This window comes from Paraburkholderia sp. PREW-6R, assembly GCF_039621805.1.
In the GTDB taxonomy this organism is placed as follows: Bacteria; Pseudomonadota; Gammaproteobacteria; order Burkholderiales; family Burkholderiaceae; genus Paraburkholderia.
Map to the genome: position 1 here is coordinate 3,330,688 of NZ_CP155073.1, position 57,671 is coordinate 3,388,358.

Below are 57,671 nucleotides of genomic sequence, written 5' to 3' on the forward strand. Positions count from 1 at the left end.
TGTCGACGCCGTCATGCTGCGGCAAATCGGTTACATGGTAGGAGAAGCCTGAATCCTGGTGGAATTCCAGCAGTTCCGGCGCTTCCCGATCGATCAGCCACGCCTCGTCGGCGAACAGATTGACGATCACGCGGCCATGCGTACCGACGATCTCCGGCTGAACCAGCCGCTGCACGATGGCGGGCGGCAGGTCGTCGGCATGGATGACGGTGTTGTCCGGCGCGTGAATGCGCGCACCGTTCGACGTAATCAGATACGGGCTGATTCCCAGCAGATCGCGAATGCCTGCGACGTCGCAATAATGCCGGCCCGTCGCAATGACGAATTTGAGGCCATCGCTTTCCAGTCTGCGCACCGTGGCGACCGTGAAAGGGTCGACCTGATGATCGGCGTTGAGCAAGGTGCCGTCGAGATCCGTGGCAATGACTTTGTACATGGTGTGTGGGTAGCCGGGCAGCGTCGAAAGCCGTTATTTTACAATTGACCACGCACTGCGACGGTGCGCCTCGGCACCTTACGCCTCTCAGCTAGCGAGCCGCCCGGCTTCGCGCCTCGCCAATTGCATCCCGCCGTGCGCCGAATCGGCCAGCGGTTCGCGCAAACGCGCCTGGAAAGCCTGTGGTACGAAGTCACGCAACGGCATGCCGAGACCACCGCACAGCGCAACTGGCAGCGTGCCGGATGGGTCGAGCGCTTCAATCATCTTGCCCACTTCCATGCCCGCGTTTCCGAGAAGACGCGCCGCAAATGGATGCTCGCGATGGGCGACGGCGATCGGCGCGAGCCTCGCATACGCCGTCTGGTCGGCTTCGCAAAGCCAGACAACGAGGCTGTCGCGATCCTGCGCGCCGGTATGGGCGAGCAGCGCCTGCGCGAGTTCGTCATGGGGGACGCGGCCGTCCAGTGCCTGTTGCGCGTGGACGATCACGCGCAACCCGAGCCAGGCTCCGCTTGCTTCATCGCCCGAGGGAAAGCCGTAGCCGCTGACGCTCCTGCATTCGCCGGCTTCATTCAGCACCGCGGCCACGCTGCCGGTGCCGAGTGCAACGATCACGCCCTGTTCGCCTCCATGCGCACCAAGCAGGGTGGTATAGGCGTCGCTTTCCACCGCGAGACCGGCAACCGCCGGGGCCTGCTCGAGAAAGGCGCTCAGCCAGTCACGGTTGTTCACGCCCGCCAATCCGCAGCCGAGCACGCAGCGCGACCAGTCGAGCACGACACCGGCGCGCTCGAACGCTTCGCCGCAGCCCGCAGCAATGGCTTGCCAGGCGCGCTCGACACCGAGGCCCAGCCCGGACGGGCCTGCAGCAGCCTGTGCAAGTTCACGGCCCTGGGCGTCACCGAGTACGACACGCGTGCCGCTGCCGCCGCCATCAATACCGATCAAAAAGAAGTCTGTGTTCATCGAGTGGATTGAGTCTGGATGGTGAATAGCGCCTAGCGTGGCAGGTCGGCTGCGATCCCGCAATTGGCCGAACGGCTAGCTTGCGGCGTCCGTGGCTTCGGCTATGCTGGCGGCGACACGACAACACAGGAGCGCAAAGTGACACAACGGTGCAACTGGGTATCGAGCGAAGCGCTCGCACATTATCACGACACAGAATGGGGCGTCCCGTCGCGCGACGACCAGCATCTGTTCGAGATGCTCGTGCTGGAAGGCGCGCAGGCGGGGCTGTCATGGTCAACCATTCTGAACAAGCGGGCCGGCTATCGCCGCGGGTTCGCGAATTTCGAGATCGACAAGGTCGCGCGATTCACGCAGAAGCACGTCGATGCGCTGGTCGCCGACGAAAGCATTGTGCGCCACCGCGGCAAGATCGAATCGGCCATCACCAATGCGCGGGCGGTGCAGCAGATCCAGGCCGAACACGGCTCGCTCGCCAACTTCGTGTGGTCGTTCGTGGACCAGACGCCGATTCAGAATGATTGGGAATCGTACAAGCAGGCGCCGGCGTCGACCGACATCTCGGACGCGCTCAGCAAAGGCCTGAAGCGCTATGGCTGCAAATTCGTCGGCTCGACCATCTGCTATGCGTTCATGCAGGCTATCGGGATGGTGAACGATCACGAGGCGAACTGTATGTGCCGTGCGCGCTGCGCGGCGTTGGGAAAAAAGGGGCGCAAGCGCAACGCGGCATGAAGAGCAGCGAGACTTGGGCGGTCGTCCACATAGCTCGACTATCCGGTAAAGCCCTGCTGTGTTTTCCGCGTGGTTCAGTCGTTATACCTAATAAGCGCTGCTGTCTTAGACGGCTGCCTGATCTCTTTCTACGGTAATCGGGCCAAAGGCAGGAATTGAAGCCGATTCATCGCGTTAGTCGAGCATTCGATAAATGACGCGGACCCGATACTTCAGTCATGCGCCGACAACGAATAACCGCTGCGGAACACGTGGGAGACCAACCATGAAGACTCTTAGCTTCCTGACCCATCAGGACATTTTCGACCGCGCCGTCAATCATCTGCTCGAACAGAAACGTGCCGCGCTGCTGCCGCGCGGCGGCGGCGCCTATCGTGGGTACTGCGGCGGATGCCCGGTCGGCAGTTTTATCAAACCGCGCGACTACCTGACCGCAATGGAAGGCGTGCCGGTACGCTACATCGGCAAAACCTCGACGGCGGTCCCCGCTTATATGGACGCCGGCGTGTCGGCGCTCAGGAAGGCGCTGCTACGGGCGCGCATCAATGTGTATGACGCGACGACTGTCGATCTGCTCAGTTGCCTGCAGAATGTGCACGACGTGTTCGGCACCTGGGAATGGCACGAGCGACTGAACTCGATTGCGCGGCAGTTCGAACTGTCCGCTGAGCGGCTGAAGAAAAGTGCGGCCTGAGGGATTGAAGCGGGTTGAAGCGGCTTGAAGCGGCGCGGCCGGCCCGAGGGCCGGGCGGCCTGAAGGTGGAAGGGCTTATTCGACCTGAGTGGTAACCGCGGGCAAGCGGCCACGCCCCGATAAGCCACCGATCGCGATGCGCGGCTGTTGGCAAAGCGGCCGCCATGCCACTACCGCAAAAACCACCTGCAAATCCACGACATCAGGCCAACAATACAACCGCTGAACGCAAAACGGCGGTGTCACTTCTTTCGAAGCCACACCGCCGTTTTGCTATGCGGGAAAAAGCGCGCTTAGTGCAGCTTTTTCGGCAGCATCTGGCTGCGCAGGCGCTTGTGCAGGCGCTTCACAGCAGCAGCCTTCTTACGCTTACGTGCCGTAGTCGGCTTTTCGTACGATTGACGCTCACGCAGTTCAGCGATCAGGCCATTCTTTTCGATTGCGCGACGAAAGCGGCGAATCGCCACTTCGAACGGCTCATTTTCTTTCAGAAGAATCGTCGTCATGTAATTCCTAACTCAATCACTTGATAGGGGTAAATTGCGTACGTTACCGCTATAGGTAACGATCACGCGCCGGCCCTCCGGTCGTTTCGATTCATGGCCAGTAACAGGCAAACGCGGGATAAACCCGGCCAAACCACGAAAGAAACGAGAGGCATAACGGCCACGGAGGCCGGAAAAGAGAGGTGGGGAGTTCACCGCGCAACGCGGACAGACGTGAAACAAAGCTGCGTCTGCTGCCGTTTCGCCAACCTTTCATCAACGTAAAACATCGACGAAACAGGCAAAGATCTCAATTCACTCCCGATAATATCAGGAAACTCTCCATCCTACCAGGGGTTTAGCGTTTGCACCAGGTCCGGCGTCAGTCACGCGCTGGCCTCGTCGAGTTTGCGAATGTCGGCGTCGGTCAGCGTAAGTTGCACCGCGGCCGCCAGGCCACGGAGTTGCTCAACAGACGTGGCGCTAGCAATTGGCGCCGTGACGCTTGGTCGCGCGATCAGCCACGCGAGTGCGACTGCGGCCGGCGTGCTGCCGTGCTGCTCGGCCACACGATCGAGCGCGTCGAGAATTCGCAAACCGCGTTCGTTCAGGTATTTTTCGACCCGGCTGCCGCGCGCCCGGTTCGCCAGATCTGCCTGCGACCGGTATTTACCGGAAAGAAACCCGCTTGCGAGACTGTAATACACCACTACGCCAAGCTTATTCGCGACGGCTACTGGCTCGATGTCGGTCTCGTATTGCGCGCGGTCATACAGATTGTACTCAGGCTGCAATACCTGATATTCCGGCAGACCATGCTTGCGCGACACCTCGAGCGCTTCTTCAACCCGCGCGCCGCTATAGTTGGACGCGCCAATCACCCGAACCTTGCCCGCCTCGATCAGCTTCTGGTAGGCGCCGAGGGTCTCCGCGAGCGGCGTACTGGTGTCGTCGTCGTGGGAAAAATATATGTCCAGATAATCGGTCTGCAGGCGCCGCAATGAATCTTCGACGGCCGCCTGAATATTCGCCGCGGACAAACCCTTGCGGCTCGCAAGCTTGGACACCTTGGTCGCGAGCACGATCTTGTCGCGCTTGCCGCTCTGCCGGAACCACTTGCCGATGATCGTCTCCGATTCGCCGCCCTGGTTGCCCGGCACCCACGCGGAATAAACGTCGGCCGTGTCGATGAAGTCGAGGCCGGCGTCGACGAACGCATCCAGAATCGAGAAGGACGTGGCTTCATCCGCCGTCCAGCCAAAAACATTGCCACCGAACATAAGCGGCGTCACTTCCAGTTCAGAGCGTCCAATCCTGCGTTTCTGCATGATGTCTCCGCGGTTTGTCACGACAGAAAACAGGATACGCCGCCTTTCCGACGTCTGCAGCGCAACGCGCCGCCCATGCCGCACGCGCTTTTGCCCGACTTTGCCGCGCTATCACGGAAGAAAAACGTTTGCTCACGTCTGAACAAACTTCCTCAAGTTTTTTTGGGTGGGGCCGTCAACCTTAACTGAGGCGGCCAGCAATGAACGAGTGCTTCCGCCGATGCCAACTTGGCGTACTGAGCTCAAGGCTTATTTAGGAGATTTTCCATGCTCGGAATCAATAGCAATATCAACTCGCTGGTTGCACAGCAAAACCTCAGTGGCTCGCAAAGCGCCCTCTCGCAAGCCATCACCCGCCTGTCGTCGGGTAAGCGCATCAACAGCGCAGCTGACGATGCAGCAGGTCTGGCAATCTCGACGCGTATGCAAACGCAGATCAACGGCCTCGACCAGGGTGTGTCGAACGCCAACGACGGCGTGTCGCTGATCCAGACCGCGTCGAGCGCATTGTCCTCGCTGACCTCCAGCCTGCAACGTATCCGCACGCTGGCCGTGCAAGCTTCGACCGGCACGATGTCGTCGTCGGACCAGGCCGCACTGCAGAAGGAAGTGGCAGCGCAGATTCAGGAAGTGAACCGTATCGCGTCGCAAACGACGTACAACGGCACCAACATTCTGGACGGCTCGGCAGGTATCGTCGGCTTCCAGGTTGGCGCGGAAGTTGGTCAGACGATCAACCTCGACCTGAGCCAGAGCATGTCGGCTTCCAAGCTCGGCAGTGGCTCGCTGTCGACCGGCCAGCTGGCAGGCACGATCAGCGGTCTGTCGATCAGCAGCTCGACTGGCGCGGCAACGACGTCGACGGGCAGCGGTGTCATCACGTCGATCAACGTGCTGTCGGACGGCCACGGCGGTTTCTCGTTCACCGACCAGAACGGTACGGCGATCAACGCAACCGTTGCTGGCTCGATCTTCTCGACGGGTACGGCGACCAACGCAACGACGGGCTCACCGGTCACCACGCTGACGATGTCCACGACCGCATACGACTCGACGAACGCGGCACTGGGCACGTCGATTACGGCAGCAACGGCGCAGATCGGCGCGGTCAACGCATCGAACACGACGGTGTCGAACCTCGACATCAGCACGGTCAGCGGCGCAAACGTGGCAATGGTCTCCATCGACAACGCACTGACGGCCGTCAACAACCTGCAGGCAAGTCTCGGCGCGGCACAAAACCGCTTCACCGCGATTGCAACGTCGCAGCAGGCTGACTCGACCGACCTGTCTTCCGCACAGTCGCAGATCACCGACGCGAACTTCGCGCAGGAAACGGCCAACCTGAGCAAGGCGCAGGTGCTGCAGCAAGCTGGTATCTCGGTTCTGGCCCAGGCTAACTCGCAGCCGCAGCAGGTTCTGAAGCTTCTCCAGTAATAGTTAGCGATGTTTGAGCGAACGCCGCGCAGCAAAGCGCGGCGTTCGCGTTGCAGTTGTACCTGTAGTTGCCGGACGGAGAGGCTCACTTTCCGTCTCGCATTTTTTGTTACGCTCTTCACGAAATTCACAGACGCACGGAGCAATGCGATGTCAACGGTTACGTCCTCTACTGCATCTAGCGCAGCAGCCAGCTCAGTCGCGGCCGACAAGGCAGCACTGCAGCAGGCCATGCAGTCCGTTATCAGCGGTGCGACAGGCAATTCGTCGATGGACGTCAATTCGCTCGTGACCGCGCTCGTGAATGCAAAAACTGCTGGCCAGGTCGCGCAACTCTCGACCGAGCAAAGCACCGACACCACCCAGATTTCCGCATACGGCACGCTTTCCGCCGCGCTCAGCGCGCTGCAAAGCGGGCTCACCACGCTGTCGAACGGCTCGCTTCAATCCACCTTTACCGCCACGATGACGGGCGGCACGGGGATTACCGCTTCCGCCGCCTCCGGCGCAGTGGCAGGCAGCTACAGCGTCGCGGTCTCGCAGATCGCGAAATCGCAGGCGCTCTCGTCGGCAAAATTCGACTCGACCCAACAGCTCGGCACCGGCACGTTGTCTATTACGCTTGGCAGCAACACGGCGTTCAACGTATCGGTCGACAGCTCGAACAACACCATTGCCGGCATCGCCGCCGCCATCAACGGCGCGAGCGGCAATCCCGGCGTCACCGCCACCGTCGTGAACGGCACGGACGGCGCCCACCTCGTGCTCGCGTCGTCTTCGAGCGGCGCGGCCAATACGATCAGCGTCGCCGTCAATAACCTGACCACCGACAACGGTCTGTCAAGCCTCGGCGTCACGTCCACCGCCAGCACCAATGGCGGCCAGTCGAGCATCTCGTCGGCTGTTTCCGCGAGCGCATGGTCGCAGAGCTCCGTGGCTCAGGACGCCGAGTTTTCGGTCAACGGCATCAACGCGTCGAGCTCCACCAACTCCGTCACGACCGCCATCTCCGGGGTGACGCTGAACCTGACGGCCGCCGCCGTCACCACGCCGGCCACCACGCAAACGCTTACGATCGCTGCGGACACCACCGCGCAGTCCACCGCGATCAACAACTTCGTCTCGCTGTACAACACGGTCGTGACCACGATGGGCACGCTCACGCAGTTCAACTCGAATTCCACGACGCAAGGTCCGCTGCTCGGCGACTCCACGCTCAACACGGTGAGCAATGCGCTGGCGTCGATCGTGTCGAGCGGTGTGAAGAGCGGCAACTCGTCGTTCAGCCTGGGCTCGATCGGCATTTCGCTGCAAGCCGACGGCACGCTTTCGGTCGACAGCACCACGCTCAGCAACGCATTGCAGAACAATTCGTCGACGGTCGCGTCGCTATTCAATGCGACCAACGGCATCGGCGCACAGTTGAACAGCAGCATCACGGGTTTCACGCAGACCGGCGGTATTATCGATCTGCGCACGACCGCGCTGAACACCGATCTGACCAGCATCACGACGCAGCAATCGAATCTGAACGACTACATCAGTCAGTTGACGAGCCAGTACAGCGCGCAATTCACCGCGCTCAACACGCTGATGGCCACGACGACCAACAACGCGAATTACCTCACGCAGCTCTTCGGCGGCACGAACAGCGCCGGTGCGCTGGCGACGAACAAGTAACGCAGGAGAACGCACGTGGAACAGAATGCAGTGATCGAACAGGTGCTGGCGCTCACGCGCGACATGGAACATGCGGCGTCACTGGCTGACTGGCCAGAGGCCGCGCGCCTCGCCGAGCTCCGCTCACCGCTGATCATGTCGCTCGACGCACAGCAGGCGCACGCTTCCGGCGACGCGCTGCGTTCGGTCCTCGCGCGCAACGCGGCAATGCTCGCGGACGCGCAGACCAGTCAGCGGGAACTGGAAGCCGAATACAGCGCGGCGATGAAACGCGTGAACGCCGTCGGCCAGTACCAGAAGACGGCCCTGCTGTAAGCGCCGTGGGCGGCTTCGCCCATAAGAACAAACAACAACATACGCGCCGTTGTCGAAGGTGCGCTCGTTTTACTCGTGCCCGCTTATCGCGGGCATTTTTTTGTTCGGGTGCGCCTGGAAAGAACCCCGGAAACGCCGTGCGCAGCCCGTCTGGCGGCCATTTCCGGCGTCTATGCATGATGGCGCCCGGGCAACGCGCTATCACCCGAATTGGCAGTCGTTTTGCCATCACTTCTAGCCTTAAGACAATGGATACCGACTTGATAATCCAACGTACAGCTTCTTCGTGCGAGCATCATGTCCATCCAATTCGAATTCCGGTCCGCCGATCCTTTCTCGCCTGAGCAGCAACGCGCTCAGGACATCGCGCTCGTCATGCGAAGCGCTATCGAGAACTACCACGCCGGTGACATCGACGACGCCGCGGCGCTGTTCGACGCCGTCATCGGCTCCGTGCCCGACCACCCGGACGCAAACTACAACCTCGGCGTCATCAAGGTCCAGACGGGCCGCGCGGCCGAAGCGGTCGCTCACTTTGAAGTCGCGCTGGGCAGCTCGCCGACCAATGGTCAGTACTGGGTCGCCTACATCAACGCGCTTTTCGAAAGCGACCAGCTGGCCGCCGGATGGCTGGCCGTGGAAATGGCTCAGCAACAGGGCGTGCGTGGGCCCGCGCTCGACGGTCTGATCGCGCAGCTGGCCAACCCCGACACGCGCCTGCGAACCATACCGGTTGCCGCAAAACAAAGCGGACATTTGAATCTGATCGCCGGCAAGACGCCTGAAACATCGCAAGCCGCATCGTCGGGCGACGCATCGCCGCGCGACGCATCGCCCGCGGTGCCCAAAGCGACTCAACACCGTCAGCCGACGCCGGCCGAAATTAACAAACATGCCGCGCTGCTGAACAAAGGTCACATCGCCGATTCGATCACACTGGCGCGCAAACTCGTCACGCGTTATCCGAAAGGCAGTGACGCCTGGCGCTCGCTCGCCATTTCCCTGCACAAGGACGTGCAGTATCGCGAAGTGATCCGCGCTTCCCAGAAAGCGCTCGTCTTCAATCCGGCCGACGTGATTTCCCGTCTCCTGCTCGCCGACACGCTGCGCCACACCGGCGCATTGGCGGAAGCCGAAGCGCAATGCCGCGAACTGCTGCGCACCGCGCCCGATCATCCTGAAGCGCACCGCGTTCTCGCCGTGACGCTCGGCGCGCTCGGTCGTCGCACGGAAGCGATCGCTTCGTTCATGCGCGCGGCCGAACTCGCTCCGCGTTCGGCCGCCGTGCACAGTTCGCTCGGCACGCTGTATCTCGGCATCGGCGCGATGGCGCAGGCCGAGAAATCGTTGCGCCTTGCCCTCGAACTCGAACCAGGCAATTCGAATACACGCGGCAATCTGCTGTTCTGCCTGATGCACAACAGCAGCATGGATAAGGCAACGCTGTTCAAGGAGCACCGCGCATTCGGCGAGGTGCACGATGTACCGCTACCGGCGCCCGGCCGCTACACGAACAGGCGCGATCCGGATCGCAAGCTGCGGATCGGCTTTGTCTCCGGCGACCTGTGCAACCACGCGGTGGCTTACTACCTGCTGCCGATCGTCAAGCACCTGAGCCAGCATCCGGACCTGTCGTTGCACTTCTTCTACAACTTCGGCATGCAGGATCACATGACAGAACAACTGCGCTCACACGCGGACGTCTGGCATGCGGTCGACAATCTGAGCGATACCGCGCTGCTGAAAAGGATCACCAACGACGCCATCGACATTCTGATCGATCTGTCCGGTCACACGGCGCACGCGCGGCTTCCCGCGCTCGCGCACAAACCGGCGCCCGTCCAGGCGTCGTGGATCGGCTATCCGGGCACGACCGGAATGAAGGCGTTCGATTACTACATCGCGGATCGCTTCGTCGCGCCGCCCGACGAATTCGCGGAACAGTTCGTCGAAAAGCTCGCGCTGCTGCCTTCGTCCACGGCATACATGCCGCCGCCCAACTGCCCGCCCGTGAATGCACTGCCGGCGCTTCACAAAGGCTACATCACGTATGGCAGTTTTAACCGGCTCAACAAGATCAGCCCGGAAGTGATCGCGCTGTGGAGCACGATCCTGCGTGCGCAGCCGACCGCGCGGATGGTCATCGGCGCCATTGGCAGCAAGCAGGACGAGGAAACGTATCTGGAATGGTTCGCCGCGGAAGGCATCGACACCGCGCGTCTCACCTTCTGCCCGCGCACCTCGCTGCCCGTCTACATGCAGCAGCATCACCACGTCGATGTCTGTCTCGACACGTTCCCGTATGCGGGTTCGACCACCACGCTCAACGGCTTGTGGATGGGCGTGCCGACCGTGACGATGCCCGGCATTTCGATGCCGAGCCGTGGCGGCGCGTGCTGGATGGGGCAGGTCGGTCTCGACGAATACATCGCGCGTGACAAGGAAGAGTTCATCCAGAAGAGTCTTGAGTTGACGCGCGATCTGGAAGCACTCAACGAGCTTCGCATCGGCATGCGCGAACGCTGCCTGAACTCCGTACCGTTTCACCCGGAAAAGGTCGCGGGCGGTCTGGCGATCGCACTGCGCACCATGTGGCAACGCTGGTGCGCCGACGAAACGCCGACCGGATTCGAAGCAACGTTGCCGGCCGGCTGGCGCGCACCCTGTGACGTTCCCGCCGAAGCGCTCTGAGCGCGCCTTCAGCAGTCGTCCTTAACAACAGAAGACCCGAAGAACCATGAATGCAAGCCTACCCGCAGAAGCCATTGCCGCGCTGACACAGGAAACGATTTACGTCACGCAGCCGCATCTCTCGCCGCTCGAGGACTTCATTCCTTACCTTCGGGAAATCTGGGAGAGCAAGGTTCTGACGAACGGCGGCCCATTCCACCAGCGTCTGGAAAAAGCGCTGGAGGACTATCTGGGCGTCGAACATCTTGCGCTGCTCTCGAACGGCACGCTTGGTCTCGTGACCGCGCTGCAGGCGTTGCGCATCACGGGCGAGGTCATCACGACACCCTACTCGTTCGTGGCGACCGCGCATTCGCTGCTGTGGAACGGCATCAAACCCGTTTTCGTCGACGTCGACCCGCGCACGCTCAATATGGACCCCGCGAAGATCGAAGCCGCGATCACACCGCAGACCACCGCCATCCTGCCGGTGCACTGCTACGGTTATCCGTGCGACATCGACGCGATCCAGAAAATCGCCGACAACTACAACCTGAAAGTGATCTACGACGCCGCGCACGCATTCGGCGTCAAGCAAGGCGGCCGGAGCATTCTTCGCAACGGCGATCTGTCGGTGCTGAGCTTCCATGCGACGAAGGTATTCAACACCTTCGAAGGCGGCGCGATCATTTGCCCCGACGCGAAGACCAAACAGCGCGTCAATCACCTGAAAAACTTCGGCTTCGTCGACGAGACGACCGTGGTTGCGCCGGGCATCAACGGCAAGATGAGCGAAATCAATGCTGCGTTCGGCCTGTTGCAACTGGATCATATCGACGAGGCGCTCACGCGCCGCCGCGATATCTCCGCACGCTATTGCGAGAAGCTCGCACAGGTAAAGGGTATTCGTTGCCTGCCCGCGTGCGATAGCGAAATCTCGAACCACTCGTATTTCCCGATTCTGGTCGAGGACGATTTCCCGCTCACCCGCGATGAGCTATTTGAAAAGTTCCGTCAGCACAACATCATCGTGCGCCGTTACTTCTTTCCGCTGATCTCGGACTTTCCGATGTATCGCGGCTTGCCGACCGCCCAGCGCTCGAATCTGCCTGTCGCGGGCGACGCCGCCCAGCGCGTGCTGTGCCTGCCGATTTTCCCGGCCATGACCGACGATCAGCTCGATCGGATCATGAGCATCATCGAGTCGTGCTGACGGGCGTTTCATCGGCCGGCTCCGCCGCACGTCGGCCGCGATCGACGGCCGGTCGCGCACAATAAAAAGCCGCGGCGATTGCAACGCCGCGGCCGTCTCAGGCATGCCGGCGCGAAGCCGGCTCCAATCAGTTCACCGGCGCAGGCTCGGTCTGCGCTTCAGCCTCCAGCGCATTCTTCTTTGCGTTGATGAGTTCGGCCAGCATTTCCAGCGAGCGGCCCTCGTCTGCGGTAAGGTCCGCCATGAACGCGGCGTTGTTGGCCTTGATCCAGCCCAGCGGCATATCCCACCACGCGAGTTCGAGCAACCGCTCGCGCACTTTCTCCGGAAAGCGGAACCGCACGAGGCGTGCGGGCGATCCGACATAAATGCCATACGGCTCGCAGCGGAAGTTCGGCGGCACCACCGTGCGTGCGCCGATCACGCAGCCGCTTTCGACAACACTGCCACCGAGGAACAACGCCTCGTCGCCGATCCAGACGTCGTTGTGAATGATCGTGTCGTCATACTGCGGCATCATCGGATTGTCGATACCGGTTCCATAGATGCTGAACATCGTCATGCTGATGCTCTTTGTCTCATGCTGGCCATTCAGCAGAAATTTGACCCGCAGGCCGCCAGCGACGTTCTTGCCAATAACGAGCTTCTGCCGATTCCCGTCGTACTTCGCAATCGAGCCGACGCCGAGACCAGAGCAGCGCCCAATGTGAAAGGTGCCGTGTTGCGCTTCTTCGTCGAGCCAGTCGCGGAAGAAGTCGTTCGGTATGGTTGAGAATGCGCCGTCTTTGTAACCGATGACAACGAACTGCTTTGACATAGGGTGATTGTGCAGGACGCCGATGCTATCGTCCGAAGTCACAACGTTCATGTCGGTTCCTTTTAGGCTTTGAGTTCTGAATGTTGCAGTACGATTGTGCGGGCCGGTGAGCCCGCGCGTTCCACGCCCAATGAGTTCCGACTACGGCCGGCTCAACCCTCATCGCCTTTGGCGAACTGCGCAACGCGAGCGGCGATTTTCGCCGCGACGAGGCCGTGCTTCTCCAGCAGATAGCGATACTCGCCCGCCTTGTCGAACCGGTCCGGCAAACCGAGCATGAGTTGCGGCGGAGCGGAACGCTTCGACGCCTTGTATTCCGCCACGGCGCTCCCCAAACCGCCGATCACCGAATGCTCTTCGACCGTGACCAGAACTTTCGACGCCGCCATCGCCGCATCGATCGCCGCGGTGTCCAGCGGTTTGATCGTATGCATGTTGATCACGCCGACCGACATGCCCTGCGCTTCGAGCAGTTTCGCTGCTTCCAGCGATTCGTACACCATCGTGCCGTTGGCGATGAAGGTCACGTCCGATCCGCGTTTCAGCGTGATCGCGCGTCCAATCTCGAAGTCGTAATCTTCGGTGTAGACCTGAGGATTGTTCACCGCGCCTGTCAGGCGGATATACATCGGGCCTTTGAATTCAGCGGCCGCCTGCACCGTCTTGATGATTTCCGCGCAATCGGCGGGACACACCACCGTCATGTTCGGGATCGAACGCATAACCGCCGCGTCTTCAATGCCATAGTGCGAGTTGCCAAGAAAAGCCATCGACACGCCGCTGCCTATCGCCACCGCCTTGACGTTCATTTCCATGTAGCCGAGGTTCATACGGATCTGCTCGGCCGCGCGCATCGAAATGAACGGCGCGAACGAGGTCGCGAAGACGTTGTAGCCTTCTTTCGCGAGGCCCGCGGCGACGCCGATCATGTTCTGTTCGGCAATGCCGATGTTCAGAAACTTGTCGGGATACGCTTTCTTGAAGCGATCGAGTCCGGACGAGTTGCCGAGATCGGCGGACATGACCATCAGGTCATCGTGCTTTTCGCCGACCGAAAGCGCGGCCATCCCGAATACGCCGCGCGAACCGAGGCGCGACCACTGGCGTGCATTGCTTGCGTTGATTTCCAGCATGTTCGAGTCTCCGTTCAATCCGCAGCAACAGTCAGTTCCGACATCGCGAGTTCATAGTTCGCCTTCGTCAGCCGGTTGTGGTGCCACTCGTTGTTGTTTTCCATGAACGAGATGCCCTTGCCCTTCACGGTATGAGCGACCAGCACGCGTGGCCGGCCCGCAACGACTGGCGTGTCGAACGCCGTCACGATCTGGCCGATGTCGTGGCCGTCCACTTCATGCACATCCCAGTTGAAGCTGCGGAACTTGCCGGCGAGGTCGTCCAGATCCACGATGTGATGCGAATCGCCATCGCTCTGGAGCTTGTTGTAATCGACCATTGCGACCAGGTTGTCGAGGCGCAATTGGGCTGCCGACATCACCGCCTCCCATACCGAACCCTCGTTGCACTCGCCGTCGCCGAGCAATACATAGGTTGTGTACGGACGCTGCTTCTTTTTCGCCGCGAGTGCAATGCCGATCGCCATGGAAAGACCTTGTCCAAGGCTGCCGTTCGACGACTCGATCCCAATGTCCATATTCATGACCGGGTGCGCGATCAGTTCGCTGTCGTTCGTCTGAAAACTGGTGAAGGTCGCTTCGTCGATGAGCCCCGCCGCGCGCAGTGCCGAAAAATAACCGAGCACGCCGTGGCCCTTGCTCAGAATGAAACGGTCGCGCTCGGACCAGCGTGGGTTGGCTTTGTCATAGCGCAATTGCTTTGCGTAAAGCGTCGCCATCAGTTCCACCATGGAGAGGCCGCCGCCCAGGTGCGCGCTCATATTGCAGTGGTGGCTCACTTCAAGAATCTTCTGACGCATAAAAAGAGCCATGCGTTCGATGTCGGAATAGTTCATGTCCTGTGGTCCTGATTTCAAACCATGCCGCCGTCTACCCGCATGATCTGTCCCGTAACGAAAGTGGACAGGTCCGATGCGAGAAACAGCGCCATGTTGGCAATGTCCTGAGGTTCGGCCGCGCGCTTGAGCGCGGAGGAAGCAATCAACTTGTCGCGCGCGGCTTCGGACATCAGGTCGAACATGTCGGTGCGGGTCACGCCAGGCGCGATCGCGTTCACGCGAATGTTCGACGCGCCGAGTTCCGTCGCCATGCTTTGCGTCGCGCGGGCGAAGGCGGCTTTGCTGGAGCCATATGCGAGCGTGCCCGGATCCGCAACCATCGCCGCAGTGGACGCGATATTGATGATCGAGCCGGCCTTGTTGCGCACCATCGAGCGCGCGAGTCCTTGCGTCAGCAGGATCTGGCTGAAAAAATTGACCTCGAAAAGGCGGCGCAACTCCGCGATCGAGGTCATCTGAAAGATCGCGCCGCTGGCTGCACCGGCGTTATTCACGAGCACGTCGAGACGCGGCGCGAGGCCCGTGATCTGCCGCACCGCATTTTTCACGGACGCTTCGTCCGCGAGATCCACGCTGACCGCGTATGCACTCACGTCGTGCGCCTGTGCGAGCGACGCGAGCCATTCGAGCGCGTCGGGCGTCACCTCGCGCATGCACGCAATCACGCTCGCGCCCTGCGCCGCGAAGGTCTGCGTGATTGCGCGCCCGATGCCGCGGTTGGAGCCGGTAATCACGGCGAACTTGTCTTTTAGCAACATCGAAGTGTCCTGCTTGTTCATTCGGCGGCCTCGCTTCCCATCGAATCCGCACGACGGCTCATCTCGCCGCGCAGGTAGACGGGTTCGAGCAGCGTCCAGTCGTCGGTTTCGAGTTCATTGCCGGCTGGGAATGGCGGCACGGCACCCACGGAGAGGCGTCCGAGCACGTCGCGATCGGTGTAGTAAGCCCGCATCACATGCGTCAGGAACGCAGAAAAAAGCCGCACGTCCACCACTTTGCAGCCGTTGATCGCCGCCAGCCGCTGGGTAGCGTCGAGCGATTCGAACGACTGGCCAAACTTGTCGCGGGCAACGCCGGCGAGCATCGCGAGGAACGCGTCGACCTGCTCGAACGTGTGGTGGCGAAGCTGGTAAACCTCGAAATCGGTTGCCGAGGCCGGCGGCATGCCGAGACTCACGTCGCCCGGCAGCATCGTGTCAAGAACGAGTTCGATCATGACGCGCTCACCAGTTGATCCAGATTGCGGCGCAGGTAATCGCACGCCATCAACGTAAGGGCCTGAGCTGTCGCGACCGGATTCACCGCGCCCGCCGTCACGAAAATGCTGCTGTCGACAATGAACAGGTTCTTCACCGCATGCGCCTGCCCGAATTTGTTGACGACCGACGTCGCCGGATCGTCTCCCATGCGAGCCGTGCCCATCAAATGCCAACCCGTGTTCTTCACAGGCGCGAACGACGACGTGACTTTCGCGCCCGCCGCATTGAACACCTGTTTGCTCATTTCGATACCGTGCTTGAGCATGCGCTGGGTGTTCTCGCCGAGTTTGTAGAAAACCTTGACGCCTGGCATGCCGCTCGAATCGCAATGCGCCGGGTCGAGTTCGATCCGGTTGTCCGGGTCAGGAAGGTCCTCGGAAATCACCGCGATGCCCGCAGTGCGATTGAACAGGCGCTTGAACTTCTGATGATGATCCGCGCCAATCGGCACCTGGCGCATGAAATAGCCCGAGACAGCGGTTTCGACCGGCGGTGCGCCACGCAAGACCTGCATGGTGTAGCCGCGCAAAAAGCCGCGTTCCGCCGCCGTTTCATAGAACTGCTGGCTCAGGATACTGCAGCCATGCGGGCCGATGCTGGAGCGCAGGTCATCTTCGAACACGCCTTCGGTGTAGGCGAGCGGATGCAGCATCAGGTTGCGGCCTACCAGACCGTGCTCGTTCAACAGGCCATCGGGAAACGCGCTCGACTTCGAGTTGAGCAACAGACGCGGCGTGCCGACGCCACTGCACGCCACGACCACCACGCGCGCGTCGAGCCGCTGTTCGACGCCGCCGGCATCCACGTACAGCACGCCATTTGCGCGGCCTTTCGTGTCAAGCGTGATCTCGCGCACGCGGCATTCGGTTCTGACTTCCACCCCCTGCTGGCGCGCAATCGGCCAGTACGTCACATCCACGCTGGCTTTCGCACCTTGTGCGCAGCCGGTATTGCACGGGCCGAGGTTGACGCACGCGCCCCGGTTGCCGTGCCGATGCGTATTGATCGCGCTATACGACGGCCACCAATGCCATTCGAGGCTGTTAAACGCCGCGGCCATGGTGCGGCCCATCGGACCGAGCGGAACCGGCGGCAGCAGGCTTTCGTAGTCGGGATTGGCGGGGTCGCCCACGAGTCCCGCGACACCCATCATCCGCTCGTTCTCGGTGAAATACGGCTTCAGTTCTTCGTAGCTGAGCGGCCAGTCATCGCCGACGCCGTCCAGACTTTTCGTTCGAAAGTCCGACGGATGAAAACGCGGGAAGTGCGCGGAGTACAGAATCGTGCTGCCGCCAAAGCCATTGAAGTTGGCGATGGAAATCGGCGAGCCCGAGTCGTCGATCGGATAATCGGCTGCGCTCTTGCGCACCGACGGATTGGAGCTATATGCGCCGGATCGGTACAGTTCCCAGTCGGTTTGCGTCGACGGATATTCGGCGGGTTTCGTGACCGAACCCTGTTCGAGGCACACGATCCGCCACGAGCGATCGCGGCTCAGGCTCCAGGCCGCGGCTGCGCCGCTTGCGCCCGAGCCAATGATCACGATGTCTGCAACTTCATTCATACCGGTATCTGCTGCGTCATTGAATCGCGACAATCCGCGACAGGCTCGCGACGACGTCGTAGCCGTCCCACACGACGTTCATATCCAGCGCGCGCCCGACCGGCACGACGCGATCGATCCCTCGCAAGCGCCGCGAGACGACGAAGTCCTGCAGCTGCGCCTTGTCGATGCCGAAGTAGGTCAGCGTCTGATAGCGCTCGTTCACGATCGGTGCGAGTTGATCCAGCGAAGCCAGCGTCACTTCGTGAATCGTGCCGAAATAGCCGCGGCACTCGTCCTGATCGACTGCCACGTCAGCGAGTTCGACGCGATATAGCGTGTTGCCATGCTGCCGGACAGCGACCACCTGTTCACCGTCCAATGCACGGCGGCAGGCGTGCACGTATTTGTCCATCACCTGTACGGCTTCGGGCGCGTAGCGCGATGCCGCGTAGTCGGCGAGCGCCGGCCACAGACGCGCCTTTGCCGCGTCGACCTGATGCTCGCTGCCGATCCAAGCGAGAAGCTGCGGCGACGAGCACGCTGCCTGATCCATCAGGTACAGATCGTTGAACAGGTGATGGCACAACGAACGCAGGCTTTCGACGTCGAGCGCGAGCACCGCTTGCGGCGCCATCGCGCACAGCGAATAGCGGTCCGAAAAAGCGACCTCGCGCGAGCGCGGCCGGCACGGCAGACTGCGCATGTGTTCGACGGTCTTGTCACCGCCCCACACGAGCCGCGCATCCGCCACGGAGAGCCAGAAGCGGTTGAGTTCGTCGTCGCGTTCAAAGCGCGTCAACACGATCGAGTCGGCGAGCGCCGCGTGGGTATCCTGCTTCAGAAGCTGGACGATGGCGTCCACCAGCACGTCCGCCGTCGTGGACTCGCGCGACGGCAGCCGCAACACGCACGTGTTGCCCGACAGCAGGCCGAAGGCTAGAGAAAACGCGAAATTGACCGGCACGTTCGACGGGCAGATATGGAACGACAACCCCAAACCCAAGCGCACTTCGTCGCGCGCAGCGAAGCTGTTCGCCAGTTGCGTCAGATTCGACCGACGGCACCAGTACGCGAAACTCACGACATCCGGCAGCGACCGCACGTCCGCGCGAGCCAGCAAAGTGCGCGAGAGGTCTGCGAGAAAGTTCACGCGTGCGGCGTCGAACACCGGCGCGGGCGTGTTGGAGACGGCCTCCCGGTGGCCCGCCAGAATCTCGGTGCTGCGCTGGATATCAACGGGAATACGTATCACTGCAACCTCGTGTCTCAGCGTTCTGGATGCGGCCGTGCACCCTGAAATACGTGCCTTTGCGTCCGCATGGGCAATCGTCGACGCCGACAATCTCACCCAGGTCTTCGCTCAGCAGCGAGTGGCCCGGATAGCTGTGCGGTATCACCGAAAGCAGCTGGATCAGACCCGGCCTGCCAGGCGGCAGTGCGCCGAAATCCTGCGGGTCCCGCACGATCACGTCGGACCACGCCGACGCATGCTGATGCCCATGCTCGCATTCCACGAAGATCGAGCCGGTCTGCTCGACCATCCCGTAGTAGTTGTGTACGCGCTTCACGCCCGCCACGGCGGCCAGTCGTCGCTTGAATTCCTGATGGCTTACCGCCTGGGCTTGCAACTGCTTCCAGCCGCCGCCGTGAATCAGCACGCCATGTTCGATGCCGAGTGTTTTGCCGCTCGCTTCCAGCGCCTGCAAGAGATGCAGCCACACGATGAACGTGAAGCCAAACAGCAGCACCGGCTGATCCGGATGCTTGTCGAGAAAGCGTTTGATGCCATCCACGTTGAGCGACATGTCGTCGTTCAACGCATATTCGACGTCACGGCCGAACATCGAGAAGCCGAGAATGCCCGCGGTGCGCGCCGAGAAGCGATAGCGGTCGGCTACCGTGGCACGGCAATCGATCACGAGCATCGGCAGGCGCCTGGGGCCGATGAAGTCACCGACGATTCGCGACAGCACTTTCACCTGCAGCGCCGAGGTCTGCTTGTCGAGAAATATCTGCGATACGCTCTGGCCGCTCGTGCCCGACGACGTCATCGTCTTAACGATATCCGCCTTCGGCACGCTCAGAAGCTGTTCGTGCTTGAAAAGTCTGACCGGCAGAAACGGCACGTCGGACAAGCTCGTGGCATCGCGACGCACGCCGAATTTGTCGAGAATGGTGCGGTACGGCGCGCAGGCGTCGTAATGCAAACCGGTCAGGCGCTGAAGTTCGTCCAGCAGCGCGCTGTCCTTGTCCGCTTTCTGCAGCCCGAACACGGGCCACTGAAGCACGTCGCTCAGACCGACTGGCTCAGACATTGGTAGTCCACCTTTCCTGTGGGCAGGCGCGGCAACTCGCGCAGCGGATTGACGGCCACTACCGACGGATGCAGCCCGAGCGACTTCGCCATGTCGTTACGCACATCATCGGTTGCGAACGCAGGCGACTCCACGACGTGAATGACCAGCTGTTCGTCGTTGCCGCGCGCCGCGCAGACGAGTCCCTTATCGGCGGCAATCTGCTCGACGGTGTCGAGCGAAATGCGCAAACCGAGGATTTTCAGAAAGCGATGACGACGGCCTTCGATGAAGAAGCAGCCGTCTTCGTCGACACGGGCGAGATCGCCCGTACGCAGCGTGCCTTGATTCGAATCGCCGAGTGCGAGATGGGCGGCGTTCTCCGCATAGCCCAGCGACACGTTCGGGCCCGCATAGATCAGTTCGCCGACTTCGCCAGCGCCGGTGAGGATGCGGCCTTCATCGTTTTCGAGCCACAGCCGACCGTTCGGAATGGCGCGGCCGATGCTCGCCGGTTTGTGCGCGACCTGCTCCGGAGCCAGATACGCGATACGCGCCGTCGCTTCCGTCTGACCATACATCGCGAAAAAACGGATTCCTTTCGCACTGCAAATCTCGGCGACCTGCAGCAATTTGGCCGGGTCCATGCGGCCGCCCGCCTGCGTCAGCGTGCGCACCGAAGGCATATTGATGCGTGCGAGACGCAGCTTGAGCAACATGTCATAGCTATAGGGCACGCCGGCGAAGCTCGTGACCTGGTGCTCGTTGATTTGCCGCCAGAACACGCTGTCCATCAACGACCGGTCCGAGAGCACGACGGATGCGCCGGCCAGCAGGTGGCTATTGATCACCGACAGGCCGTACGAATAGTTGAACGGCAACGACGTGATGGCCCGCTCGTGCGGCGTGATGTCCAGATATTCGCCGATCGACGCGGCATTCGAACGAAGATTGTTCGCACTCAGGCGCACCAGCTTGGGCGAGCCCGTCGAACCCGACGTGGTCATCAGCAAAGCCAGATCGGGGTGAAGCTCATGATGCCGTGCAGCCGCACGGCGGTAAAGTCCGTACGCGCCTTCTTCATGCGCCACGGCGCCCCAGCTTGATGGCGGCTGCGTTTCCGTCGATGCAAAGATGCACGATGGGTCGTAGGTTTCGATCAGACGGTTCAGTTGCGCTTCGTCGACGCCGCGCCCGAGCAGCAACGGCACCGCGCCTTTTTCGAGCGACGCCAGATAGCACAGCACGGTCGGCAGATCGTTGCCGCCCACGATAAAGATCAGTTGCCGCGCGGGCAACACGGCCGCCAGCCGATCAATGGCCTGCCACAACTGCGCGTAGCTGAGCGACACGCCGCCCTCGGCGACGAGCGCAGTGCGTTCAGGAAATCGACGGCTGACGAGCCCGGAATTCATAACTCGACGCCGTACTTTTTGAGCTTCTCGACACCAATCGTGTAAGAGCCAAACTCGATGATGTCTTCCGTGTCCATCATGATGTCGAACGCTTCTTCGAGCGCGGCGATCATGCCCATGTGGCCGACCGAGTCCCACGCCGGCACGCACTGATAGACGAATTCGGCGTTGAGGGCGTCGCGCGGCACCGAAAAGCTGTCCATGAAGACTTTGTCGTAGGTATCTCTGTTCGTCATTTGAAAACCAATCTCGCTTGAAAATCTGTTCGGGCCGTGACTGCGCGTGTCGCCGCGCGGCATGAGCGATGAGAAACATTTTCCGAAATTATGCGGCGAGGACTGGCCTGGCGATTCCGGGAGGTAGGACGGAAAAAGCCCCTAATTTGACGCATTGCGCGCGGGGGGCGGCGGAGGTGGCGGGGGCTGGCGTGTTGCGGGGGCCGCGTGGTGGCGTGGTAGCGGGGTTGCGGGGTTGCGGGGTTGCGGGGTTGCGGGGTTGCGGGGTTGCGGGGTTGCGGGGTTGCGGGGTTGCGGGGTTGCGGGGTTGCGGGATGGCGGGATGGCGTGGCGGCGGGGCGGCGGGGTGGCGGGGTGGCGGGGTGGCGGGGTGGCGGGGTGGCGGGGTGGCGGGGTGGCGGGGTGGCGGGGTGGCGGGGTGGCGCGGCGCGGCGCGGCGCAGCGCAGCGCGGCGGGATATGGTCGGGCGGCTGGGGCCGCAGGGGCATGGCGGGTTCAGGCAGTAGCGGAGCGAGGGGGCGCGGCACGGCCCGAAACGCCGCATCGCAAGCGCCTGATCGCGGTTTGTGCCGGCCGCATGGGCCCGGCAGCCCCGCTTACAATGCGCTTAGCGGCGAGCCGCCTACTGGAACGTCGCGTTCACCGACAACTGCACCGCATTACCCTTCGGCCGGTTGCTGACATTGAACTCGTTGACCCACCGCAGCGAGGCGGAAACCGGTGTCTTCTGGACCTTGCCCGACCACGTGACCATTGGGCCCACGCCGACCGCGTGACCCTGATTGCCGCCGGTGATGTCGGCAAGGCCACCGGTGTCGTGCCCGATCTGCTGGATATAACCGCCCACCACACCGACGCCCCACCCACTCTTGAACCGCTTGAGCGCGAGCAGGTCGAGCACGCTGACCGGCGCGTTGTGATAGTGCGTGTCGTTATTGGCCGTGTAGAACTCCACGCCGTAATTCAGCGTCAGCTCGACATTTTCCTGCGGCAACAATTTTGTGTACGCGACAGTCGGCGTAAAGGTCCACGTGTTCTGTCCGGCGTTGGCGAGTCGGCTACTGCTGTAGCTGCCGGTTGGGGCGTACATCTGCACGCTTAGCGCGACGTGATCCGTTTGCGTCAGGTGATAGCCGGCAACAATGGGCGAAAAGAAAATGTCCGCAAACTGGGTATTGTGGTCATCCGGCAGACGGCCATGAAACGTGGAGATATCCGTGTACTGGAACGGCACTCCAAACGACGACGCAAAATTCCACCCGCCCAAAGTGATGCCCCATGTTTTGACCGCGTTGACGATCGTGTACTCGGCGGTGGCATTCACGCCGGCCGTGACCTGCCCTGCAATCGGAATAGTCTTGCTCGCGCCAAGCGAGCCTTCGTAATAGATGGTGGCGACGGACACGATCCAGTCGTCGGTCGGCGGCACCACGCCGCCGTAGGGCGCGACCTGCTGACCGGTAATCGGGCGGCCGAGACCACCTTCCGTTGCAAGGGCCTGCGTAGAAAGACTCGTGGCGACGAGAGTCAGGAGCGAGCCCGCGCACAGCCGGCCGGCTCGCGTTCTGCTCGTGATTGAGTGACGGGACTTGCTCATAGTCATTCTCGATAAATCCAGTTTTCATTGACCTACGCCGCGCGGTGTGCCGCGACTGCGCGCAGCGCGCGGCGCGAATGCGTTCGAAGCAGGCGCGCCGATTCAGGGTGTGCGCGTCACCGGCGGCGGAGTCCAGGTGCCGTCGAGCACCGCTTGCCGTGGCCAGTAGGCGCGTATGTAAAGCGAGAATGCTTCATTGGCAGGCGCCGGCAACCAGTTCGAGCGCTTGTCGTCGGCGGGGCTCTCGCTCTGCACATAGATCGTCAGCGAGCCGTCCGCGTTGAACTTCAGGTCTTTATTCTTGGTGCCCAATGAATACCGGTTCTGTGCATTGGGCGAGAAAAAATGGTGCGAGTTGTAAAGCGTGAGCGACCAGAAGCCCTTGACAGGCGGCAACTGATTCGCCGGAAACGTGACGGCGTAATGTGCATTGCCGTCGAAACGCTGACCAGACCCATCGGCGTCGGAATAGAAATACTTTGTCTCGTTGTTCTTGTTCACAAAGATGTTTGATTTCGCCACGGCCGTTCGCGTGTAGTAATCCGTGCCAAAGGCAGCGCCATTGCTGATGGTGTTCCAGTTGGCAGGCAGACGCTTGCCGAACGTGTTGAAATCAAACAGCGGCGAGATCAGATCGTTTTCGGTTTTCGCTGCTTCGTCGACGATTGCAGCCTTCAGCGAAGGATCGACCCGTGCTGCCGCGATCAGCGCACGAGCCTGCGCATAAAGCGCCTCCTCGCCACGCTGCGGCGGCGCTTCGTCGAGCACCGTGGGCAGCATGTCCCAGAAGCGGTTGGGATCCACCCACCTGATTTCAGCGGCGGCCGCCTCGGCGCCGGCCGCCGGCGCCGCACCAAACGACGGCAACGCGGACCAGTCGGTCACCTTCTCCTTGCCGTCGTATTCCGCCAGCGGATAAACGGCGATTTTTCTGATGACCGACTGAACCGCCGCACGGTCCTCCGGCGTGTCATCCATGAACACGCGCGGAATGAAACTGCCCACCGACGCCGATGCCCGAAACACCTGCCGGATTCCCTTGGGCACCGCCCCATGCCATTCAGGACCCGCCAGCAGATAGAACCCTGGCCGAGTGCCGTACATCTTGCCGAGGTTCGCAAAACTGTCGGTCCTTAAGTCGACGGCCTGATAAACCCAGAAGCGCTTGCCGAAATCCGGCACCTGAACGACGACCGGCGTGCTGTTCAGGTCGAGGATCGCGGAACCATACACGACGTCCTGATTAGGACACGCGACAAAACGCTCCTGCGGCTCGATATAGTCGCGCAGCATGGATAGATGATTCGGCGGCGCAACGGGCACGATGCCGCCGTTCAGACCAGGTTGCGGCACCTGTTTCATTGCGAGCAAGCGGCCGTAGACGTTCACGAGCGGCCACGCCCAGAAATAGGTCTGGCGCGCCACGAGCCGCGCATAGTCCACGGACATCGCATAGCCGGCCACCGGGCCGGGTATGGAAGCCTCGCTCGCCGGCGCGACAGCGGACGCGTACTGCTGTGGTTTCGCAAGAATCGGGGCGGCGACCGCGGCGAGCACGGCGGCCGTAATCCATGTGGCAGTTTGTCGGTGCATGTCGGACTCCGGATCGTCCATTCGGTGGGTCAGCGTTTTTGAGGGACCGGGAAAGTCCAGTTGCCGTCGAGCACGCGCTGGTCAGGACCGTAAATCCGCATCACGAGGTCGTAAGCCCCTTCCGGCGCAGGCAGCCAGTTCGATTCTTCAGCCGCGGCCGGCCGGGTGTTTTGCACATAGATATCGAGCGATCCGTCCGGCCCGTATTTCAGCCCTTTCGTACGATCGCCGATCGAATATCGCTGGATCGGATTGGCAACGAGGTGACGCGCCGGCAAGTCGTACAAAGTCATGGACCAGAAAAACTTCGCGGGCGGCAGGTTGGATTTGTCGAAATGCAACACGTACGCTTGCGAGCCGACCAGTTGCTGGTGATCCGCGTTCACTCGCGTGCCGACGTACACGGCCTCTTCTTTCGTGTTGCCGTAGATGCCCATGGCGGCCGCCACCGCACGCGTGGTGTAGTCGTCTTTAAGCGCCTCGCGACTGCCGAACAGGTTGAACGAGCTAGTTGTGTGCTTTTCGGCGTCGGCTAGCGCGGCCTTACCGTCGGCGACGCCTGCTTCGAGCGCCTCGCGAATTTGGGGAGGCAATGCGGACGGGTTGAACGGCGCGCCCGGCGCAATGCCGATAGTGGCAAAGCGCGCCATTAGTGCCTGCTCCGACGGTGCAGGAGGCTGCGTAAACTGAAGAAGGAAATTCAGGTACGCAATGAAGTCGATCGAGGTTGCCTTGCTTTCATCCCATTTCGGGAAGGTCAGCACAGGGGCAGGAGGAGGCGCTGCCGTATGCTCGAACGCGGACAACGGAGTGAGCTTGTACTGCTTCTGGATTGCCTGCACGTTCTTGACGTCACTCGCGCCGTTTAGCGCGGTACGGCCGAGCGTCAGGATCAGGTCCGTCTCCGAACGGAACACCTTGTCGATGCCCTTTGGCGTATCACCGTGCCAGTTCGGGCCGGCGAACAGATAGTGGCCGGCACCGTTGCCGGTGGTTCGCGAACCGACATAGGCAAAGTTATAGGTGAAGAGGTCGATCCACTGAAAGACGTAATACCGGTTGTCCGGCACGGCGGGAACCGACAGCACCCAAGGCTCGCGGCGCAGATCGAGCCATGCCCATGAGTAAGGGGTGTCGTTGTTCGGCGTGACGATTTCCTTGTTTTCCGGTCCATACGGCTGCGCGTAATTGCGGAACTTCCCAAAACCGCCGATGTAGGACTTCGAGTGCGGATCGATTGCCTGCTGGTAGAGCGTCTTGTAGTTGAAGAGCATCGGGTACGCGTACAGGAATGCTTCTTTGGCGATCGCGCGTGCCTCTTCCGGCGATGCCGTCACCGACGCCGCAGGCGCATTCACCGGCGGACTGGCCGAAGCGGCACTTTGCGCAGATGCCTGCGCGACCGGCAGCATGGCCAATGTCAGTCCCGCGATAACAATGTGAATGTATTGGCGTTTGAATAGCGTCATTGCTCAATCTCTCAGGTTGATTTATTTGCCAAATGTCATGTTCAGTCCGGCGAAAATCGTGAACTTCGGCACGCCGGAGCCCGAATGGGCCACCGAATACTGCGGTTCGATAAACGCGTTGTAGATCGTTGATCCGCCTTTCCAGGCCTTGCCCGCGCCAAGACCGACGGGAATGTAGTAGCTGCCGCGCTGCAGATCGAACGTCCACGTTCCGGTTGACCGGATGTACCAGCCGCCCGGCAAATTGAAGATGCCAAACGGCTGAGCCGTCAGCGTTTGCGTCGTGGGCCGCCCACTTTCTCCGGCAAACGAGTGCTGCCACTGCACGAGGCCGCCGATGAGCCGCTCCTTCGTCGCGCTCACGGCGACAGCAGCAAGACCCGCCTGCCATTTGCCGGTGCCGAGACTTGGGTCGGTAGCCGTCGGCAAAGTGACGAGCGGACCGACGCCGAACTGCACGTCGCCCTGCGACAGCAGGAAAATGTCGAACAGATTAAGGTCGCCGAGTCCGGTGTCGTAGCCCCCGTTCGGACTGGGGCGCGTGCTGACCGGCAGCGTCGCGCGGAAGATCTCGGGCACGCCAATCAGGCTGTTCGGGCCGACCGGAATCGTGGGACGCAGCAATAGATCGTTGGTGTGCGCGCTCGCCCCGAACACGCTAGGCGTGTAGTAGTTCTGGACGTTGAACGACGCCGCCAGATTGAGTGGATTGTTGCTCTTGTTGGCGTCGTCTGCGGATGTTTGCACGGGCTGCGTGGGCGCCGCGCCATCATTCGGCGGGGCCGTGTCACTGTCCGCAGCCGACGCCCACTGCGGCACGCTCAAAGCGAGCACGGTCAGGCTTGCGTGCACGCAAGCCCTGGTGAGATGCCGCTTGCCCATTTCCAACATTTCAGGATAGCTAATCATCATGCTCCATGGACCGTGTTTTATACGCTCGTAGCGCGGGGCAGCGGGCGCCGCGTCCGGGTGCCGGCCCATGCAGCCTGTCGAATCAGCAGGCAGCGAGCGGGCATGCCACGCGGGACGTGGGGTTTCGGGCTTTGGTTCAGTGTGCCGAGCAAGAACCGGCTCTGCGCTTTGAGGCGGAAGGTTAAGGCGCGGGTTGTTGAGGGCGAGCCGCCAGACGTTTCCGACCGGCGACAACTGCTCATCTGCAGTGGCGATAGTGTAGCGCGCCCTACTTTTGAGATGATGATCCGATCGACCGGCGTCAGAGTAAAAACAGTTTGTCTCGGCGCACTCATTGACCAAACTGAAGGATGTGGTCAACGCCGGATCAATACAGTAGTCGGCTCCATGGTGGAGCGCGTTTGCGTCGAACGTAAAGCATGCGCCCGCCCCGTTCGTGGCCTCGCAACCCGATGCTCGCTTCGATGCGAAGGTGGGCGCTGCGCTGCGGCGCGACTGCGGCAGAAGCATACGTCGGTAAGCCATTTTCTCGCCTCGTATGTCTATCCTGGCGCGATCGCCTTCCTTTGCCAGAAGCAAACTGACTCAAAGCATTCGCGTTCGAATTTGAAATGAAAGCCACTTCGGTTCGCACGCGCGTTCATCCAGCCGGTCGCCTGTCTGGACCGGAAGAATGAAGCGTTGAGCCGCTGCGCGAACAGCCGACTGCTCCCTTGCTCGAATAGTCAGCGAAACTGGCGAAGCCAGAAAGTCAGGAGGTGAGACACGGTGCTTGCATGGACGCTCCTTGAACCGGAAACAAGAGAGACGCCGCATCGGACGAAGCATGCGGAAGACTGGGCTTTAAGGGCGATGTAATCGTTTCGGAATACTAGCAAACGAATTCACAGGTCATACAGATAAATTTGTAACACGGTCGACGCGCGAACATGCGACACAACGCTGTCATCAGCCAATCATAAATCTGCGCGCGTCTGGGCAATTTCAGTTCGCTGACCTGTTGCGCGACACCGATAGGTTTCATGACAGCCCGGCCGCCCAATCACAATGCATATCGAGGACAAGTCGTTGGTACGCCGCAATAATTGCAGACCCGGTCAGACTCGAGCCCGCTCAACGGCTCAACGTGATTGCCAGATACGTTGCGTATAGCGCACCACACGCCAGCAATGCCCACACGGGCACGCCGCGCTCGCGGACGTTGACCCGCAGCCACGCTGCGGCGGCTAGCGTGATGACGATGCCGGTCACAACTTCGATACGCGGCGTCCACGGCGTGAGCAGAATGCCGATAGCCGGAAGCAACGTGCCCTGAAACACCATTGCGCCGGTGATGTTGCCGAACGCCAGCGTGTCCTTGCCGCGACGAATCCACAAGATACTGTTCACCTTTTCCGGCAGCTCGGTGGCAATCGGAATGATCAGCAGCGACAGCAGCAGCGGCGAGACTCCGAGCGCCTGCGAGACGCCTCGCACTCCGTGTATGAAACCCTCCGCGCCCCACACTAGCAGCGCAACCGCGAGCAACAACTGGAGCGCGATGGTCGCAAGCGTGGTCGGCATGCCAAGCCGCGACAGCAGCATCCTGCCCGGCGCTTCGGTACCGTGGCCGGCGTCGACGAGTCCGTTCGATGCGCGAAACGTCATCGTCACATAGGTGAGGTAGACGCCGACCAGTGCGACGCTGAACAGCGCGCGCACGACCATTTGCTCGTGCGGCACGTACATTGCCCCCGCGGCAAGCACGAACGCGCACAGAAAATAGTTGAGGTCGCGTGTGAAGCCGGTGCGCTCGGGCGCGACCCAACCCCTGACGCCGCGCGAGCCGAGAATGGCAAGCGTCATCAGAAAGGTGGAAAGCGTGGAGAGCATCAGCGGCGCACCAAGAATCGCGCCGACGCCGATTTCCTGATTCACAGCGCTGTCGGTCGTGCCGCCCGCAATGGCCAGCAGTGGCACGAGCGTCTCGGGTAGCGCAGTGCCGACCGCTGCGAACAGCGAACCCGTGACGCCTTCGGAAATGCTGAGCCGCTCGCCGAGATGCTCGAGCGCGTTGGTGAACAGTTCGGCCGCCACAAGGATGACGACCAGCATCACTGCAAGTTCGAACACGAGACCCGTCATGCGCCGGACCTGACCGAAGGTGCGAGGCAGTAGCGTGACCGAATGGGACGAAGCGGAGGAACGGGCGGGGCACAACGGCGTTTCACAGGAGAACTCCGAGGTCGGACGCAGGTAACGAACCATGACGCACCGCAACCCGTCCGACCGGAACGAAGCAGTGCGCCAATGGTCTCGCCAAACCGACCTGGTCGAACGCGCCATGGCCTGCAAGCCAAGTATGTTGACGCGCTCTCCTTCAAACAGAAGGAAGGCTACTCCCCAATGACCCGGGGATTTTAACGGCAGGGCCCGCTTTCAACAAGCTTTTGGGGACGGAAGCGGGCCACGCTGCTCGAAGCTTAATTGAAGTGATATTGCAGACCGATCGTCACGCTGTTGTTCACGCGCTTCGTGCCATCGTGATGGCTCGAGTCCGCCGTCCATTCCAGCGCCGCGCTGATCTGCCTCGCCAGTTTGTACTCGACACCCAGGCCGCCATGCAGCCGATTATCGGGCCAGCTCGACGTGAACCCGAGTCGGGCATAGGGCATGAACTGAATGAGCGGCATGCCGAGTTTCGCGTCGATGCCGCCGTCCTTGAAAGTGGTCGAGCCGTGGTGAAAATCAGCGAATGCTTCGGCGCCCACGACGAAGCGGCCGATGTCGAAGTTATAGCCCGCGGTGATGCCCGGAAAGACGGTGGTGTGCGACGCTTTGCTGATCGCGCCGCTTGCGTTCGATGTGTTGGTGCCAACCTTGAAGCCGACATAAGGACCTGCAAAGTCACTCGGACCGATTTGAGCCTGTGCGGTTTGCGCTTGCGTCAGTGGCGAGAGGATCGAAAATGAGGCGATTAAAATGAAACGAATGAATTTATTCATGACCTGCGGACGTAACGCCATCCTTTCGGATAACTTTTTCGCTGTGTTGACGGTGAATTAGGAGCGGCGGGGTGAACTGGGCCGCTTGATCGTATGCCTTGTGCTATGCAATCCGCATAGCCCACGCATGCTAATTACCGGGATGGAATGCAGGCTGGAGAAGATGCTGCAAACGAATGTGGAAACTTCTTATGTTTTTTTTGAAGGCTGAGAATCAAGAAGATTGATGTTTCCGAGCGGTGTAGCTTAATGAGTGGGGCGCTGCAAAGATAGGAATGAACCAGGACGCAGAAAAGTGCTCAGGCGTGCCGCTTTTTAATTGAGGCCGCTTAACTGGTCGAATGGAGAGATCGCCGACCGCGCCCACTTTCGCGTGGACAAATAAAAAAGGGCTTAGACGTCTGGTCATAAGCCCTTCTTTTAGAAATCCTTTGGCGCGCCCGGCTGGGATCGAACCAGCAACCCCTGCCTTCGGAGGGCAGTACTCTATCCATTGAGCTACGGGCGCTTCAACACGAAAGCGCGGCATCTGAACGGATGCGACGCCAAAGCGAGACCGAAAGAATACCCGGTTTCGTCCAAACCGTCCACCGGCGGCCCTGAACGGTGCATTTTCGACGTATTTCGCCCGTTTCTCCGACTATTCCAGCGCGCCACTTCGTGATTCGCGATGCGGGTAAACGCCTGCTGAACAGCGCTTTGCCGCGCTCGCCGCCGCCGAAATCTTGCGTCTATAATCGTCCGTGACTGATAAAGAACAAGAAGTTGCCGTCACGCTGTACCGCTCACATACACACGGAGACGAGACAAGCATGAGCGAAGCACCCCACGGAGCCCCGATCAAAACCCCCGGGCAGTTGATCGCCGCAGTCATCGCCGGGTTTGCTGTGCCGATCGTCATCATCGTGCTGTTGGCCGTCTACGTCGACAACTCGACGCGCACCGGCGCCGGCACCGACAGTCTGTCGGACGCCGAAGTCACCGCCCGCATCAAGCCGTTGGCCCAGGTCGACATTCGCGACGCCAACGCACCGCGCGTCTACAAAACCGGCGAGGAAGTGTACAAGGCTGTGTGCTCGGCCTGTCACGCGTCCGGTGCAGCAGGCGCGCCGAAATTCACCAATACCGCCGACTGGGCGCCGCGCATCTCGCAGGGGTTCGACACGCTCTGGAAAACGGCGCTCGCGGGTAAGGGCGCGATGCCGCCGCGCGGCGGCACGAGCCCTGACGACTACAGCGATTTCGAAATCGCCCGCGCCGTGGTGTACATGGCGAACAACTCCGGCGCGAGTTTCCCCGAACCGGCCCAGCCGGCGGCGGGCGCGGCAGCGGCGAGTTCTGGCGCAGCCGCCGCACCGGGTGCGGCAGCGGCCGGCGGCGCATCGGACACCGCCGCGACGCAGGCGGCCGCGGCCATGGCGGCCATGGCAAGCGTGCCGCAAGCCGCCGCGCCGGCAGCGGGCGGCGCCCAAAGCGCGGACGCATCGCAGGCCGGCAAGGCGCTCTATCAGCAGGTTTGTCAGGCATGTCACGCCGCCGGCGTGCTGAACGCGCCCAAGTTCGGCGACAAGGAAGCATGGGCGCCGCGTCTGAAAGACCCCATGGACGTGATCTACAACTACGCGCTGCACGGCAAGGGCGCGATGCCCGCGAAAGGCGGCTCGAATGCGTCGGACGCCGACGTGAAAGCCGCCGTCGACTACATGGTCAGCGCAGCGAAATAAAAGCGCACCGCGCGCTGTCGAAAGGCGTAATAAAAACCCTGCCGCGTGCTCACCAGCACGGGCAGGGTTTTCTAATTCAGCTCGCATCCCGATAAAACTCAAGGCTTCTGCAACAACGCCTTCAGACTCGCCAGCCGGTCTTTCGGCGACATCGGCGCTTCTTCGGCTGTCGGCGGTGGGGCGTCGTCGAGCAGCATTTCGGGGATGAACCGCGACGGCTCGCACACCACCGTCTCGCGCGCCCGTTTGCGCTTCTTGCACCAGTTCAGATGCAGACTGCGCTGCGCCCGTGTAATCGCGACGTACATCAGCCTGCGCTCTTCCTCGATGCGCGCGTCGTCGATCGGCTCGTCGTCGGCGCCGCCGCGATGCGGCATGATGCCTTCCTCGACGCCCACCAGAAACACGTGCGGATACTCCAGACCCTTCGACGCGTGCACCGTCGAAAGCCGCACGGCGTCCGGATCCTCCTCGCGCCCTTCGAGCATCGACATCAACGCGACCGTCTGGATCAGTCCGAGCAGATTCTTGCCGGTGTCGCCGAAACCATCGGCGGTGTCGTAGCCGGTCGCTTCGCCCGCGTCCGCCGCACCTTGCGCCTCGGCTTTCGTGCCCTTGCGCTTGAGCCACTCCATGAACTCCAGCACGTTCTGCCACTTGGACTGCGCCTGGCGCTCGTCGAACGCGTCGTACAGGTACGCCTCGTAGTGGATCGCGTCCATCAGTTCGTCGAGCAGCGGACCGGCCGGGTCCTTTTCCGCGCGATCGGTGAGGCGCTGCATGAAGTCGCAGAACACACGCATCGGCTCGATCTGCCGCGGTGACAGGCGTGCTTCGATCCCGCCCATGTACACCGCCTCGAAGAGCGACACCTTCGCCTGGCCGGCAAACGAGCCGAGCGCTTCGAGCGTGGTATTGCCGACGCCGCGGCGCGGCGTGGTGATTGCGCGGATGAACGCCGGATCGTCATTCGCATTGGCGATCAGGCGCAGATACGCGCAGATGTCCTTGATCTCGGCCTTGTCGAAAAACGACTGACCGCCCGAGAGCACATACGGAATCCGTTCGCGCCGCAGCACCTGTTCGAAGATGCGCGCCTGGAAATTGCCGCGATAGAGGATCGCGTAGTCGCGGAAATTCGCGCGGCGCTCGAACTTGTGCGCCGACAGGCGAAACACGACCGATTCGGCTTCGTGCTCTTCGTCGTTGCAGCCGGTGACGGTGATGGTGTCGCCCATCCCGTGTTCGGACCACAGCTTTTTCTCGAACAGCTTCGGGTTGTTGGCGATCACGTTGTTGGCGGCGGTGAGAATGCGCACCGTCGACCGGTAATTCTGTTCGAGCTTGATGATGTGCAGCTTCGGAAAATCCTTGCTGAGCTGGCCGAGATTTTCGAGCGTCGCACCGCGCCAGCCGTAAATGGCCTGGTCGTCGTCACCGACCGCCGTGAACGCGCCGCGCGGGCCGGCCAGCAGCTTGACCAGTTCGTACTGGCACGCGTTGGTGTCCTGATATTCGTCGATCAGCAAATAGCGCAACCTGTTCTGCCAGCGGTCGCGCACCTGCTCGTTTTTCGCAAAAAGCTCGGCGGGCAGGCGGATCAGATCGTCGAAATCCACCGCCTGATAAGCGTGCAGCGTGGCCACGTAGTTGCGATAAACGATCGCGGCCTGATGCTCGTCTTCGTTTGCCGCGATCGAGATCGCCTCTTCGGGCATGATGAGGCCATTTTTCCACAGCGAAATGATCGACTGGATCTTGCGGATAAAGCCCTTGTCCGTCGAGCCGACCTGTTCCTGGATCATGCCGAAGCAGTCGTCGGAATCCATGATCGAGAACTGCGGCTTCAGCCCGACGTGCTCCGCTTCCTGACGCAAAATCTGTACGCCGAGCGAGTGGAAAGTACACACCGTCAGCTGATTGACGGGCACCTTGCGGCCTTCCTTGCCCGGCGTCGTGAGCGTCTTGCCTTCGAGCAATTTCCCGACGCGCTCGCGCATTTCCGCCGCGGCTTTGTTCGTGAAGGTGACGGCGGCGATATGGCGCGGCTCGAAGCCTTTTGCTTCGATCAGATGCGCGATTTTCTGCGTAATCACGCGTGTCTTGCCGCTGCCGGCGCCGGCGAGCACGAGACACGGACCGTCGAGATAGCGGACCGCTTCATTTTGAGCGGGGTTCAGGCCTGCGGACATCGTTATGGACGGGGAATGCGGTTGAAGGCGGCAGGGCGCGGCATCGCGACGGCAAGGGCCCTGCGGCATGCTGCGTGGGGCTGCGAGCGGGCGCTAATCTGATGCGACAGGCGTTTCGGCTCGCCTCGCTCTGCCCGGGAGGAGCGATGTTAACATGGAAAACGCGACGGAAAACACGACGGAAAACGCGATGGAAAGGCAACGGGAAATGCGAAGAAGAGCACGATGGGAATGCCCGGTTAAACGCTGCGGACTGACACACTGATCAATCCGCCAGTTCGCGAGGCATATAGGGGTACGCCGGCTCGACGCGCTGGATCCGGCACTCAATGGCGAGGCAGCTTCCCGCGCCGATTACCTATTTGCGTGGGCCGCTTCGCCACCCACCTGACAGACCGTCCTCGCGCCATGCCACAATCACGCTGTAGCGCGCCGCCGCCGCGGTGGCAAAGCGGCGCGCCGTTTTGCAGGAAGACACGCATGTCCGCATCGCTAAAGATTGGATTGATGGGTTACGGTTTTGCTGGCGCCACCTTTCACGCGCCGGTCATCGAACACAGCGGTCGGGCCACCGTTGCCGCCATTGCAACAGGTCAGCCCGAGCGCGCGCTCGCCGATTATCCGCACACAAAGGTAGTCGCCGATCTCGACGCGCTGCTGGCGCTCGACGACCTCGACTGCGTCGTGATCGCAACGCCGAACGATACCCATTTCGACCTCGCACGCCGCACGCTGGAGGCGGGCAAACATGTCGTGGTCGACAAGCCGGTCACGCTGACCGCCGCCGACGCCCACACGCTCGCCAATATCGCGCTCGCTCGCGGCAAGTTGTTCGTGCCGTTCCACAATCGCCGCTGGGATGGCGATTTTCTCACCGTACGCGATCTGCTCGCGAGTCAGGTGCTGGGCCGCATCACCCAATACGAATCCCATTTCGACCGTTTCCGTCCTGAAGTGCGTCAGCGCTGGCGTGAAGAGGCGTCGCGCGGCGGCGGCCTGCTGCTCGACCTCGGGCCGCATCTGATCGATCAGGCGCTGGCGCTGTTCGGCGCACCGCAAACCGTCTCGGCGACGGTGCGCACGCATCGCGACCAGGCCGGCGCGCCTGACTACGTGCATATTCAACTCGGCTACGGCGACTTCGAAGTCGTGCTGCACGCCAGTGCGTTGACCGCGCTGGTTGCGCCGCGTTTTTCGATTCACGGCACGCGCGGCAGCTATGTGAAGTACGGACTCGATACCCAGGAAGATCAGCTCAAAGCCGGCTTGCGTCCGGGCGACGAGGGTTTCGGCGCGGGCAACGAAGCGGGCACGCTGCGTGTGCTGGAAGGCGACCAGGAAGTGGAGCGCAAGCAGCCGACTCGCCATGGCGACTACACCGGCTTCTATATCGCGTTGGCCGATGCAATCCAGAACGGCGATAAATTCCCGGTCACGCCGCAAGACGCGGTGGACGTCATGACGATCATCGAACTTGCCGCGCGCAGTTCCGAAGAAGGCGTGCGCCTGCCGTTCGAGCGGATTCGATAACGCGCTTCTGCACGGCCCCCGCCGCGGCGCGCCGACCCTACACGTCCGTAAGGAACATAACGTTACAAATAAGCCCGCGCGCGCCGTCAGCGCGCGGGCGAGCCCATGCGTTCGTATCACCGTAACAGCACAAAACGACAACGACTTCCCGGAGAGTCCATGCCCCGTATCGTCCGCGCACTCGCTGCGTCCGCCTTGCTCAGTTCCCTCGCCGCCTGCGTGGTGGCGCCGCAACCCGCACCCGCTCCGCGTCCCAATCCGCAACAGATCGCGGATCAGCGCCTGCATCAGGTCGACGGCCGTCTCGACAACCTGAGCCGCCGCATCGACAACCACGTCAACCAGGGCTATTACCCGCCTCCGCAAGGCGGCGCGCTGCATCATCGTCTCGATGTGATCCGTCAGGAAGCACACGACATGGCCGCGCAACATGGCGGCGGTTTGTCGGCCGAAGAACAGCGCGTGCTGAACCAGGAACTGGACGGCGCGGCGCACGCCATCGGCGAATAAGTTGGCCGATGGCCATTGACGGCAAAAGCGCGGCGGCAGCCTGTCCCCGCGCTTTTTTTTGATACGTGCAGACCGGCGTCGCCAACCCCCGCACGGCTTGCGGGCCTTTATTTGACAAGCCTCCGGGGCTCGCGTACATTCGCCGCACGCGTCGGGAGAGCGTGCTGGCCGCAAGGAATCGCAGGCCGCGCCGCCGAAGGGGCACACCCGCAAACTCTCAGGCAAAAGGACCGACCGCGTCGAAAAACCCGCTTTGAGGCAGCATTCACGGCACCGGTTTTTCGCACTCTGGAGAGCGGCAGTAGCCGTCGGCGTCATCGCCATGACAAAGACCCGGCAAGCTGCCCACCGAAGGGGCGCGCGTTTCCCCGTGACTTGTAGAAGTGTCACGGCAGCGCAATCTCTCAGGTATCGAGGACAGAGGGGTCATGCACGATCACGCTCGCAGGCATCAGGCCGGCGAGGCGTTGCGCCGCATGGCCTTTTATGTTTCGCGAGATGCCCGAGGCCCCATGACCGAACTCAAACACACCCCGCTCAACGCCACCCATCGTGCGCTCAACGCCCGCATGGTCGATTTCGGCGGCTGGGACATGCCTGTCAACTACGGCTCGCAAATCGACGAACACCGCGCCGTGCGCACCGACGCCGGCATGTTCGACGTCTCGCACATGTGCGTCGTCGACTTCACCGGCGAGCGCGTGCGCGCCTTCTTCGAATTCGCGCTCGCCAACAACGTCGCCAAACTCCAAACGCCGGGCCGCGCGCTTTACTCCTGTCTGCTGAACCCGAACGGCGGCGTGATCGACGATCTGATCGTCTATTACTTCGGCGAAGATCATTTCCGCGTGGTGGTCAACGCGGGCACCGCGGACAAAGACATCGCGTGGTTCGGCCAGCTCAATGCCGAAGGCAGCTTCGGCCTCACGATCACGCCGCGCCGCGACTATGCGATCGTCGCCGTGCAAGGCCCGAATGCGCGCGAAAAAGTCTGGCAGACCGTGCCGGCCGTGCGCGTCGCCACTGAATCGATGAAGCCGTTCAACGCCGCACGCATCGACGACACGCCGTTCGGCGAACTCACCGTCGCGCGCACCGGCTACACGGGCGAAGACGGCTTCGAGATCATTGTCCCGGCGGACCACGTCGAAGCGTTGTGGAACGCGCTGCGAGCACAAGGCGTGCGCCCGGCCGGCCTCGGTGCGCGCGACACGCTGCGCCTCGAAGCCGGCATGAATCTGTACGGCCAGGATATGGACGACAACGTCTCGCCGCTCGACGCCGGTCTCGCATGGACCGTCGATCTGACCTCGCCGCGCGACTTCGTCGGCAAGGGCCGGCTGGAGGCGGACGGTTCGCGGGCTGCGTTCGTCGGCCTGATCCTGCTGAAGGAAAATGGCAAGGCGGCAGGCGTGCTGCGTGCTCACCAGAAAGTCGTCACGCCGCAGGGCGAAGGCGAAATCACGAGCGGCACCTTTTCGCCGACCATGCAGGAATCGATCGCTTTTGCACGCGTGCCGACAGGCGTGCAGCCGGGCGACACGGTGCATGTCCAGATCCGCGACAAAAACGTTCCTGCACGCGTGGTAAAACTGCCGTTCGTGCGCAACGGCAAAGTGCTCGCGGTCTGAGCAGACGGCGCGTACGTCCACCTCTTTCAAGTCACCACCGAATTACACCGCATAGGAGCATTCAATGAGCATCCCGGCCGATCTGAAATACACCGAATCGCACGAATGGGTCCGCACGGAAGCGGACGGCACGCTGACGGTCGGGATCACCGACCACGCGCAGGAAGCGCTCGGCGACATCGTCTTCTTCGAAGTCCAGGAACTGGGCAAGACCGTGACCGCCGGCGACACCGTCGCCGTCATCGAGTCGGTAAAGGCCGCCTCCGACATCTACGCGCCGGTCTCGGGCGAAATCATCGAAGCGAACACGGCCGTGGCCGATACGCCGGACTCGGTCAACAGCACGCCGTACGAAAGCTGGCTCTTCAAGATCAAGCCGGCCGCCGACGCGACGCAGGATCGTCTGATCGATGCAAACGCCTACAGCCAATCGATCGGCGCCTGATTCACCTTATCGTTAAACCGTCAGGTGCGGCGGCCGTCAGCATGGCGCGCCGCACCGCGAGGAATACCTCATGAAGCTCGAACACCCGGATCGTCTGATGAACCGCACTCCACTCTCGCTCGCCGCGCTCGAAGTGCACGACGCCTTCGCCGAACGGCATATCGGCCCGGATTCGGCCGACCAGCAAGCGATGCTCGACGCCCTCGGCTTTGCGTCGCGCGCCGCGCTGATCGACGCCGTCATTCCGAAGACGATCCGCCGCACCGAGACGCTGCCGCTCGGTTCGTTCACACAACCGAAAAGCGAAGCCGAAGCGCTCGCGTCGCTGCGTGAACTCGCGGACAGGAACCAGGTGTTTCGCTCGTACATTGGGCAGGGCTATTACAACACGCACACGCCGGCGGTGATCCTGCGTAACGTGCTGGAAAATCCGGCGTGGTACACCGCGTACACGCCCTACCAGCCGGAAATCTCGCAAGGCCGTCTGGAGGCGCTGCTGAACTTCCAGCAGATGATCGTCGACCTGACGGGACTGGCCATTTCGAACGCCTCGCTGCTCGACGAAGCCACCGCCGCCGCCGAGGCGATGACGCTGCTGCAACGCGTCGGCAAGCCGAAGTCGAACGTGTTTTACGTCGCCGACGACGTGCTGCCGCAAACCATCGAAGTGGTGAAAACGCGCGCGACGCCGGTTGGCATCGAAGTCAAAGTCGGTCCGGCCGCCGACGCCGCGAACGCAAACGCGTTCGGCGTGCTGCTGCAGTACCCGGGTGTGAACGGCGACGTGCGCGACTACCGCGCGCTCACCGAAGCGATCCACGCAGCGGGCGGCCACGTGGTGGTCGCCGCCGATCTGCTCGCATTGACCGTGCTCACGCCGCCGGGCGAATGGGGCGCGGACGTGGCGGTGGGCAACACGCAGCGTTTCGGCGTGCCGGTCGGCTTCGGCGGCCCGCACGCGGCTTACCTCGCCGTGCGCGATGAGTTCAAGCGCCAGATGCCGGGGCGGCTCGTCGGCGTGACCGTCGACGCGCAAGGCAACCCTGCGCTGCGCCTCGCGCTGCAAACGCGTGAACAGCATATCCGCCGCGAAAAGGCGACCTCGAACGTGTGCACCGCGCAGGCACTGCTCGCGATCATGGCCAGCATGTACGCGGTCTATCACGGCCCGCATGGTCTGAAAACCATCGCACTACGCGTGAACCGCATCGCCACGTTGCTCGCCGAAGGCGCGAAGCAACTCGGCTACACGCTCGCGAACGAAACCTTCTTCGACACGCTCACGTTCGAAGCCGGCGCGCGTACGCAAGCGCTGCGCGACGCAGCGGTCGCAAGGCGCATCAACCTGCGCCGCGTGAGCGACACGCAAGTGGGCCTGTCGATCGACGAAACCACCACGCGCCGCGATCTCGCCGATCTGCTCGCCGTGTTCGCCGAAGCCGCGGGCGCGAAAGACGTGCCGCAAGTGGACGCGCTCGACGCCGCCGTTGCCGCATCGAATGCGGGATCGGTGCCGGCCGCGCTGCAGCGCACCAGTGCGTACCTCACGCATCACGTGTTCAACCGTCACCATTCCGAAACGGAAATGCTGCGCTATCTGCGCAGCCTGTCGGACAAGGACCTCGCGCTCGACCGCTCGATGATTCCGCTCGGTTCCTGCACGATGAAGCTGAACGCGACCTCGGAAATGCTGCCGGTCACGTGGCCGGAATTCGGCCAGATCCATCCGTTCGCACCGGCCGCGCAAACCGTCGGCTACCGCGAGATGATCGATCAGCTCGAAGAGATGCTGGTCGCCGCAACCGGCTATGCAGCGGTGTCGTTGCAGCCGAACGCCGGCTCGCAAGGCGAATACGCGGGTCTGCTGATCATTCATGCGTATCACGCGTCGCGCGGCGAAGCGCATCGGAATGTCTGCCTGATTCCCGCGTCGGCGCACGGCACGAATCCGGCGTCGGCGCAGATGGCCGGCATGCAGGTGGTCGTGGTCGCGTGCGATGCGCAAGGTAACGTCGACATCGAAGACCTGAAGAAGAAAGCCGCCCAGCACGCCGACAAACTCGCGGCGATCATGATCACGTATCCGTCCACGCATGGCGTGTTCGAACAGAACGTGCGGGAAATCTGCGAAATCGTGCATGCGCACGGCGGCCAGGTGTATGTGGACGGCGCCAACATGAACGCGATGGTCGGCCTCACGGCCCCGGGCGAATTCGGCGGCGACGTTTCGCACCTGAACCTGCACAAGACGTTCTGCATTCCGCACGGCGGCGGCGGACCGGGCGTCGGCCCGGTCGCGGTCGGCGCGCATCTGGCGCAATTCCTGCCAAACCAGATCTCGTCGGGCTACGAGCGCGCGCCGAACGGTATTGGCGCCGTGTCGGGCGCGCCGTACGGCTCCGCATCGATCCTGCCGATCTCGTGGATGTATATCGCGATGATGGGCGCAAAGAACCTGACCGCCGCCACCGAAACCGCCATCCTGAACGCGAACTATGTCGCGAAGAAACTCGCGCCGTACTATCCGGTGCTGTACTCGGGCCCCGGCGGACTGGTCGCGCACGAATGCATTCTCGACCTGCGTCCTATCAAGGAAACGAGCGGCATCACCGTCGACGACGTCGCCAAGCGTCTCGCCGACTACGGCTTCCACGCACCGACCATGAGCTTCCCGGTGCCGGGCACGCTGATGGTCGAGCCGACCGAATCGGAGTCGAAGGAAGAACTGGATCGCTTCATCGAAGCGATGGTCGCGATTCGCGAGGAAATCCGCGCTGTCGAAGAAGGCCGCTCGGATCGCGAGGACAATCCGCTGAAGCACGCGCCGCACACCGCCGCCGTGGTGATCGCCAATGACTGGAACCATGCGTATGCGCGCGAAACCGCCGCGTATCCGCTGCCCTCGCTGATCGCGAAGAAGTACTGGCCGCCGGTTGGCCGCGCAGACAATGTTTACGGCGACCGCAATCTTTTCTGTTCCTGCGTGCCGATCGCCGATTACGAGTAAGCATGGACACTGCCGCGCATCGTTTGGCCGTTGTCAGCAGACGGCAGGGCGGTGCGCGGCGCTGTTTCCGGCGAAAAGTCTGACGCTGGCTCCCAGCCTGTCGCTCGTGGCCGCAAACGGCTAACATCACACACCGAATCAGCCCAACGAGGAGTTTCGCATGGTGCGAAAGGTGCGATCGATGCAAAGCCGGACCGAGGCAACGCAAGCCCAGGCGTGGCGCCAGGCCTGCACGCTGCTGTTGACGGGCGCGGCCGTGCTGTTGCCGCTGCGGCAGGCTCAGGCCGCGATGAATTTCTGCGCAGCCCCCGCGCTGCAAACCAGCGAGCGCACGAACGCCGATCCCGGCGTGAAGGCGCTGGTCGGCAACGTGCAGGCGCATCTGAACGATCAGCCACATGCGCAAGCCAGGCTGCATACCGAAGGCACGCTGCCGCATGAAGGTATCTACGATCAGAGCGTGGAAGCGGAGAAAGATCTCGATCTGTTGCGCGACGCCGCTCTGGCCTGGCGTGCGACGAGCGACGACCGTTATTTGAAGCTCGTCGACCGCCTGCTGTATGCGTGGGTCACGACCTATCAGCCGAGCTTCAATCCGATCGACGAAACCCGCTTCGAAGGGCTGATCCTCGCGTACGACATGACCGCGAGCGCGCTGCCCGTCAAAACACGCAATGCGTCAATGGCGTTTCTCACGAAGCTCGCGAACGGCTATATCGCGCAGATCGACGCACAGCCGCGTCCGCTGAAAGGCACCTACCTGAATAACTGGCAAAGCCACCGGATCAAGCTGATCTCGATGGCCGCATTTACGCTCGACAACCGCAAGATGATCAACGCGGCGCAGCGTCTGTTCGTCGAGCATATCGGCGACAACATCGAGCCGGATGGTTCCACCGTCGATTTCGGCGAACGCGACGCGCTGCATTACGTGACCTATGACTTGCAGCCGCTCGTCACCGCAGCGCTTGCCGCGCGACGCCACAACCGCAACTGGTTGTCGGAAAGAGGCGCGAACGGCGCGACGCTGCAGGCGGCCCTGAACTGGCTTGCGCCTTACGCGGCGGGCAGCAGGACGCACGACGAATTCGTGCATTCGAACGTTGCGTTCGATGCAAAACGTCGCGAAGCCGGCTTGCCCGGCTACTCGGGTCAGTGGGACCCGAAGAACGCGACAGAACTCTTTCACCTGGCGGCGCGTCTCGATGGACGCTATACGCCGATCGCGCTGAAGCTCGCCGCCACACCGCCCGCCTGGCTGGCCGTGTGTTTGCCGCTGCCGGCGCGATAAATCACTCTTGAAGCAGGGAGCAGTAAATGGCAGTCAGCGTGTTCGACCTCTTTAAAATCGGCATTGGTCCGTCCAGCTCGCATACGGTCGGGCCGATGCGCGCGGCGCTGATGTTCGCGCAAGGGCTCGAACGCGACGGCCTGCTCGATACGACCGCATCGGTGAAAGTGGATTTGTACGGCTCGCTTGGCGCGACCGGCAAAGGCCATGGCACCGATCGTGGCGTGATGCTCGGCCTGATGGGAGAGGCGCCCGACACGGTCGATCCGGACACGATTGCCGGGCGGCTCGAAGCGGTACGCGTCACGCGCAAGCTTGCGCTGCTCGGCACGCACGACGTGCCCTTCGTGCCAAAGGAGCAGATTTCGTTTTACCGCCAGGCGCTGCCCGAGCATCCGAACGGCCTCAAGCTGCGCGCGCTCAACGCGCAAGGCGAGACGTTGCGCGAATCGACCTATCTGTCGGTCGGCGGCGGTTTCGTGGTGACGGCCGGCGCGCCGAATACGAAAGTGTTGAGCGCAGTGGAACAGTTGCCGCACGCGTTTCGCACCGGCAACGAGTTGCTCGCGTTGTGTGACGCCACCGGCAAAAGCATCGCGCAATTGATGTGGGAAAACGAGCGCGTCTGGCACACGGAAGAGGAAACGCGCACGGGCATGCTGAAAATCTGGGACGTGATGCAGTCTTGTGTCGCGCGCGGTTGCGGCATCAACAATCCCGACGCCGACGGCAATCTGCCAGGGCCGTTCCAGGTGAAGCGCCGCGCGCCGCAGTTGTATCGCGCGCTGTCGGGCAATCCGGAACTGGCGCTGCGCGATCCGTTGTCGATGGTCGACTGGATCAATCTGTATGCGATAGCCGTCAACGAAGAAAACGCCGCGGGCGGTCGCGTCGTGACGGCGCCGACCAATGGCGCGGCCGGCATCATCCCCGCTGCGCTGCATTACTACACGCGCTTCATGCCGGGCTCGAACCAGCAAGGTGTGATTGACTTTCTGATGACGGCTGCGGCGATCGGCGTTCTGTACAAACTGAACGCGTCGATCTCGGGCGCCGAGGTAGGGTGCCAGGGCGAAGTGGGCGTCGCCTGTTCGATGGCCGCGGGCGCGCTCGCGGCGGTAATGGGCGGTACGCCGCGGCAGGTCGAGAACGCAGCCGAAATCGGCATGGAACACAACCTCGGACTGACGTGTGATCCGGTCGGCGGGATGGTGCAGATTCCGTGCATTGAACGCAATGCAATGGCGTCGGTGAAAGCGGTCAATGCCGCGCGCATGGCGTTGCGCGGCGACGGCAGCCATTACGTGTCGCTCGATTCGGTCATCAAGACCATGCGCGAGACCGGCGCGGATATGAAAACGAAGTACAAGGAAACGTCGCGCGGCGGCCTGGCGGTGAATATCGTCGAGTGCTGAGCGCGGTCTGAGATTTCTGTTTGAACGCGAGTGAGCGACGCGGGCTGCTTCGGCCCGCGTGGCCAACCTCATCGCATCACGCACTGTCTGGAGACTTCATCGCAATGTCGCAGCCGAATGTTCCCGCTTCTGATTCCGCTTCCGCCGCTCCCAGGACCACCGGCGCACGACTTGTAGTCGATGCGTTGCTTACGCACGGCGTCGAACGCGTTTTCTGCGTGCCGGGTGAAAGTTTTCTGGCCGTGCTCGACTCGCTGCACGACGAGACCGAGCACATTCAGACGATCGTCTGCCGGCACGAAGCCGCTGCGGCGAATATGGCAGAGGCGGTCGGCAAACTGACCGGCCGCCCGGGCGTGGCGATCGTCACACGCGGCCCCGGCGCGACGCATGCGTCGATCGGCGTGCACACGGCCTATCAGGATTCCACGCCGATGATTCTGCTGATCGGCCAGTGCGCGCGTGACCATCTGGATCGCGAGGCTTTCCAGGAGATCGACTACCGCCGCATGTTCGGTCAGATGGCGAAATGGGTCGCGCAAATCGACGACCCGAAACGCGTTCCCGAATACCTGAGCCATGCGTTCCATACGGCGACGTCGGGCCGGCCGGGGCCTGTCGTGCTAGCGCTGCCGGAAGATATGCTGAGCGAAGCGTGCGAGCATGTCGCTGGCGCGCCGGCCTTCCAGCGCGTCGCAGCGTCGCCCTCGGCCGCGCAAATCGGGAAGCTGCGCGAACTGCTCGAAGGCGCGCAACGCCCGATGGTGATCGCGGGCGGCAGCGGCTGGACGCCCGACGCGTGCGCAGACCTGCAACGTTTCGTCGAAAACTGGCAGTTGCCGGTCGGCCTCGCGTTCCGCTTTCAGGACACGCTCGACAACGAGCATCCGAACTATGCCGGCGACATCGGCCTCGGCATCAATCCGGCGCTGGCCCAACGTATCCGCGATGCCGACTTGCTGCTCGTCATTGGTCCGCGCCTCGGCGAAGCCACGACGAACGGCTACACGCTGTTCGATATTCCGAAAACGAAGCAGACGCTGATTCATGTGCATCAAGGCGCGGAAGAGCTCGGACGCGTCTACTCGGCGGACTTGCCGATCGTGTCCGGCATGCCCGAGGTGGCCGCGATGCTGTGCACCCTGAAGCCGTCCGCCGATCGTCCTGCATGGACCGGCGCAGCGGAAGACGCGCACCGCGCCTACCTCGACTGGCGCCGGCCGCGCCAAATTCCCGGCGACTTGCAGATGGGCGAAGTCATCGAGCAATTGCGCGCGCATCTGCCGCACGACGCCATCCTGACGAACGGCGCCGGCAACTACGCGACCTGGCTGCATCGGCATTTCTCGTATCGGCACTACCGCTCGCAACTCGCGCCGACGAGCGGCGCGATGGGTTACGGCGTGCCGGCGGCGATTGCGGCGAAATCGATGTATCCCGATCGCAAGGTGGTGGCGCTGGCCGGCGACGGCTGCTTCATGATGTCCGCGCAGGAACTCGCGACGGCGATGCAATACGACCTGCACGTGCTTTTCATCGTGGTGAACAACGGCCACTTCGGCACGATCCGGATGCATCAGGAGCGGCATTATCCTGGCCGCGTGCACGGCACGGGGCTCACCAATCCGGACTTCGCGGCGTTCGCGCGTTCGTTCGGCGCGCATGGTGAAACGGTGGAACGTACGGACGAGTTTTTACCGGCGCTCAAGCGCGCAATGCAGGCGAACCGCGCAGCCGTGATCGAGATCCGGATGCCGCAGGAAGCGAGCACGCCCGGCGCGACGCTGGAGCAGATCCGGGAGCAGGGCCGGAAGATGCGAGGCGAGTAAGCCGGCATCGAGGCGACGCGCGCAAGACCGCAACGGCAACATCGCGCGTCGTCTGACTGAATGGGGTGTCTGCCCAGGACACCCGGATCGCCCTCCGCGATCGGCAACGGTGCAACTTCGTCGTCCGAATGATCGAGTCCCGACAATAATAAATATTCGTCTCGCATTAATTCGAATCCGCCCCTCCCGATAGACCCATTCTTCCCATTCGACGACACAACGCTTTTCGATATTCAAACTCCTTAAATACCTGCCTAATCGGATATGACGTAAATCAAAACGCGATCCTATTGGGATGCACGTCGTCCCTTCGAGAATTAAAGTCTGGCTCGAAGGAATTAAAAATGAGCTACCTGATACACGACGACGGGCTTCGAATCCCGAATACGCTTTGGCTTCAAATTGAGGATTGTCTGGACCCCACCACCAGCCCCAAACACCCGCTGGGCTGTCACAGGCCGCGAATCAAAGATCGCGTGGCGATGGACGCCGTGCTGCTGGTGCTCCGTACGGGCTGCCACTGGAATGCGCTGACATTCGTCGATCTTTGTTCGAGCAGCACGGCGCATCGCCGTTTCACTGAATGGATGGACGCCGGGGTGTTCGAGCGCATTAGTGAAAGAGGGTTATTGGCGCACGACATATTTCGCGGCATTGACTGGGCGCATTTATCCGCTATTCGCCGTAAGGGCCTGCGCCAATAAGCGTCTCTATTCGACGCTTCGTTTCTGGACATGTTTAAAACGTGTCGATCCCTCCGCGTGCCGTTCGCGCGTGAATTAAAAATCTTTTCACAAAGCCATGCATACCTTTTCCGAAACAGCACGTCCTGTCGCCCTTATTACCGGCGGCTCCAGGGGAATTGGCCAGGCCATCTGCGTTGCACTCGCCGCCGCCGGTTATAGCATCGCCTATTGCTATAACACCGAGCGCGCCGGGTCGCATGCGACCCACCAGATGCTGGAGGAAATGGGCGTGCCGGCGTTCGCCATGCAGTGCAACGTCAGCGACGCTGACGCGTGCGAACATTTCTTCAAATCGGCGCTCACCCATTTCGGCCGCGTTGACGCGCTCGTCAACAACGCAGGCATCACGCGTGACGCTCCGCTGCTTGCCATGAGCAACGACGCCTGGTCCGCGGTGCTCGATACCAATCTCACCAGCGTCTTCAATCTGAGTCGGCTGGCCGCTTTTCATTTCATCAAGCGTAAAGCCGGGGCGATCGTCAATATTTCTTCGATTGCCGGTGTCTTCGGCAACGCGACGCAGACCAACTATTCCGCGGCGAAGGCCGGCATGATCGGCTTCACCCGGGCGCTTGCAAAAGAGATCGCTCCTTACGGCGTGCGCGTCAACGCGGTCGCACCGGGCTTTATCGAGTCGGACATGACCGCGGCGCTCAGCGAAAAGGCCGCGGCCGACGCAAACCGGCGCATTCCGCTCGGCCGTTTCGGCACCGCGCCGGAGGTCGCCGCAATGGTGCGCTTTCTCGTGTCGGACGAAGGTTCGTATATCACCGGCCAGGTGTTTCAGGTCGACGGCGGTCTCGTCATTTGAGGGCCGCGCTCATGCACAACCAAACCCGGACCGCTCGCGCCCGCTCCGTGCAGACCTTCAGCGCATGGTCTGTTGCCGCCGATTCGTCATGGCATTTCCACTGGACGTTTGGAGCCGACGACGCAGCGTTCGAAGGACATTTCCCGCAGCAGCCAGTGTTGCCGGGCGTGTTCCTGATCGAGATGGCCGAGCGAGCCGCACTGTTCGCGTTGGAGCGAAGCGGTGCGACTGGCGTGCGTATGACCCGCGTTGAACGTTTCCGGTTTGCAAAACCCGTTGCGCCAGGCGATCAGTGCGAGCTGACATTGCAGCTTCCCGACCTGGCTTTTTCCGCCAGTGGTCCATTACGCGTCGCGGCTGCATTCCACAGCGCCGGTGTTCCCGTCGCGAATGGCACGTTAGCGCTCGTCGCAGCAAGCAATCATGAACACCTTTGATTCCCTCGACATCCTGCGCGTGATGCCGCAGCGTTATCCGATGCTGCTCGTGGATGGCGTCGAGATCGCGCCCGACTCAAATCGCTGTCTCGCGTTCAAGAACATCACGCTCAACGAACCATGCTACCGGCACATCGTGCCGTCGACGGAGCCCCAGACGCTTGCCTATCCGCTCGCATTGCTCGCGGAGTCATTCGGCCAGGGCGCCGGGCTGTTGCTCATGCAACGCGGCCTGCTCGACCCGACATGCCAGCGCTCAGTCGTCGTGTTTGGCGAGTTCGGCGAGATTGACATGGCAGGGCATGCGTACCCGGGCGACCGTCTGAGGCACGAGATCCAGATCGGCTTTGCGTCATCGAGGATGGCCACGCTCAGCGGTACGACGTGGGTCCACGATCGGCTGATCGCGAGCTATTGCGGTGTGAAAGTGTTCCGCATTACCAGCGCCAGTCTGACGCCGGAGAGTCGCGATGCATGAGACGGCCCTGCACCGTGACCGCGCGGCACCGCTCGCAACGATTGTCGGCGTAAGCGCTGTCTCGCCGCTAGGCGAGAACGCCGCCCAGTTCTGGCAACGGCTGTTTGACTTGCCGGCCGACCCGACCCATAACGCGATTCACGGTCTGGCCGACGCGGACGACACGCCGCGCCACGCCTATCCCGTCGCCGATGCTCCGTTGCTTGCGTTCCGCAGCGAGGCGTCGCTCAGCCGTTTCGACCGGCTGGTTCTGACCGCCGTCGATCAAGCGCTGATCGATGCCGGATGGCACGGTGAAGTCGCCACGACGGCAACGCTCGGTCTTTTGCTGGGCACGGCCGCGGGTGACACGGATACAACCGAGCACCGTCGCTCGTCGGGCGGCTCCACCTGCTTCGCCGACGATCACGGCTATCGCATTCTCGACACGCTGACTGTTCACTCGCCGCATGCGTTCACCGGGCCGGTGATGTCCGTTTCGAATGCGTGCTCCGCAGGACTTTACGCGCTGACACTGGCCGCCGAATGCATTGCGAACGGCATGGCGGACGCGATGTGCGTCGTCGGCGCGGACGTGCTGTCGCGTGTTACGCAGGCGGCTTTCCATCGCATGACCGCCCTCGATCCCGAACGTTGCCGCCCATTCGACGCCGAACGCCAGGGCACGGTGTTCGGCGAAGGTGCGAGCGCGATGGTGCTGGTATCGCCCGCCCTCGCCAGGCGCTTTGCGCGCGCCTATTGCCACTTGCGTGCCTATGGGCTGAGCTGCGATGCACACCACCCTACGTCGCCCGGACCGGACGGCCGTGACGTGCGCGCCGCCATCGAGCGCGCGCTCGATGCCGGTGCCGTCAGTGCAAAGCAGATCAGGATGATCTTGCCGCACGGCACCGGCACGCCCGCCAACGACCTGATCGAAGGACGGCTGCTCGCCGAGCTTTTTGACTGCTCGAGCGGCAACGTGGTCGTGCTGCCGGTGAAGGCTCACATCGGCCACAGTGCCGGCGCGTCCGGCTGCTTCGCGGCACTTGCTGCCGCGCTCGCAATGGCGTCCGGCAACGCGCCCGCTGTGCGTCATGTCCATGCGCCAGATCCGGCGATCCCGATTCGTTTTCCCGATAGCGTGCGGCGGCTGCATCCCACGGACCGCTTTGCGCTCGTCAATGCCTATGCGTTTGGCGGCAGCAATACATCGGTCATTTTCGAGGCGGCGCGATGAACGCAGTCCATCTTGGCGCGGTTGCAGCGATCGTCCCAGGTGTCGTGTCCTGCTGGGACGGCGCCGGCCCGTGGACCGCGCCGCCGGCCGTCGCCCATCGCGAAGCGGCGATCGACGTGCAAAAGCATCTTGCAGGCGTCAGGCATCGCTACTTCAACGACACGTCCCGCTTTAGCGTGGCGGCCGCGCGAAGCTGTGTCGGTCAGCGCCCCCAACTTGCGTGGCACGCGCTCGACGGGACGCGCCGCGGCGTAGTCGTGGGAACGACGGTCGCCGATTACACCGTACGCGACCGCCTCGACCGCGAGGTGATCGCGAACGGCGCCGCCTCGATCAATGCGGTCTTCGCACCGAATGTGTCCTCCAACATCGCCTCCGCGCATGTATCGATCGACCAGCAGGCGCGCGCGTTCACGACGACGTTGACCTCGCCCTTCCTGGCCGGTCTGGAGAGCCTCGCGGTCGGCGTGCTGAGCCTGCGAGCCAACCAAGCCGACAGCGTACTCGCCATTGCCGCCGAAGCAGCGCTGCCGCCCGGCGACAGCACCGTCATCACGCCCGGCGCGGTCTGCGTCTGTCTGCAGCGCCGCCCGAGCACGTCGGGCCGGGCCATCGTCGATATTCATGCCGGATACCACGCGGCCGGCGCGGAAAGCCGATTGCCTCACAGCGCGCTGAAATTCCTCGACGCTGCGCTGAACTCGCCCCGGGCTGCGCCCGGATTCGTCGTCATCCGCGATCGGTCGGCGCACGGAAAGCACACCGCCGACGCGTGGCTGCGCGAGGCGTCCTCCAACGGTCGGCACGCCACGGCAAACGAATCAGCGCTCGACGACGCAGGCGCCGTCGCGCCTTTGCTGGCTGCCATGCCGAGTTTCACCGGCGACAACCCTGTCGTGTTGCTCGCCATTTACCGCGGTCGCTATGTCGCGTTTTCCATAGCGCAATCAATCTGAAACGAAAAGGAGCAACTCATGACCACCACCACACTCAATCGCGCAGACCGTCTGGAAAAGATCAAGGACGTGGTCTCGGAGATTCTTGAAATCGAACCATCGGAGATGAGTTCGACCAGCCTGTTCAAGGAGGACCACGGCGCGGACTCGCTGCGCGCCATCGAGATTCTCGCAAGCCTGGAAAAGACCTTCGGCGTCGAGATCCCGCAGTCGGCACTCACCCGGATGGTGAACCTGGAAGGCGTCTATGGCGTCGTGCAGGAAGCCGCTCACTGGAAAGACTGAGTCCCTTCCACAGGACGTTTAGGAGAACAGGCATGCGGCGAGTTGTTATCACGGGTATCGGTGCGGTCAGCAGCATCGGCATGGGTGTGAAGCCATTCACGGAGGCGCTGCGCAACGGCGTCTCGGGCGTATCGGAAATCCAGTCGTTCGACACAACCGGGTTTGCCACCAGCAAGGGCTGCGAAGTGCACGGCTTCGACGCCGCTCAGTGGGTGCGCCATGTCCGGCCGTCGCTGCTCGGCCGCAGCGCGCAGTTCGCGGTCGCGGCGGCGCGCATGGCCGTCGAGGACGCGCGCATCGACCCTCGACAGCTATCGGAAACCCGTTGCGGTGTTTCGATCGGCACGACCGACGGCGAATCGCAAGTCATCGACCGGCTGACGGAACAGGTCGTGCGCGGCGGTTATCCGTCGATCGATTTCGAGCTGGTTCGCCAGGTGCCGTCGCATCGCCTGTCCTTTTGCGTCGCGCAGGAACTCGCGCTGCGTGGCGGCGCGGTCACGATCCCAACCGCCTGCTCCGCAGGGAACTACGCGATCGGCTACGCGTACGACAGCATCGTGCTCGGCGACACCGACTTCATGCTGTGCGGCGGCGCCGATTCGATCTGTCGCAAGACGTTTGCCGGCTTTTACCGGCTCGGCACGATCGCGCCGGAGGTCTGTCAGCCGTTCGACGCGCATCGTAAAGGCATTCTGACCGGCGAAGGCGCCGGCGTGCTGCTGCTCGAGTCGCTCGACAGCGCGCGTGCCCGAGGCGCGTTCATTTATGCCGAAGTGCTCGGCTACGGCGTGAACTGCGACGCGGACCACATGGTTGCGCCCAACCGCGCCAGCATTGCGCGATGCATGCAGATCGCGCACCGCAATGCGGGCGTCAATCCACAGGACATCGACTACATCTGCGCACACGGCACCGGCACGGTGGCCAACGACGTGACGGAAGCGGGTGCGATCCACGAGGTGTTCGGGCAGACGCTGCCGCCTGTTTCGTCGATCAAATCAATGATCGGCCACACGATGGGCGCGGCCAGCGCGCTCGCCAGCATCGCCTGTGCGGTTGCCATTCGCGAGGGCTTTATTCCGCCCACCATCAACCACCAGCAAACCGATCCGGATTGCGACGTCGACTGCGTGCCGAACCATTCTCGCGCGGCACATCTGCGTGTCGTGCAGAACAACGGTTTCGCATTTGGCGGCAACAACGCCATCACCCTCTACTCACGCTACGACGGGAGCACGCAATGACGAACCGCCCAGGAATCCAGATTGCCAGCTGGGAAGCGTTGTCTCCCGTCGGCATGGGCTCACGCACCTTCCACACGGCGGCGCAGGCCCCGATGGCTCCCGCAACGTTGCCGGCCGACCTCGCGCAGGCCGATTTTCCGACGGACGTCCGCTATCGCCCGACACATTTCGACGCAGCGGCCATCCTGGGCACTAAAGGCATCCGCACGATGGACCGGACCACGGCGCTCACGCTGGCCACGTCGACGCTTCTCTACGAACGGATGGGGCGCGCCGAAGGTGTGCCGCTCGACCGTACCGGCTTCGTCGTCGGCACCAGCACGGGCAGCATTCGCAGTACGAGCGATTTCACGCGCGAGTCGCTGGTTCAGCCTCGACCGTTTCTGGTCAACCCGGCGCACTTTCCGAACACCGTGATGAATTGCGCGGCCGGGCAGTGCGGCATTCGCTTTAACGCCCGGTCGGTCAACGCCACGATCTCGGGCGGCCGCCTTTCCGGGCTCCTTGCATTCCGATACGCGTCGCAGATGCTGCGGCGCGGCTACGTCGACCTGCTGATCACCGGCAGCGTCGAAGAACTTTGCCCGCAAAGCGCATGGGCGCACCGGCAGTTGATCGCCCATGACTGCCGGCATGACGTACCGCTCGGCGAGGGGTGCAGCATGTTCGCGCTGGCCCGCCCGGATGTCGCGCGAACGCTCGCTCGCGGGCCAGTCTCCGACATTCTCGCGCTTCAGTACGGCCGCTATTTCGACCCGCTCGGCGAACGCCCCGCGGCAGCTGATGGCTTGCAGGCCTGCATTGCCGATGCGCTCGCGCAGGCCGGCCTCGAAGCCGGACAGATCGACCGCTGTGTGCTGTGCGGCGGCCCGGACGTCGACAACGGTGACCTCGAGATGCAGGCCATCACGCGGGTGTTCGGCCACCAGGTCGCGATCGACGGCGCGAATCTGGTCGAGCAGTTCGGCGACACCTACAGCGCCACTTCCTCGCTCGCGCTCGGATGGTTGCTTGGACAGCTGGAAGCCGGCGCCGGTCGCACGCAGAAATACGGTCTCGTCATTGCCTCCAGCGAAGACGGACACGCCGGCTGTCTGATCGTCCGCACGACTATTTAATGAAGGATTCCTGCATGAAACTCCTGATTACCGGGTCCGCCATGGTGACCTGCGTCGGGGCGGACAAAGCCAGCAGCTTTGCGTCGCTCTGCGAAGGACACTCGGGCCGCAAACCTCTGCAGTTCTTCCCGGCGGAGCACTTCAACGCCCAATACGCTTACGAGATCGCCAATGGCCCCGATCGGACGCTGCGTGCCAGCGAACTGCTCGCGAGGGCCGTGGCCGATGCTATTGCGGATGCCGGTCTGACGCCCGATCCCGAACGCTGCGCGGTACTGGTCGGCACGGGCTTGCGCGAACTGCGCTCGCTGGAGTTGTCATGGACCGAAGGTCAGCGTATGACGCTCGACCAGCTGCATTTCGAAAACGCGCTGAACGATGCGCTCGGCACCGCTTTGCCCGTCATCACCGTTTGCAATGCATGCGCCGCGTCCAGTTTCACGTTGGCGCTGGCAGAGGATTTCATTCGCGACAACGCGTACGACTGTGTGATCGTCGCGGGCTGCGACACGATCACCGAAAGCATGTTCGGCCTGCTCGACCGTGTCAATCCGCTGCACCCGGATGAAGTCCGGCCGTTTGACCGGGACCGCAAAGGCGTGCTGATGGGAGACGGCGCCGCCGCCGTGGTGCTGGAAACCGCCGCCCACGCGGCCGCGCGCGGCAAGCGGGCGCTGGCGCTGCTCGCCGGCGTCGGCACCAGTTGCGACGCCAATCACGAAACGGCGCCCGACGCCGACGGCATAAGCCGCGCGGTGGGCGATGCCTACAGTCGCGCCGGCGTCACGGCCGCCGATGTCGATTTCATCATGGCGCACGGCACGGGCACCTCGCTCAACGACAGGACCGAAGCCATTGCGCTGCGCGCCGCGATGGGCGACGCGCCGCTGCGCGCCGCACCGCTTTCCGCCATCAAGTCGATGACTGGCCACACCTCCGGCGCGTCCGGGCTGATCGGCGTGGTCACGGCGATCGAATCGCTGCGCGCTGGCCGCGTTCCGCCCACAGCACGGTTTGCCCATCCGATGGAAGAAGCCGCCGATCTGGACATCGTCCACGGCGAAGCGCGACGCCTGCCTGAAGCGCGCGTCGCACAAGTGGACGCATTCGGCTTTGGCGGAGTGAATGCGGTTGCAATCGTGGAGAAAGTCGAATGAGTCATTCAACGCGTATCGAGGTCGCCGTGACGGGCTACGGGTGGGAGCTTCCTGCATTGGGGCATCCCGTCAATCTGGCGCGTGCCCTCGCCGGACCGCCTGCGGCCGCTGCGACGTTCGCTCCCGAAGCGAAACTCGGCAAGAAGGGATTGCGTTACAAGGAACGCGCCACGCTCATGTCGCTATGCGCCGCTAAAACGGCGTTACAGGACGCGGGCTGGCTCGACGCGGATACCGTCCGGCTCGACGATACGCAGTTCGGTGTCGTGGTGGCGTCGAATACCGGCAATCTCGGGACTGTCTGCGCGGCCGCGGAGACCATCCGCCTGGCTCACGTCGATGCGACCTCGCCAATGGATCTCCCCAATGCGTCGAGCAACATCGTGGCGGCCACGGTTGCCATCCGTTTCGGCCTGAAGGCGCTCAACCTGCTGGTCTGCTCCGGTTCGTCCGCTTCGCTCGACGCGCTGATTCTCGCTGCGAATGCAATCCGCAATGGGCGGGCGCGGCGCATGGTGGTGGTCGCCACGGAAACGGATGGGTTGCCGCTACAGAGTCTTCTCAGCCAGACGGACGGCGCGCATGTCGCTCATAAGCCGGTTCCGGTTCTGGAGGGCAGCTTTGCCGTGGTGCTGGAAGCCGCCTTTGACGCCAGGCAAAGGGCGTCCACAATCTACGGCGTACTCAGCGACTACGCGTACGCACATGCCGGCACGGCGCCGGCTTGCCGGCTGCGTGCGCTGCTCGCTTCGCATGCAGGCAAACGTCTGTACACGCCGCCTGTCAGCGCCGGGGATCTGCTCGCCCATCGCGCATTCGACGGCGCGGCCGCGCCGTGCGATCTCGGCCCGACCGCCGCGCGGGCATATGGCAGTGCCGCGCTGCTGCAACTTGTTCACTACTGTGAATCTCGCCAGTCCGACGTGTCGTCCGATGCGACGGGCGACGGCGCAGTGCTGGTCGCGGGCGGCATGTGGGGCGACCGCCGGCTTGGCGCGCTCGCCGTGCAAGCGCGCCCGGCCATGTCGGCGAGCGAATCAGGGGCGGTGCATCCGTGAAGCTCCAGTCACTCCCGATCGACGGCTACACCGTTGCCGTCCGGACAGTGGGCACGGACGACCCGCAGGCGCCGGCCATCGTAGCGATGCACGGAATGATGGAGTCGTCGACGGTCTGGCTTCCAGTCGTCGAAAACTTGCTGGATCGCTACCGGTTCCTGCTGGTCGATCTGCCGTGGAACGGCGCGCAAGGCGACCAGTGGGGCCGCGTGCATACACCGGACACCTGGCTCGCTCTCGCCATCAACGCATTTGACCTGCGACCCGATGCGTTCGCTGCCCATTCGTTTGGCGCGAACGTGCTGCTCGCCTTCCTCGCGACCCACGGCGCGCCCGGCACGCCGTCTGTCGTGGTGTCGCCGTTCTACAAGGCGAGGCAAGCGGATTTTTCGTGGGCGCTGCTTCGGCAGTATGTCGGCGAGTTTCCCCGCTTCGTCGAGGAAAGCATGACCCAGCGCGCAGGCGGTCGGCCGGTTCCGCATGACTGCCTTGCACGCATGATCGAGGCCGCGTGCGACACGTTCGGCGTCGGCAACTGGATGGAGTTCTGGCGGCTGTTCTCGCGTATGCCGTCACTGAATCTGCGCGCGTTGCCGCAACCCACGCTCGTGATCGCCGGCGCGGATGACTTCTCGTCGCCGCCGGCAGACCAGCGCGCATTGTGTGCCGCCATCCGCCAATGCGAACTCGAATTGCTGCCCGGTGCCCGTCACTTTCTGCTCGACAGCCATCGCGACACGATGGCGCAGCTGCTCGCGCGCTTTCTCGCCGGGCATCTGCCCGATGCGTTAGCGCCCGCCTGTTTCTCCCGGCCAGACGAACACGTCAGCCCAGTCCATTAACCGTTCACCCGTTACAGGAAACCCCCATGACCACGCCCTTCCAGTTTCAGCGCACTACCGCGATTCTCAAGCCGCGCTTCGAAGGTACCAACATCTGCACGTGGGTCGGCTTCAAGCACGTGATGTATCTCGTCGAGGAAGCCATTGTCGAACACTTCCGCACGCAGGGTCTTGCGCCACGCCCGCTTTACGAGGACAAAGGCCTGTGCCTCGAGATCGTGAATTCCGACGTGCGCATTCTCCACGCCCTCCATCTCGACGACCACGTACAGCTCAACGTGACGCCGCTGACGCGCGACGGCGATACCGAGTTGACGATGTCCGTCGAAGCGCTGGTTCAACGCGACGGCAAGGACGTGAAGGCCGTAACCGGCAAGGTCAACGTGCTGTTCCGTTTCGACGACAGCACGGTGACGGCCCACGCCGGACCCGCCACGCCCGACGATCGCATCAGCCCCTACACGCACACACGCATTCAACGCGGCGAGCGCCGCTCGGTCAGCGGACTCAACCTCTCGCGCGAGCCCGGCGTCGTGGCCGAAAGCGTGCGCGTTGCGCTTGGCGCCGATAAAACCAACTCGTTCATCTGGAAATGGCACGTGCCGTATTTCTACTGCCATTACAACGACCGCATCCAGCATTCGGGCTATTTGCGCCTGATGGAAGAAGTACTCGACCTGTTCGTGGCCGAACGTGGCATCTCGATCCGCACGCTGCTGGAGAACAAGCGCTGGATTCCGGTCGTGCCTGCAGCGAATCTGCAGATCCTCGACGAAGCGATGATGGAAGAGACGATTTATACCGTCTTCACCGTCGAGGACATCTTCAAGGCCACCACGTACCGATCGCGCATGGACTGTTACGTCGAACGTCATGGGTCGCTGGTCCACACTGCCACGGGTCATATCACGCACGGCTATGCGGTGATCGACAGCCGCCGGGACTGGTCGCTTGTCGAGTTCGATCACGACGTGCTTGCGGCCTTGCGCGGCGATCGCGCCGCGAGGGCGTAATGGCAGCGCTCCCTCCCACTTTCTTTTTCTCGTTGCGCAGCCCGTATTCCTGGCTGGCCTGGCACGATCTGAAAGTGCGCTATCCGAAGCTGATCAAGCGGCTGCGACTGGTGCCCTTCTGGGAACCGGACGAGGACAACCAGAACCTGCTGGGCGAACAGGGCCATGCGTTTCTGTACGGCACCATGTCGCGCGAAAAGCATTTGTACATCCTGTCCGACGTCAAGCGCCTGTGCCGCCAACGCGGATTGCCGGTGTGCTGGCCGGTCGACACCGATCCGCACTGGGAGGTGCCGCATCTTGCCTATCTGGCCGCCGCCGGGGCGGGAAAGGGGCTGGAGTTCATCGAGGCCGCTTACCACGCGCGCTGGCTGGACGGAGTCGACATCTGCGATCCGCGCAACATGGGCGCGCTTGCGCCGTCGCTCGGCCTGCCCGCCGGGCTGCTTGCGGATGCGCATGGCGCAGCCGATCTCCGTGCGCTGGGACTGGCGGCGCTGCGCGAGTGCATCGACGCTCATGCCTTTGGTGTGCCGTTCTTCGTGACGGGCCGTGAACGTTACTGGGGACTGGACCGGCTGCCGGATTTCATCGGCGCGCTGGCCGACGCCGGGCCGTCGGCTGCCCCGCTCGTTCCCGGGCCCGCGCTGATGGGTTCTCGTGTGAACGCTATC

Annotated in this window: 50 protein-coding genes, 1 tRNA gene, 1 pseudogene and 3 riboswitches (2 of these 55 only partly in view); of the genes and pseudogenes, 30 read left to right on the forward strand and 22 right to left on the reverse strand. The window is 62.5% G+C overall.

Going from position 1 to position 57,671, the window contains the following annotated elements; all coding sequences use genetic code 11:
* Together AAGS40_RS14765 and AAGS40_RS14770 are read right to left on the reverse strand one after the other, a co-directional pair.
* Positions 1-436 carry the 5' portion of a Cof-type HAD-IIB family hydrolase gene (locus AAGS40_RS14765; RefSeq protein WP_345812224.1) on the reverse strand. Its footprint begins 386 nt before the window's first position, so 436 of the gene's 822 nt are visible here — the first part of the coding sequence; it begins with the start codon at positions 434-436; its stop codon lies off the left edge, out of view.
* A gap of 87 nt (positions 437-523) precedes the next feature.
* Positions 524-1,405: a BadF/BadG/BcrA/BcrD ATPase family protein gene (locus tag AAGS40_RS14770; protein WP_345812225.1), complete on the reverse strand. Its 882-nt coding sequence runs from the start codon at positions 1,403-1,405 to the stop codon at positions 524-526.
* Between the two features lie 138 nt (positions 1,406-1,543).
* Here AAGS40_RS14770 and AAGS40_RS14775 point away from each other — a divergent pair, with 138 nt between their 5' ends.
* Positions 1,544-2,140, forward strand: coding sequence for a DNA-3-methyladenine glycosylase I (locus AAGS40_RS14775; RefSeq protein WP_345812227.1), 597 nt, complete (start codon positions 1,544-1,546; stop codon positions 2,138-2,140).
* Between the two features lie 265 nt (positions 2,141-2,405).
* A complete protein-coding gene (locus AAGS40_RS14780; protein ID WP_345812228.1) occupies positions 2,406-2,834 on the forward strand; it encodes a hypothetical protein in 429 nt (142 codons plus the stop codon).
* Positions 2,835-3,127: 293 nt separating this feature from the next.
* Here the strand turns inward: AAGS40_RS14780 and rpsU are convergent, their stop codons facing one another.
* A complete protein-coding gene (gene rpsU, locus AAGS40_RS14785) occupies positions 3,128-3,340 on the reverse strand; it encodes a 30S ribosomal protein S21 (RefSeq protein ID WP_006050883.1) in 213 nt (70 codons plus the stop codon).
* Between the two features lie 365 nt (positions 3,341-3,705).
* Positions 3,706-4,647, reverse strand: a complete 942-nt coding sequence (locus AAGS40_RS14790) for an aldo/keto reductase (RefSeq protein ID WP_345812243.1) — start codon at positions 4,645-4,647, stop codon at positions 3,706-3,708.
* 267 nt (positions 4,648-4,914) lie between these two features.
* Here AAGS40_RS14790 and AAGS40_RS14795 point away from each other — a divergent pair, with 267 nt between their 5' ends.
* The 5 genes from AAGS40_RS14795 to AAGS40_RS14815 all read left to right on the forward strand — a co-directional run bounded on the left by AAGS40_RS14795 (position 4,915) and on the right by AAGS40_RS14815 (position 11,962).
* A complete protein-coding gene (locus AAGS40_RS14795) occupies positions 4,915-6,084 on the forward strand; it encodes a flagellin (protein ID WP_345812245.1) in 1,170 nt (389 codons plus the stop codon).
* 150 nt (positions 6,085-6,234) lie between these two features.
* On the forward strand, positions 6,235-7,764 hold the full coding sequence (gene fliD / locus AAGS40_RS14800) for a flagellar filament capping protein FliD (RefSeq protein ID WP_345812247.1): 1,530 nt from the start codon (positions 6,235-6,237) through the stop codon (positions 7,762-7,764).
* Between the two features lie 15 nt (positions 7,765-7,779).
* Positions 7,780-8,079 (forward strand): flagellar protein FliT, encoded by a 300-nt coding sequence (fliT, locus tag AAGS40_RS14805; RefSeq protein WP_345812249.1) that lies wholly within the window; start codon positions 7,780-7,782, stop codon positions 8,077-8,079.
* A 297-nt stretch (positions 8,080-8,376) separates the two neighbouring features.
* Positions 8,377-10,770, forward strand: coding sequence for a tetratricopeptide repeat protein (locus AAGS40_RS14810; protein ID WP_345812250.1), 2,394 nt, complete (start codon positions 8,377-8,379; stop codon positions 10,768-10,770).
* 46 nt (positions 10,771-10,816) lie between these two features.
* The gene (locus AAGS40_RS14815; protein ID WP_345812252.1) at positions 10,817-11,962 is read left to right on the forward strand and encodes a DegT/DnrJ/EryC1/StrS family aminotransferase; all 1,146 of its coding nucleotides are present in this window, start codon (positions 10,817-10,819) and stop codon (positions 11,960-11,962) included.
* 127 nt (positions 11,963-12,089) lie between these two features.
* Here AAGS40_RS14815 and AAGS40_RS14820 read toward each other — a convergent pair whose 3' ends face one another.
* From AAGS40_RS14820 to AAGS40_RS14900, 17 genes are all read right to left on the reverse strand, one after another.
* Positions 12,090-12,830, reverse strand: coding sequence for an acetyltransferase (locus AAGS40_RS14820; RefSeq protein ID WP_345812254.1), 741 nt, complete (start codon positions 12,828-12,830; stop codon positions 12,090-12,092).
* A 101-nt stretch (positions 12,831-12,931) separates the two neighbouring features.
* Positions 12,932-13,912, reverse strand: a complete 981-nt coding sequence (locus AAGS40_RS14825; protein WP_345812256.1) for a transketolase C-terminal domain-containing protein — start codon at positions 13,910-13,912, stop codon at positions 12,932-12,934.
* 14 nt (positions 13,913-13,926) lie between these two features.
* Entirely contained in the window at positions 13,927-14,748 is an 822-nt protein-coding gene (locus AAGS40_RS14830) for a transketolase (protein WP_345812257.1), read from the reverse strand.
* A gap of 17 nt (positions 14,749-14,765) precedes the next feature.
* Positions 14,766-15,530, reverse strand: a complete 765-nt coding sequence (locus AAGS40_RS14835) for a glucose 1-dehydrogenase (RefSeq protein WP_345812259.1) — start codon at positions 15,528-15,530, stop codon at positions 14,766-14,768.
* The gene (locus tag AAGS40_RS14840; RefSeq protein WP_345812260.1) at positions 15,527-15,967 is read right to left on the reverse strand and encodes a hypothetical protein; all 441 of its coding nucleotides are present in this window, start codon (positions 15,965-15,967) and stop codon (positions 15,527-15,529) included. Before AAGS40_RS14840 ends, AAGS40_RS14835 begins: the two co-directional genes overlap by 4 nt.
* Entirely contained in the window at positions 15,964-17,574 is a 1,611-nt protein-coding gene (locus tag AAGS40_RS14845; protein WP_345812261.1) for a GMC family oxidoreductase, read from the reverse strand. The genes AAGS40_RS14840 and AAGS40_RS14845 overlap by 4 nt, the downstream gene beginning before the upstream one ends.
* A gap of 16 nt (positions 17,575-17,590) precedes the next feature.
* Positions 17,591-18,808, reverse strand: coding sequence for an acyl-CoA reductase (locus tag AAGS40_RS14850; RefSeq protein ID WP_345812262.1), 1,218 nt, complete (start codon positions 18,806-18,808; stop codon positions 17,591-17,593).
* A complete protein-coding gene (locus AAGS40_RS14855) occupies positions 18,789-19,871 on the reverse strand; it encodes an acyl-protein synthetase (protein ID WP_345812263.1) in 1,083 nt (360 codons plus the stop codon). The genes AAGS40_RS14850 and AAGS40_RS14855 overlap by 20 nt, the downstream gene beginning before the upstream one ends.
* Complete coding sequence (locus tag AAGS40_RS14860; protein WP_345812266.1) at positions 19,850-21,265, reverse strand: AMP-binding protein; 1,416 nt, start codon at positions 21,263-21,265, stop codon at positions 19,850-19,852. The genes AAGS40_RS14855 and AAGS40_RS14860 overlap by 22 nt, the downstream gene beginning before the upstream one ends.
* Positions 21,262-21,501 (reverse strand): acyl carrier protein, encoded by a 240-nt coding sequence (locus AAGS40_RS14865; RefSeq protein ID WP_345812267.1) that lies wholly within the window; start codon positions 21,499-21,501, stop codon positions 21,262-21,264. The genes AAGS40_RS14860 and AAGS40_RS14865 overlap by 4 nt, the downstream gene beginning before the upstream one ends.
* A 622-nt stretch (positions 21,502-22,123) precedes the next feature.
* On the reverse strand, positions 22,124-23,098 hold the full coding sequence (locus tag AAGS40_RS14870; protein WP_345812268.1) for a transporter: 975 nt from the start codon (positions 23,096-23,098) through the stop codon (positions 22,124-22,126).
* Positions 23,099-23,200: 102 nt separating this feature from the next.
* Positions 23,201-24,691: a DUF1254 domain-containing protein gene (locus AAGS40_RS14875; protein ID WP_345812269.1), complete on the reverse strand. Its 1,491-nt coding sequence runs from the start codon at positions 24,689-24,691 to the stop codon at positions 23,201-23,203.
* A 29-nt stretch (positions 24,692-24,720) separates the two neighbouring features.
* Entirely contained in the window at positions 24,721-26,160 is a 1,440-nt protein-coding gene (locus AAGS40_RS14880) for a DUF1254 domain-containing protein (protein ID WP_345812270.1), read from the reverse strand.
* 21 nt (positions 26,161-26,181) lie between these two features.
* Positions 26,182-27,072, reverse strand: a complete 891-nt coding sequence (locus AAGS40_RS14885; protein WP_345812272.1) for a hypothetical protein — start codon at positions 27,070-27,072, stop codon at positions 26,182-26,184.
* 1,113 nt (positions 27,073-28,185) lie between these two features.
* Positions 28,186-29,196, reverse strand: a complete 1,011-nt coding sequence (locus tag AAGS40_RS14890) for a sodium:calcium antiporter (protein ID WP_345812273.1) — start codon at positions 29,194-29,196, stop codon at positions 28,186-28,188.
* 97 nt (positions 29,197-29,293) lie between these two features.
* Positions 29,294-29,468, reverse strand: a riboswitch (yybP-ykoY riboswitch).
* 66 nt (positions 29,469-29,534) lie between these two features.
* Positions 29,535-30,056, reverse strand: a complete 522-nt coding sequence (locus AAGS40_RS14895; protein ID WP_345812274.1) for an outer membrane beta-barrel protein — start codon at positions 30,054-30,056, stop codon at positions 29,535-29,537.
* A gap of 432 nt (positions 30,057-30,488) precedes the next feature.
* Positions 30,489-30,564, reverse strand: a tRNA-Arg gene (locus AAGS40_RS14900).
* Positions 30,565-30,868: 304 nt separating this feature from the next.
* Between AAGS40_RS14900 and AAGS40_RS14905 the strand changes: the two genes are divergently transcribed.
* Positions 30,869-31,780, forward strand: coding sequence for a c-type cytochrome (locus AAGS40_RS14905; RefSeq protein WP_345812275.1), 912 nt, complete (start codon positions 30,869-30,871; stop codon positions 31,778-31,780).
* A 98-nt stretch (positions 31,781-31,878) separates the two neighbouring features.
* Here AAGS40_RS14905 and AAGS40_RS14910 read toward each other — a convergent pair whose 3' ends face one another.
* On the reverse strand, positions 31,879-33,972 hold the full coding sequence (locus AAGS40_RS14910; protein WP_345812277.1) for a UvrD-helicase domain-containing protein: 2,094 nt from the start codon (positions 33,970-33,972) through the stop codon (positions 31,879-31,881).
* Positions 33,973-34,452: 480 nt separating this feature from the next.
* On the opposite strand from AAGS40_RS14910, the gene AAGS40_RS14915 reads away from it, so the two are divergent.
* The 22 genes and pseudogenes from AAGS40_RS14915 to AAGS40_RS15020 form a co-directional block, all read left to right on the forward strand.
* Positions 34,453-35,502, forward strand: a complete 1,050-nt coding sequence (locus tag AAGS40_RS14915; protein ID WP_345812278.1) for an oxidoreductase — start codon at positions 34,453-34,455, stop codon at positions 35,500-35,502.
* A gap of 159 nt (positions 35,503-35,661) precedes the next feature.
* Positions 35,662-36,012: a hypothetical protein gene (locus tag AAGS40_RS14920; RefSeq protein WP_345812279.1), complete on the forward strand. Its 351-nt coding sequence runs from the start codon at positions 35,662-35,664 to the stop codon at positions 36,010-36,012.
* Positions 36,013-36,154: 142 nt separating this feature from the next.
* Positions 36,155-36,256: riboswitch (glycine riboswitch) on the forward strand.
* Positions 36,257-36,290: 34 nt separating this feature from the next.
* A riboswitch (glycine riboswitch) is annotated at positions 36,291-36,443 on the forward strand.
* A gap of 81 nt (positions 36,444-36,524) precedes the next feature.
* The gene (gcvT, locus tag AAGS40_RS14925) at positions 36,525-37,643 is read left to right on the forward strand and encodes a glycine cleavage system aminomethyltransferase GcvT (protein WP_345812280.1); all 1,119 of its coding nucleotides are present in this window, start codon (positions 36,525-36,527) and stop codon (positions 37,641-37,643) included.
* Positions 37,644-37,707: 64 nt separating this feature from the next.
* Positions 37,708-38,088, forward strand: a complete 381-nt coding sequence (gcvH, locus tag AAGS40_RS14930; RefSeq protein WP_345812281.1) for a glycine cleavage system protein GcvH — start codon at positions 37,708-37,710, stop codon at positions 38,086-38,088.
* A gap of 70 nt (positions 38,089-38,158) precedes the next feature.
* Positions 38,159-41,095 carry an aminomethyl-transferring glycine dehydrogenase gene (gene gcvP, locus AAGS40_RS14935; RefSeq protein WP_345812282.1) on the forward strand — a complete coding sequence of 979 codons (2,937 nt, stop codon included), beginning with the start codon at positions 38,159-38,161 and terminating at the stop codon, positions 41,093-41,095.
* Between the two features lie 160 nt (positions 41,096-41,255).
* The gene (locus tag AAGS40_RS14940; protein ID WP_345812283.1) at positions 41,256-42,386 is read left to right on the forward strand and encodes an alginate lyase family protein; all 1,131 of its coding nucleotides are present in this window, start codon (positions 41,256-41,258) and stop codon (positions 42,384-42,386) included.
* Between the two features lie 26 nt (positions 42,387-42,412).
* Positions 42,413-43,801 (forward strand): L-serine ammonia-lyase, encoded by a 1,389-nt coding sequence (locus tag AAGS40_RS14945; protein WP_345812284.1) that lies wholly within the window; start codon positions 42,413-42,415, stop codon positions 43,799-43,801.
* Between the two features lie 104 nt (positions 43,802-43,905).
* Entirely contained in the window at positions 43,906-45,630 is a 1,725-nt protein-coding gene (locus tag AAGS40_RS14950; RefSeq protein ID WP_345812285.1) for a thiamine pyrophosphate-binding protein, read from the forward strand.
* A gap of 344 nt (positions 45,631-45,974) precedes the next feature.
* Positions 45,975-46,304: pseudogene (locus AAGS40_RS14955) on the forward strand (transposase); the annotation flags it as partial.
* Positions 46,305-46,431: 127 nt separating this feature from the next.
* Positions 46,432-47,187 carry a 3-oxoacyl-[acyl-carrier-protein] reductase gene (gene fabG / locus AAGS40_RS14960; RefSeq protein WP_345812286.1) on the forward strand — a complete coding sequence of 252 codons (756 nt, stop codon included), beginning with the start codon at positions 46,432-46,434 and terminating at the stop codon, positions 47,185-47,187.
* Between the two features lie 11 nt (positions 47,188-47,198).
* Positions 47,199-47,624 (forward strand): hypothetical protein, encoded by a 426-nt coding sequence (locus AAGS40_RS14965; RefSeq protein WP_345812288.1) that lies wholly within the window; start codon positions 47,199-47,201, stop codon positions 47,622-47,624.
* The gene (locus AAGS40_RS14970) at positions 47,611-48,102 is read left to right on the forward strand and encodes a hypothetical protein (protein WP_345812290.1); all 492 of its coding nucleotides are present in this window, start codon (positions 47,611-47,613) and stop codon (positions 48,100-48,102) included. Before AAGS40_RS14965 ends, AAGS40_RS14970 begins: the two co-directional genes overlap by 14 nt.
* Positions 48,095-49,321 (forward strand): beta-ketoacyl synthase N-terminal-like domain-containing protein, encoded by a 1,227-nt coding sequence (locus AAGS40_RS14975; RefSeq protein WP_345812291.1) that lies wholly within the window; start codon positions 48,095-48,097, stop codon positions 49,319-49,321. The genes AAGS40_RS14970 and AAGS40_RS14975 overlap by 8 nt, the downstream gene beginning before the upstream one ends.
* Positions 49,318-50,277 (forward strand): beta-ketoacyl synthase N-terminal-like domain-containing protein, encoded by a 960-nt coding sequence (locus tag AAGS40_RS14980; RefSeq protein ID WP_345812292.1) that lies wholly within the window; start codon positions 49,318-49,320, stop codon positions 50,275-50,277. The genes AAGS40_RS14975 and AAGS40_RS14980 overlap by 4 nt, the downstream gene beginning before the upstream one ends.
* Positions 50,278-50,295: 18 nt before the next feature.
* Positions 50,296-50,562 carry an acyl carrier protein gene (locus AAGS40_RS14985; RefSeq protein ID WP_345812293.1) on the forward strand — a complete coding sequence of 89 codons (267 nt, stop codon included), beginning with the start codon at positions 50,296-50,298 and terminating at the stop codon, positions 50,560-50,562.
* A 32-nt stretch (positions 50,563-50,594) separates the two neighbouring features.
* Positions 50,595-51,809, forward strand: coding sequence for a beta-ketoacyl-[acyl-carrier-protein] synthase family protein (locus AAGS40_RS14990; RefSeq protein WP_345812294.1), 1,215 nt, complete (start codon positions 50,595-50,597; stop codon positions 51,807-51,809).
* A complete protein-coding gene (locus tag AAGS40_RS14995) occupies positions 51,806-52,927 on the forward strand; it encodes a beta-ketoacyl synthase N-terminal-like domain-containing protein (protein WP_345812295.1) in 1,122 nt (373 codons plus the stop codon). The genes AAGS40_RS14990 and AAGS40_RS14995 overlap by 4 nt, the downstream gene beginning before the upstream one ends.
* Positions 52,928-52,941: 14 nt before the next feature.
* Positions 52,942-54,084 (forward strand): beta-ketoacyl-[acyl-carrier-protein] synthase family protein, encoded by a 1,143-nt coding sequence (locus AAGS40_RS15000; protein WP_345812296.1) that lies wholly within the window; start codon positions 52,942-52,944, stop codon positions 54,082-54,084.
* Entirely contained in the window at positions 54,081-55,142 is a 1,062-nt protein-coding gene (locus AAGS40_RS15005) for a beta-ketoacyl synthase N-terminal-like domain-containing protein (RefSeq protein WP_345812297.1), read from the forward strand. Before AAGS40_RS15000 ends, AAGS40_RS15005 begins: the two co-directional genes overlap by 4 nt.
* The gene (locus tag AAGS40_RS15010; RefSeq protein WP_345812298.1) at positions 55,139-55,984 is read left to right on the forward strand and encodes an alpha/beta hydrolase; all 846 of its coding nucleotides are present in this window, start codon (positions 55,139-55,141) and stop codon (positions 55,982-55,984) included. The genes AAGS40_RS15005 and AAGS40_RS15010 overlap by 4 nt, the downstream gene beginning before the upstream one ends.
* A 26-nt stretch (positions 55,985-56,010) precedes the next feature.
* On the forward strand, positions 56,011-56,997 hold the full coding sequence (locus AAGS40_RS15015) for a hypothetical protein (RefSeq protein WP_345812299.1): 987 nt from the start codon (positions 56,011-56,013) through the stop codon (positions 56,995-56,997).
* On the forward strand, positions 56,997-57,671 hold the 5' portion of the coding sequence (locus tag AAGS40_RS15020) for a DsbA family protein (protein WP_345812300.1). 27 nt of this gene lie beyond the right edge of the window; only the first 675 of its 702 coding nucleotides appear in the window; it begins with the start codon at positions 56,997-56,999; its stop codon lies beyond the right edge, outside the window. The genes AAGS40_RS15015 and AAGS40_RS15020 overlap by 1 nt, the downstream gene beginning before the upstream one ends.

Coding starts and splice junctions, on each gene's coding strand:
- AAGS40_RS14950 (WP_345812285.1), top strand. CDS start 43,906: ATGTCGCAGCCGAATGTTCCCGCTTCTGATTCCGCTTCCGCCGCTCCC.
- AAGS40_RS14875 (WP_345812269.1), bottom strand. CDS start 24,691: ATGCACCGACAAACTGCCACATGGATTACGGCCGCCGTGCTCGCCGCG.
- AAGS40_RS14940 (WP_345812283.1), top strand. CDS start 41,256: ATGGTGCGAAAGGTGCGATCGATGCAAAGCCGGACCGAGGCAACGCAA.
- AAGS40_RS14885 (WP_345812272.1), bottom strand. CDS start 27,072: ATGATGATTAGCTATCCTGAAATGTTGGAAATGGGCAAGCGGCATCTC.
- AAGS40_RS14835 (WP_345812259.1), bottom strand. CDS start 15,530: ATGAACAAGCAGGACACTTCGATGTTGCTAAAAGACAAGTTCGCCGTG.
- AAGS40_RS14920 (WP_345812279.1), top strand. CDS start 35,662: ATGCCCCGTATCGTCCGCGCACTCGCTGCGTCCGCCTTGCTCAGTTCC.
- AAGS40_RS14825 (WP_345812256.1), bottom strand. CDS start 13,912: ATGCTGGAAATCAACGCAAGCAATGCACGCCAGTGGTCGCGCCTCGGT.
- AAGS40_RS15015 (WP_345812299.1), top strand. CDS start 56,011: ATGACCACGCCCTTCCAGTTTCAGCGCACTACCGCGATTCTCAAGCCG.
- fliD (WP_345812247.1), top strand. CDS start 6,235: ATGTCAACGGTTACGTCCTCTACTGCATCTAGCGCAGCAGCCAGCTCA.
- AAGS40_RS15005 (WP_345812297.1), top strand. CDS start 54,081: ATGAGTCATTCAACGCGTATCGAGGTCGCCGTGACGGGCTACGGGTGG.
- AAGS40_RS14915 (WP_345812278.1), top strand. CDS start 34,453: ATGTCCGCATCGCTAAAGATTGGATTGATGGGTTACGGTTTTGCTGGC.
- AAGS40_RS14810 (WP_345812250.1), top strand. CDS start 8,377: ATGTCCATCCAATTCGAATTCCGGTCCGCCGATCCTTTCTCGCCTGAG.
- AAGS40_RS14855 (WP_345812263.1), bottom strand. CDS start 19,871: ATGTCTGAGCCAGTCGGTCTGAGCGACGTGCTTCAGTGGCCCGTGTTC.
- AAGS40_RS14845 (WP_345812261.1), bottom strand. CDS start 17,574: ATGAATGAAGTTGCAGACATCGTGATCATTGGCTCGGGCGCAAGCGGC.
- AAGS40_RS14860 (WP_345812266.1), bottom strand. CDS start 21,265: ATGAATTCCGGGCTCGTCAGCCGTCGATTTCCTGAACGCACTGCGCTC.
- AAGS40_RS14990 (WP_345812294.1), top strand. CDS start 50,595: ATGCGGCGAGTTGTTATCACGGGTATCGGTGCGGTCAGCAGCATCGGC.
- AAGS40_RS14970 (WP_345812290.1), top strand. CDS start 47,611: ATGAACACCTTTGATTCCCTCGACATCCTGCGCGTGATGCCGCAGCGT.
- AAGS40_RS14815 (WP_345812252.1), top strand. CDS start 10,817: ATGAATGCAAGCCTACCCGCAGAAGCCATTGCCGCGCTGACACAGGAA.
- rpsU (WP_006050883.1), bottom strand. CDS start 3,340: ATGACGACGATTCTTCTGAAAGAAAATGAGCCGTTCGAAGTGGCGATT.
- AAGS40_RS14820 (WP_345812254.1), bottom strand. CDS start 12,830: ATGAACGTTGTGACTTCGGACGATAGCATCGGCGTCCTGCACAATCAC.
- AAGS40_RS14995 (WP_345812295.1), top strand. CDS start 51,806: ATGACGAACCGCCCAGGAATCCAGATTGCCAGCTGGGAAGCGTTGTCT.
- fabG (WP_345812286.1), top strand. CDS start 46,432: ATGCATACCTTTTCCGAAACAGCACGTCCTGTCGCCCTTATTACCGGC.
- AAGS40_RS14795 (WP_345812245.1), top strand. CDS start 4,915: ATGCTCGGAATCAATAGCAATATCAACTCGCTGGTTGCACAGCAAAAC.
- AAGS40_RS14905 (WP_345812275.1), top strand. CDS start 30,869: ATGAGCGAAGCACCCCACGGAGCCCCGATCAAAACCCCCGGGCAGTTG.
- AAGS40_RS14780 (WP_345812228.1), top strand. CDS start 2,406: ATGAAGACTCTTAGCTTCCTGACCCATCAGGACATTTTCGACCGCGCC.
- AAGS40_RS14865 (WP_345812267.1), bottom strand. CDS start 21,501: ATGACGAACAGAGATACCTACGACAAAGTCTTCATGGACAGCTTTTCG.
- AAGS40_RS14910 (WP_345812277.1), bottom strand. CDS start 33,972: ATGTCCGCAGGCCTGAACCCCGCTCAAAATGAAGCGGTCCGCTATCTC.
- AAGS40_RS14945 (WP_345812284.1), top strand. CDS start 42,413: ATGGCAGTCAGCGTGTTCGACCTCTTTAAAATCGGCATTGGTCCGTCC.
- AAGS40_RS14880 (WP_345812270.1), bottom strand. CDS start 26,160: ATGACGCTATTCAAACGCCAATACATTCACATTGTTATCGCGGGACTG.
- AAGS40_RS14790 (WP_345812243.1), bottom strand. CDS start 4,647: ATGCAGAAACGCAGGATTGGACGCTCTGAACTGGAAGTGACGCCGCTT.
- AAGS40_RS14890 (WP_345812273.1), bottom strand. CDS start 29,196: ATGACGGGTCTCGTGTTCGAACTTGCAGTGATGCTGGTCGTCATCCTT.
- AAGS40_RS14895 (WP_345812274.1), bottom strand. CDS start 30,056: ATGAATAAATTCATTCGTTTCATTTTAATCGCCTCATTTTCGATCCTC.
- gcvT (WP_345812280.1), top strand. CDS start 36,525: ATGACCGAACTCAAACACACCCCGCTCAACGCCACCCATCGTGCGCTC.
- AAGS40_RS14770 (WP_345812225.1), bottom strand. CDS start 1,405: ATGAACACAGACTTCTTTTTGATCGGTATTGATGGCGGCGGCAGCGGC.
- gcvP (WP_345812282.1), top strand. CDS start 38,159: ATGAAGCTCGAACACCCGGATCGTCTGATGAACCGCACTCCACTCTCG.
- gcvH (WP_345812281.1), top strand. CDS start 37,708: ATGAGCATCCCGGCCGATCTGAAATACACCGAATCGCACGAATGGGTC.
- AAGS40_RS14965 (WP_345812288.1), top strand. CDS start 47,199: ATGCACAACCAAACCCGGACCGCTCGCGCCCGCTCCGTGCAGACCTTC.
- AAGS40_RS14830 (WP_345812257.1), bottom strand. CDS start 14,748: ATGAACTATTCCGACATCGAACGCATGGCTCTTTTTATGCGTCAGAAG.
- AAGS40_RS14840 (WP_345812260.1), bottom strand. CDS start 15,967: ATGATCGAACTCGTTCTTGACACGATGCTGCCGGGCGACGTGAGTCTC.
- AAGS40_RS15000 (WP_345812296.1), top strand. CDS start 52,942: ATGAAACTCCTGATTACCGGGTCCGCCATGGTGACCTGCGTCGGGGCG.
- AAGS40_RS14980 (WP_345812292.1), top strand. CDS start 49,318: ATGAACGCAGTCCATCTTGGCGCGGTTGCAGCGATCGTCCCAGGTGTC.
- AAGS40_RS14870 (WP_345812268.1), bottom strand. CDS start 23,098: ATGAGCAAGTCCCGTCACTCAATCACGAGCAGAACGCGAGCCGGCCGG.
- AAGS40_RS14985 (WP_345812293.1), top strand. CDS start 50,296: ATGACCACCACCACACTCAATCGCGCAGACCGTCTGGAAAAGATCAAG.
- AAGS40_RS14975 (WP_345812291.1), top strand. CDS start 48,095: ATGCATGAGACGGCCCTGCACCGTGACCGCGCGGCACCGCTCGCAACG.